At 35.5% G+C, this 57,671-nt stretch carries 34 protein-coding genes and 1 pseudogene (1 of these 35 only partly in view); 32 read left to right on the top strand and 3 right to left on the bottom strand.

Going from position 1 to position 57,671, the window contains the following annotated elements:
- The 9 genes and pseudogenes from CLU83_RS22645 to CLU83_RS22780 all read left to right on the top strand — a co-directional run.
- On the top strand, window positions 1–40 hold the final stretch of the coding sequence (locus tag CLU83_RS22645; protein WP_100430384.1) for an efflux RND transporter permease subunit. The gene continues 1,898 nt to the left of window position 1, outside the view; 40 of the gene's 1,938 nt are visible here — the last part of the coding sequence; its start codon lies off the left edge, out of view; the stop codon is at window positions 38–40.
- Window positions 27–1,286 (top strand): TolC family protein, encoded by a 1,260-nt coding sequence (locus CLU83_RS03825; protein ID WP_100430385.1) that lies wholly within the window; start codon window positions 27–29, stop codon window positions 1,284–1,286. Before CLU83_RS22645 ends, CLU83_RS03825 begins: the two co-directional genes overlap by 14 nt.
- Window positions 1,283–2,530, top strand: coding sequence for an efflux RND transporter periplasmic adaptor subunit (locus CLU83_RS03830; RefSeq protein WP_100430386.1), 1,248 nt, complete (start codon window positions 1,283–1,285; stop codon window positions 2,528–2,530). The genes CLU83_RS03825 and CLU83_RS03830 overlap by 4 nt, the downstream gene beginning before the upstream one ends.
- A 2-nt stretch (window positions 2,531–2,532) precedes the next feature.
- Window positions 2,533–3,750, top strand: coding sequence for an efflux RND transporter periplasmic adaptor subunit (locus CLU83_RS03835; RefSeq protein ID WP_100430387.1), 1,218 nt, complete (start codon window positions 2,533–2,535; stop codon window positions 3,748–3,750).
- 166 nt (window positions 3,751–3,916) lie between these two features.
- Window positions 3,917–4,393 carry a DUF3659 domain-containing protein gene (locus tag CLU83_RS03840; RefSeq protein WP_100430388.1) on the top strand — a complete coding sequence of 159 codons (477 nt, stop codon included), beginning with the start codon at window positions 3,917–3,919 and terminating at the stop codon, window positions 4,391–4,393.
- 377 nt (window positions 4,394–4,770) lie between these two features.
- Entirely contained in the window at window positions 4,771–5,082 is a 312-nt protein-coding gene (locus CLU83_RS03845) for a heavy metal-binding domain-containing protein (RefSeq protein WP_100430389.1), read from the top strand.
- 99 nt (window positions 5,083–5,181) lie between these two features.
- Complete coding sequence (locus CLU83_RS03850) at window positions 5,182–7,719, top strand: heavy metal translocating P-type ATPase (RefSeq protein WP_100430390.1); 2,538 nt, start codon at window positions 5,182–5,184, stop codon at window positions 7,717–7,719.
- 28 nt (window positions 7,720–7,747) lie between these two features.
- Window positions 7,748–8,992: a hypothetical protein gene (locus CLU83_RS03855; protein WP_100430391.1), complete on the top strand. Its 1,245-nt coding sequence runs from the start codon at window positions 7,748–7,750 to the stop codon at window positions 8,990–8,992.
- Window positions 8,993–9,708: 716 nt separating this feature from the next.
- Window positions 9,709–9,813 (top strand): annotated as a pseudogene (locus tag CLU83_RS22780) (hypothetical protein); the annotation flags it as partial.
- A 2-nt stretch (window positions 9,814–9,815) separates the two neighbouring features.
- Here CLU83_RS22780 and CLU83_RS22650 read toward each other — a convergent pair.
- Entirely contained in the window at window positions 9,816–9,947 is a 132-nt protein-coding gene (locus CLU83_RS22650) for a hypothetical protein (protein WP_255410939.1), read from the bottom strand.
- Window positions 9,948–10,053: 106 nt separating this feature from the next.
- Here CLU83_RS22650 and CLU83_RS03865 point away from each other — a divergent pair, with 106 nt between their 5' ends.
- Window positions 10,054–12,222, top strand: a complete 2,169-nt coding sequence (locus tag CLU83_RS03865) for a TonB-dependent receptor domain-containing protein (protein WP_100433605.1) — start codon at window positions 10,054–10,056, stop codon at window positions 12,220–12,222.
- 170 nt (window positions 12,223–12,392) lie between these two features.
- Here CLU83_RS03865 and chrA read toward each other — a convergent pair whose 3' ends face one another.
- Window positions 12,393–13,523, bottom strand: a complete 1,131-nt coding sequence (gene chrA / locus CLU83_RS03870; protein ID WP_100430393.1) for a chromate efflux transporter — start codon at window positions 13,521–13,523, stop codon at window positions 12,393–12,395.
- 640 nt (window positions 13,524–14,163) lie between these two features.
- Window positions 14,164–15,195 carry a LacI family DNA-binding transcriptional regulator gene (locus CLU83_RS03880; RefSeq protein WP_100430394.1) on the bottom strand — a complete coding sequence of 344 codons (1,032 nt, stop codon included), beginning with the start codon at window positions 15,193–15,195 and terminating at the stop codon, window positions 14,164–14,166.
- Window positions 15,196–15,695: 500 nt separating this feature from the next.
- Between CLU83_RS03880 and CLU83_RS03885 the strand changes: the two genes are divergently transcribed.
- The 22 genes from CLU83_RS03885 (at window position 15,696) to CLU83_RS03980 (ending at window position 57,597) form a co-directional block, all read left to right on the top strand.
- The gene (locus tag CLU83_RS03885; protein WP_100430395.1) at window positions 15,696–17,744 is read left to right on the top strand and encodes a transketolase; all 2,049 of its coding nucleotides are present in this window, start codon (window positions 15,696–15,698) and stop codon (window positions 17,742–17,744) included.
- An 854-nt stretch (window positions 17,745–18,598) separates the two neighbouring features.
- Complete coding sequence (locus tag CLU83_RS03890; protein ID WP_369828749.1) at window positions 18,599–21,583, top strand: SusC/RagA family TonB-linked outer membrane protein; 2,985 nt, start codon at window positions 18,599–18,601, stop codon at window positions 21,581–21,583.
- A 13-nt stretch (window positions 21,584–21,596) separates the two neighbouring features.
- On the top strand, window positions 21,597–23,543 hold the full coding sequence (locus CLU83_RS03895) for a RagB/SusD family nutrient uptake outer membrane protein (protein WP_100430397.1): 1,947 nt from the start codon (window positions 21,597–21,599) through the stop codon (window positions 23,541–23,543).
- 387 nt (window positions 23,544–23,930) lie between these two features.
- Window positions 23,931–26,390: a glycoside hydrolase N-terminal domain-containing protein gene (locus tag CLU83_RS03900; RefSeq protein WP_100433606.1), complete on the top strand. Its 2,460-nt coding sequence runs from the start codon at window positions 23,931–23,933 to the stop codon at window positions 26,388–26,390.
- A 625-nt stretch (window positions 26,391–27,015) separates the two neighbouring features.
- Window positions 27,016–28,587, top strand: a complete 1,572-nt coding sequence (locus tag CLU83_RS03905) for a glycoside hydrolase 43 family protein (RefSeq protein WP_100430398.1) — start codon at window positions 27,016–27,018, stop codon at window positions 28,585–28,587.
- Between the two features lie 62 nt (window positions 28,588–28,649).
- Entirely contained in the window at window positions 28,650–31,244 is a 2,595-nt protein-coding gene (xyl3A, locus tag CLU83_RS03910) for a xylan 1,4-beta-xylosidase (protein ID WP_100430399.1), read from the top strand.
- A gap of 44 nt (window positions 31,245–31,288) precedes the next feature.
- Entirely contained in the window at window positions 31,289–33,262 is a 1,974-nt protein-coding gene (locus CLU83_RS03915) for a glycoside hydrolase family 97 protein (RefSeq protein WP_232726968.1), read from the top strand.
- Window positions 33,263–33,328: 66 nt separating this feature from the next.
- Window positions 33,329–34,648: a family 43 glycosylhydrolase gene (locus CLU83_RS03920; protein WP_232726970.1), complete on the top strand. Its 1,320-nt coding sequence runs from the start codon at window positions 33,329–33,331 to the stop codon at window positions 34,646–34,648.
- Between the two features lie 42 nt (window positions 34,649–34,690).
- The gene (locus tag CLU83_RS03925; RefSeq protein WP_100430401.1) at window positions 34,691–36,424 is read left to right on the top strand and encodes a glycoside hydrolase family 43 protein; all 1,734 of its coding nucleotides are present in this window, start codon (window positions 34,691–34,693) and stop codon (window positions 36,422–36,424) included.
- Between the two features lie 126 nt (window positions 36,425–36,550).
- Window positions 36,551–39,526 carry a glycosyl hydrolase 115 family protein gene (locus CLU83_RS03930; protein ID WP_198512242.1) on the top strand — a complete coding sequence of 992 codons (2,976 nt, stop codon included), beginning with the start codon at window positions 36,551–36,553 and terminating at the stop codon, window positions 39,524–39,526.
- Between the two features lie 57 nt (window positions 39,527–39,583).
- A complete protein-coding gene (locus tag CLU83_RS03935; RefSeq protein WP_100430402.1) occupies window positions 39,584–40,825 on the top strand; it encodes an SGNH/GDSL hydrolase family protein in 1,242 nt (413 codons plus the stop codon).
- Between the two features lie 97 nt (window positions 40,826–40,922).
- Window positions 40,923–42,479 carry a carboxylesterase/lipase family protein gene (locus CLU83_RS03940; RefSeq protein WP_100430403.1) on the top strand — a complete coding sequence of 519 codons (1,557 nt, stop codon included), beginning with the start codon at window positions 40,923–40,925 and terminating at the stop codon, window positions 42,477–42,479.
- Between the two features lie 49 nt (window positions 42,480–42,528).
- Window positions 42,529–43,380, top strand: a complete 852-nt coding sequence (locus CLU83_RS03945) for a sialate O-acetylesterase (RefSeq protein ID WP_100430404.1) — start codon at window positions 42,529–42,531, stop codon at window positions 43,378–43,380.
- Window positions 43,381–43,614: 234 nt separating this feature from the next.
- On the top strand, window positions 43,615–44,736 hold the full coding sequence (locus CLU83_RS03950; RefSeq protein ID WP_100430405.1) for an alpha/beta hydrolase-fold protein: 1,122 nt from the start codon (window positions 43,615–43,617) through the stop codon (window positions 44,734–44,736).
- A 25-nt stretch (window positions 44,737–44,761) separates the two neighbouring features.
- Window positions 44,762–47,344, top strand: coding sequence for a glycoside hydrolase family 9 protein (locus CLU83_RS03955; RefSeq protein WP_198512243.1), 2,583 nt, complete (start codon window positions 44,762–44,764; stop codon window positions 47,342–47,344).
- Between the two features lie 20 nt (window positions 47,345–47,364).
- Window positions 47,365–47,580, top strand: coding sequence for a hypothetical protein (locus CLU83_RS22380; RefSeq protein WP_232726971.1), 216 nt, complete (start codon window positions 47,365–47,367; stop codon window positions 47,578–47,580).
- 419 nt (window positions 47,581–47,999) lie between these two features.
- Window positions 48,000–48,143, top strand: coding sequence for a hypothetical protein (locus CLU83_RS22385; RefSeq protein ID WP_232726973.1), 144 nt, complete (start codon window positions 48,000–48,002; stop codon window positions 48,141–48,143).
- A gap of 51 nt (window positions 48,144–48,194) precedes the next feature.
- Window positions 48,195–48,527: a hypothetical protein gene (locus CLU83_RS22390; protein WP_232726974.1), complete on the top strand. Its 333-nt coding sequence runs from the start codon at window positions 48,195–48,197 to the stop codon at window positions 48,525–48,527.
- Between the two features lie 24 nt (window positions 48,528–48,551).
- Window positions 48,552–50,477: an alpha/beta hydrolase-fold protein gene (locus CLU83_RS03965; protein ID WP_100430406.1), complete on the top strand. Its 1,926-nt coding sequence runs from the start codon at window positions 48,552–48,554 to the stop codon at window positions 50,475–50,477.
- A 163-nt stretch (window positions 50,478–50,640) separates the two neighbouring features.
- Window positions 50,641–52,074 (top strand): MFS transporter, encoded by a 1,434-nt coding sequence (locus tag CLU83_RS03970; RefSeq protein WP_100430407.1) that lies wholly within the window; start codon window positions 50,641–50,643, stop codon window positions 52,072–52,074.
- A 21-nt stretch (window positions 52,075–52,095) separates the two neighbouring features.
- Window positions 52,096–53,121 (top strand): glycoside hydrolase family 43 protein, encoded by a 1,026-nt coding sequence (locus CLU83_RS03975; RefSeq protein WP_100430408.1) that lies wholly within the window; start codon window positions 52,096–52,098, stop codon window positions 53,119–53,121.
- Between the two features lie 315 nt (window positions 53,122–53,436).
- Window positions 53,437–57,597 carry a hybrid sensor histidine kinase/response regulator transcription factor gene (locus tag CLU83_RS03980; RefSeq protein WP_100430409.1) on the top strand — a complete coding sequence of 1,387 codons (4,161 nt, stop codon included), beginning with the start codon at window positions 53,437–53,439 and terminating at the stop codon, window positions 57,595–57,597.
- The last annotated feature ends 74 nt before the right edge of the window (window positions 57,598–57,671 follow it).

A 57,671-nucleotide genomic window follows, 5' to 3' on the forward strand; every position in this document is an offset into this window, starting at 1 on the left:
AACAAAAGGAAAAATCAGTCTCATAGATGCAAAACATTAAATTTTATATCGTTCTAAGTTGTTTGGTTTTGAGCTTTGCAAATAGTAGAGCACAAAAACTTACGGTGGATAATGTTTTGAGTGCCATCAAAACAAATAATCCACAATTAAAAATGTATGATGCCGATATTCAAAGTATGGATGCTTCGGCCAAAGGAGCCAGAAGTTGGATGGCACCTCAAGTAGAAACAGGTTTCTTTATGACTCCTTATAATTCCAATTTATGGAAAGCCAGTGAAATGGGTCCAGGAATGGGGAATTATATGTTAGGAGTTACCCAAATGATACCTAATGCATCAAAGCTAAACGCTAATGAAAATTTGATGAAAGCGATGTCCTCTGTCGAAAGTGAAAATAAAAATTTCACATTGAATCAATTAAACGCATTGGCCAAAACCTATTATTACGAATGGATTATCATTGAGAAAAAAATAAAAATAGCCCAAGACAACCTCCAGCTTTTGGAGTATATGATAAAAAGTATGGAAATACGCTATCAGTACAATATGGATAAATTGCCATCCTTCTACAAAGCTAAATCCCAATATGCTACTTTGCAAAGTATGATTGTTATGTTGGAAAATGATGCTTCACAGCGAAAATATATGCTCAATACCTTAATGGCTCGAAACAAAAATGAGGCTTTCGAAATTGATTCCAATTACGAGATTAAGGATTTCAATCTTTTTGAGACCGATTTGTCCTCCTATATCAACAACCGCAGCGACATCAAAGCTATTGATAAAACTAAGGAAATCAACAACTATAAAATTGAGGTTGAAAAAGTCGCAACCAGACCTGAATTTGGCGTAAAATACGACCATATGTTTGCTTTTGGCAATCAGCCACAACAATTTTCATTGATGGGAATGGTCACTATTCCAATGCCTTATTCAACCAAAATGAACAAAGCCAATATGGAAAGCTATCGAATAAAAAACGAAAGTCTGGATTGGCAAAAGCAAATGATTGCGAACGAAGCAAGCGGTATGATAAAAGGAATGAATGCTGAGTTTTTGAATCTGAAAAAACAATACCAAATTACGCAGGACAATATTATTCCTGCCTTAAAACGAAACTATGATACCGCCATTTTAGCTTGGCAAAACAACACCGGAGATTTATTCGTGGCGTTAGAAGCTTGGGAAGCAATGAATATGACTCAAATCGATGCTTTAGACAAATTAAAATCGATTTTAGCAACACAGGTAGAAATAGAAAAACAACTTGAAACCGAAAAATTATGAACAGATATTTAAAATTTGCAATACTATTTTTGGTCGTAGTTTTTATTGGAATTGCAATCTATTTCTTTGCAGCAAAATCAAGAAATCATTCTGAAATGGAACATCAAAATGAGGTTTACACATGCTCGATGCACCCTGAAGTTATCAGAGACAAACCGGGCAGTTGTCCTATTTGCGGAATGGCTTTAGTAAAAAAAGTAACTGAAGACCATTCTGAAAAAAATGACTCTATCAACGATCTTTTGAAACCTACCGATAATTTTGTCGTGGGAAATTATCAAACCACAACGGTAAAAGACACGGTTATACATAGCGAAATCAGTTTCCCCGGAATAGTGAGTTACGATCCTAATTCAGCAGTAAACATATCAGCGAGAATAAGTGGTAGAATTGAAAAAATGTACGTCAACTATAAGTACCAAAAAGTAACCAAAGGACAAAAAATATTTGAAATATACAGTCCGGAATTATTGACCGAACAGCAAAATTTTATCTATTTGATATCCAATGACAGCCAAAACACATCGATTATTAATGCAGCCAAACAGAAATTATTGCTCTATGGGATGTCCAATAATCAGGTGAATATATTGGCTTCCGCCAAAAAAGTGAATCCTGTAATTGCCATTTATAGCCCAGCAAACGGAATCATTACAGGAACCGAAAAAATGGATAATTCTAGTGTCTCACTTATGTCAACTGTAAGTAGCACAACAGAAGCTTTGGATGTCAAAGAGGGAAACTATATTAAAAAAGGAGAAGTTGTTTTCAAGTTAGCGAATACCGACAAAGTTTGGGGTATTTTCAATGTTTTGCAAGGGTACAATAGCCTTATTAAAATGAATCAGTCTATTGATATTACTTCTGAATTGGATGAAAAAAACAATATCTACGGAAAGATAAATTTTGTCGAAACACAATTAAATCCAACTGATAAAACCAATAGGGTTAGGGTGTATTTGAATAATTCAACTCTAAAATTACCCATTGGCACAAGATTGCAGGGTGTTGTACAATTAAATTCCCAAAAGGGATTTTGGCTGCAAAAACAAACTTTGGTTAGTTTGGGCAACAAAAAAGTTGTTTTTCTAAAATTGGACAATGGATTCAAAGCAACAACAATACAAACAGGCATTGAAATAGACGATTTTGTTCAAATTATTGGAGGCGTTTCTGTGGGAGATACAATTGCCAAAAACGCACAATATCTAATTGACAGCGAAAGCTTCATTAAAACCGAATAAAGATGAAGACATTAAAAACAATAACTTTACTATCAATACTACTTATGGTAATGATAGCTTGCAATTCCAAAAACAAGGGAGATCATAGTGGACACAAAATGACTGATAAAACAATTTTCTACACTTGCTCGATGGATCCTCAGATAAAAGAAGATAAACCGGGTAAATGTCCTATTTGCCATATGGCGTTAGCTCCAGCCAAAAAAAGTGATACTGACCCAAATGAAATAAGTTTAAGCAAACAGCAAATTCGATTGGGCAATATCACTACTCAAGCTATTACAGAAACTCAAAATAGTTTAAATCAAAATTATACGGGAGTTTTGACGATTAATCAGGAGAAAATCAACACCATTTCTGTAAGAGCAATGGGGCGAATTGAAAAGTTGTTTTTCAAAACAGTTGGAGATTATGTTGCCAAAAATCAAGCGGTTTATCAATTATACAGCGAAGATATCGCCATAGCCAAACAGGATTATTTCACGGCATTCAAACAACTGTCGATGCCGGGAGATTTTGGAAAAAATGCGAAAAATATGCTAGCTAGTGCGAAACAAAAACTTCTTTTTTATGGTCTTACCAATGCCCAAATAGAAAGTATTAAAAACAATAAAGATGTTTCACCAAATACCATATTCTACAGTTCTCATAGCGGAACAATTTCTGAAATTGCAGCGACAGAAGGAAGTTATGTAATGGAAGGCTCGGGAATAATAAAATTGGCTGATTTGAACAGCCTTTGGCTCGAAACACAAGTAAACGTAAACTATGCCAAAAGTCTCAAAATAGGTCAAAAAGCCAGCGTCACTTTTACCGATTTCCCGAATAAAACAATTAATACCCAAGTTGCATTTATCAATCCTGAAATTAATTCAGACACTCGATTGCTGTTAATCCGAATGGAAATTCCAAATCAGGGTTTACAGCTAAAACCCGGAATGCAAGCCGTTGTAAAAGTAATGCAATCCAATGCCAAAGGAATTTTTTTACCGATTGATGCGGTAATCCAAGACGAAAATGCTTCCTATGTCTGGGTCGAAAAAAGACCAGGTGTTTTTGAAAATGTTATGGTCGAAACAGGAGTAGAAACCAATGGAATGATTGAAATCATATCCGATTTAGACCCCACTAAAAAAGTGGTGATTACAGGTGCTTATGCCATAAACAGCGAATATAAATTCCGGAAAGGAAGCGACCCAATGGCAGGGATGAAGATGTGATACTTAAAACTGATAAACGAAGTACTTAGCGTAGTTTTTGATGATCAATTTTGGTCAGACTTCTGTGATTATAAATACTTTAAAATTAAGAAAATAAAAATCGGGCAACAGCGATACTGAAGACCGAGCAACAGCGGAACTGACGAATAATTAAATACAATTTATTATGAAAATTCAAAGATTAATTTCGACAAAAACGGTTTCATCATTAATAATGTTTTTAATGTTAATCTCGTTAAATGCCAATGCACAAACAAAATCGAATTCCACCCAAAATGAAAAAATTTATATAAATAAAAAGGGTGAAATTTATGATCACGGTTGGAACAAATTAGGATTTATTACCAAAGAGGATATTGTGAAAAATAATGAAGGTAAGACCATCTATTTTATTGATGTAAATGGTAATGTAATTGATTCTAAAGGGAACAAGTTGGGTAGGGCAAAAAAGAATGGTTCATATTACAATATAAAAGGTGAAAACGTGCTTAATGTAGGCAAAACACAGGAAGAAAAATGTGAAATACTGGATTCAAAAGGTCATAATATGGGTAGCGTACATAAAAATTACAAACTCCATGCCTGTGCTGTCCATTGCTTATTGTTGGAACAAAAGATGAATAACGAGAAATCAAAAAAATAATTTTTTAACAAATGGTTCGTGGCGAAACGAATCATTTGTTTTTATAGAACACTTGACTATTAATTGTGTGAAGGGGAAATATTTGAAATTATAATGCAGCAAATATTAGCTATAATCCTGCTTAAATTGCTTGAAAAGTTCCTGACTAAGTTTCTTAAATTGAGTATTTAAGGAGAATTCTTTGTGATAAGAATGAAGAGGTGAAAAAAAACTCCTGAGCATCGAAAATAAGTAAACTCTTTAAAAATCACTTAAAAACTTTTAAATGGTTTGGTGCGAATTACACAAACCAGAAAAATAATAGTGTAACAATTTGCAAAACAGTAAATTATATATTTATATGACAGAAAGTAATCTGTAAATTAAAACTAGATAAAATGAAAAAAATACTCTTTTCGGCCCTAATAATGGCGTTCATATTGGCTTCTTGTAACCAAAAAAACAAAGAAGCAACATCAGACAATCCCCATATGATGGATAATGACAGTACTATGATGGATAATGATGGTACTATAACGAGTAATGATAGCACAGTGATGAATGATAAAACTAAAATGATGAACAATCAAGCAAAAATGTACGCCTGTCCAATGCATCCAGAAGTACAAGGGAAACTGAATGACAAATGCCCTAAATGCGGGATGAAACTAACAGAGCCTGTCCCTGAGAAAAAAGCAAATAACAAATAACAAAATATAATTTACTTAGGCTACCTTAATTAATCTTTTTATGAATTTAGCAAGGTTAATTTAGGTTATTTATTACTTATGTCTTTAAAATAATTTAAGATGATACATAGTTACAACATTACTGGAATGACATGTGATGGATGTCGAACAAAAGTCGAAAAAACATTGAATGCTATTGATGGTATTGTAGCAACAGTTTTGTTAAATCCACCCACAGCTACCATTACTATGGAAAAACACATTTCAACAGCACAACTGCAAGAAGCATTAACAGCCGTTGGAAAATACACCATAGAAACAAGTAATGCTGAAAACTCAAAACATACTACAACAAATGTGCCTGTTGCAAAATCTTGTTGTTCCGAGCATTCCCATAGTGATAAAAAGGAAGCCATAATACCAAGTAATACCAAAGGAAAATATTATTGTCCAATGCATTGCGAAGGAGATAAAATATATGATAAAGCTGGTGATTGCCCAGTTTGTGGAATGCATCTTGAAAAAATACAGGAACTCAATACCAGTCCTATTAAGTTTACTTGTCCGATGCATCCCGAAGTTATTAAAGATACTCCTGGTTCGTGTCCTATTTGCGGAATGGATTTGGTGCCAATGGAGCCGAGCGATGGTGAAGACCAAAAAACCTATAAAAATTTAGTCAAGAAAATGAAAGTGGCAGTAATTTTTACCGTTCCTGTTTTTGCCATCGCAATGATAGAAATGATGCCAAACAATCCGTTACTTAAAATAATGGATGCGACAAAATGGAATTGGGTACAATTTACACTTTCACTTCCTGTTGTTTTTTATGCGTGTTGGATGTTCTTTGTTCGTGCCTTCAAATCTATTATTACTTGGAATTTGAATATGTTTACCCTTATCGGTATAGGAACTGGAGTTGCTTTTTTGTTCAGTTTAGTTGGAATGTTTTTTCCTAGTATTTTCCCAAACGAATTCAAAACTGAAACGGGAGCAGTTTTATTATATTTTGAAGCTACAACAGTAATTCTAACATTGGTTTTATTAGGACAATTATTGGAAGCCAAAGCCCACAGTCAAACTAGCGGAGCCATCAAAGAATTATTAAAACTTGCTCCAACCGAAGCAACTTTGGTTATTGACGGAAGCGATAAAGTAATTTCAATTCACGACATCAAGAAAGGAGATTTATTACGAGTAAAACCTGGAGACAAAATACCAGTTGATGGAAAAATAAGTGATGGCGAAAGTAGCATTGATGAAGCAATGATTACAGGAGAACCTATTCCGGTCGACAAAAAGAAAGATGACAATGTTATTGCAGGAACTATAAACGGTAACAAATCCTTTGTAATGATTGCAGAAAAAGTAGGTTCAGAAACCTTGCTTTCGCAAATTGTGAAAATGGTAAATGATGCCAGTCGCTCTAAAGCACCAATCCAAAAATTAGCAGATAGTATTGCTAAATATTTTGTGCCAATTGTTGTAACCATTTCAGTTATTACCTTTTTTGTTTGGGCAAAATTTGGTCCAGAACCCGCGTTGGTTTATGGTTTTATAAATGCGATTGCGGTTTTAATTATTGCATGTCCTTGTGCATTGGGTTTGGCTACGCCAATGTCAGTAATGGTTGGAGTTGGAAAAGGTGCACAATTGGGAGTTTTGATAAAAAATGCCGAAGCATTAGAAAATATGAATAAAGTAAATGTTTTAATAACCGATAAAACAGGAACAATAACAGAAGGAAAACCATCAGTAGAAAAGGTTTTTGCATCAAACAATAATGAGAATGATTTGCTGCAAAACATCGCTTCTTTAAATCAATACAGTGAGCATCCATTAGCCCAAGCGGTTGTAAATTATGCCAAAGCAAAAAACATTTCATTAATAGAAATCAAAGATTTTGAAGCCGTTGCAGGAAAAGGAGTTACAGGAACAGTTACCAATAAAAAAGTAGCATTGGGCAATAAAAAACTAATGGAACAAGTCAAAGCCACAGTTTCTGATGATTTAGAAAACAAAATTATTGCCGAACAGAAACTAGGAAAAACTGTTTCCTATATTGCTGTTGATGGCATTGCAGTGGGTTTTGTATCAATTACCGATGCAATTAAAATTTCAAGTAAAGAAGCCATAAAAGAACTAATGCGACAAGGTGTTGAAGTAATTATGCTTACCGGCGATAATGTAAATACAGCCAAAGCGGTTGCCGATGAATTAAACTTATCATCCTACAAAGCGAGTTGTTTACCCGAAGACAAATTAAACGAAATTAAGCGTTTACAATCCGAAGGAAAAATTGTAGCAATGGCTGGAGACGGTATAAATGATGCACCAGCATTAGCACAAGCCGATATTGGCATAGCAATGGGAACCGGAACTGATGTGGCTATTGAAAGTGCTAAAATCACATTAGTAAAAGGCGATTTACAAGGTATTGTAAAAGCTAAAAATTTAAGCCACGCTGTAATGCGAAACATCAAGCAAAACTTATTCTTTGCCTTCTTCTACAATGTTCTTGGAGTTCCAATTGCAGCAGGTGTTTTATATCCATTTTTTGGAATTCTATTATCGCCGATGATTGCAGCTTTGGCAATGAGTTTTAGCTCGGTTTCTGTAATTGTAAATGCGTTGCGATTAAGAAGTTTGAAATTGTAATAAGAAATAAGTTATAACTATATTAAAAATGAACAACTTTACTCAAATAATCCAACAATATAAAACCGATACCGAAAGTGTTTATACGACTTGGTTTGTAGATAATAATCAACGATTAAAAGCTTTTCGGACTATTCGCCGTGGTGTTTTGCAAGTGATAGACGATATTAAAAATAAAACATTTCCAAACGATTTTAAAGGCAGTAGTTTAGAATTTGTATTGAGTTGTATAGCAGAACAAAAACAAATATTTGTAGGCGTAGCGCATCCTTTTTATTGGAAACCAAAATTGAGAATTCCAGATATTTACGAAAACCAAAACAATAAAATTGCTTTTGGTCAATTTCTTGAAAACTGCATCAATGCTAAATCAGAAGAGCAAGCAGTAAGAGAAATTGTAAAACTTGACGAGCTCAAAATAAAAGGCCTTGGTCCAGCCGTGGCAAGTATTTTATATTTCTTGCACCCAACTTGGTTTCCACCATTTAATACAGCTATCCTTAACGGATTCAACTTTTTGTTCAAAGACAAAAAGAAACTAGGGAGTTGGACAGAATATTTAAAAATAAGAGAAACTTTAATCGAAACCAACAGTAAACACAAAGCAGAATTATCCAATGATTTAGGAGCAATTGCAGGTTTGTGTTTTGAAATTGGAACACAAAAAATGCTTATTGGTAACGATGAATATTTAAGTGAAGAGGAACGAGCAAAATTTGAAAAGAATATACTAAAACGACAAAAAGAAATTCAGGAAGAAGAATTAGCCGAAAATCTGCATGATGAAATGCAATATCATTTATTAAAAATTGGAGTTTCATTAGGTTATGATGTTACACCAGCAAGTAACGATAAGAGCAAATCGTTTGGCGGACAAAGTTTTTCATTTATATCAATCAATAAATTTCCAGAACTTCCAACAGATAAAGACACACAAAATACTATAAAACTAATCGATGTGTTATGGTTTCAAAAAGGAACAAACAATATCATTGGAGCATTTGAAGTAGAAAAAAGCACCAGTATTTATTCGGGAATACTCCGATTATCTGATTTATATTTTAGTATTTCTAACGGAGAAGAAGTTTTTTATATCATCATTCCGGACAGTCGAGAGAAAGACGTTATTCAACAACTCAACCGACCAGTCATAAAAAATTCAAAAATGAATATCAAATACATTTTGTTTTCGGAATTAAGAATCAATTGTGATGCCATTTGCAAATTTGGAACAGACCATTCTATTATGGAAAAAATAGCAAAAAAAGTGTAAGTGCTTATTTATTAAACAATTTTTAAGTTATTGAAGATAACTTCTTCAAATTCTACATAAAATTGTTCGTAAACAGGTTCATAAAGACCACTACCAATTATAAACTTCCGAATTCATTTGTTTTTGGAGCTTTTTGGTTTTTATATTTGAGTGCCGTTTATTAAAAATTTTCTAAGATTCCCTAGCGTAAATTTTACAGTTGATTGTGCTGAACCAAACATACAAATAATCTTAATTAGATATTATGGTTTTCGATATTTTAAAAATAATCTCATAAAAAAGATGCCTAAGTATCTTCCTATTTCCTTTTCTTCCAATTATTATTATGTCTACCTCTCAATTGCTCGTAAAATCAATAAATTCATCATTGATAGACAAATAAATAAAATTAAAAATCAAACTATTAATCACACCCAACGTTTTTTTAGTAACCTGTAGTATATTTATCTACTGGCTACAGTTTTATTCAAACGAACATTTTAAATTGGTACAATATGACATCAAAAACAATCGAAACTGCCATGAATTATTTTCTTCTTATAAAAAAGCGGTTTCTGACAACAAAATTTTAAATGTTCTTTCCAAAAAAGTACTATAAGGTTTACTATTGGATATTATATAGAATAAAATAAGTTAGCAGCAAATAATAGTTATAAATTTGCAGTGTGAAAACATTTGCAACAATAGTATCGTTTATTGTACTGTTTCTTTCGACAGTGCCATGCTCTGCATTTGCTAATCATTCAGTATGCAATATAGAAAAGAATTGTGAGGATAACTCTCATGATTGCGGCAACGATTGTAACGGAAAGTGCTCCCCGTTTTATTCATGTGGCACCTGCGTTGGGTTCACAATAAATTTAACTTCTGCCCATTTTAGTAAAAATTTAGATTTTGCAACAGATGATATAGAACAGCCAAGATCGTATGATAAATTTATAAATTCTTCTTTCATTTGTAAAATTTGGCAGCCTCCTAAAATTTCTTAATATAAAAAGAATATTTTGCATGATTTTGATATCAGGCAGATTGTTATGTTTATTAATATAAAGAAATTACAAATGTTTAAATATATTTTTTTAATAGTCGCAATAGCAGCTATTGGTACTGTGCAAGCACAAAATAAAATCAAATTCCATATAAAAGATGCTGCTACCAATGAGCCGATAAATGGAGCAACAGCTAAAATTGAAGAAACTAATTTGATTTTAACATCTAATAATAATGGAATTGTCATTTTTGAAAATCTAAAGGATGGAGATTATACATTGTCTGTTTTTATAGAAGGTTATGGCTCGCATAAAACACTTTTTAAAGTGCCTTTTGCTGCTGAATTTTTAGAGATTGCTTTAGAGATCGAAGCCGAAGAAATGAATGAAATTATTGTCACTTCAACCAGAGGAACAAGAACCATCAGTAACATTCCAACTAGAGTTGAGTTTATTGCAGGAGAAGAACTGGAAGAAAAAGCCAATATGAAACCAGGTGACATTCGTATGATGCTTAACGAAAGTACCGGAATACAAACCCAGCAGACATCTGCAACTTCTGGAAACTCCTCTATTAGAATTCAAGGATTGGACGGAAGATATACCCAAATTTTAAAGGATGGTTTTCCTCTTTATTCCGGGGCTTCCAGTGGACTGGGATTATTACAGACACCACCTTTAGATTTAAAACAAGTTGAAATAATCAAAGGTTCTGCTTCTACACTTTATGGAGGAGGAGCAATTGCTGGTTTGGTTAACCTGGTTTCTAAAATTCCGACTAAAGAAAGAGAATTACGATTTTTAATTAATGGAACGTCAGCTCTTGGACTGGATATCAATGGGTTTTATTCTCAACAATTTAGTAAAATTGGATTGACAGTTTTTGCTTCACATGACCGAAATGCTCCTTATGATCCTGCTGACATTCAACTTACTGCTATTCCGAAATTTAAACGTTTCAATTTTAATCCAAAATTATTTGTCAATTTTAATGAAAACACAAAACTTAATTTTGGCGTAAATGCGGTTTTTGAAAATCGTATCGGCGGAAATATCGATTATATCAAAGACGAAAGCCAATATCCTGACAGTTACTTCGAAAAGAATAAAACGCAGAGAATAAGCACTCAATTTGCCCTTACGCATAAATTCGGCGAGAAAGAATCTTTGATAATTAAAAACAGTTTTAATAATTTTAGCCGTGTCATAACAATACCTGATTATATTTTTGACGGTTTACAAAACAGCACTTTTTCTGAAATTAGCTATTCTAAAAATGGCGATATTGCGGAATGGGTTACAGGCGTAAATTTATATACTGATAATTTTACTGAAAACAACAAAACAGTTTTTCCTCTGAGAAATTATAACCAGATTACTTATGGTGCTTTCATTCAAAATACAGTGAAGACCAAAGAATGGCTGGATATAGAAACAGGTCTGCGAGGCGATTATGTTGATGATTATGGATTTTCTTTTTTGCCAAGAACTTCAGCTTTATTTAAAATCAATTCTAAGCTTACTTCCAGACTTGGCGGTGGGTTAGGCTACAAAACGCCTACTATTTTCACAGAAGAAAGCGAGCGCATACAATACCGAAATGTACTGCCTATTAATAATGATTTCAATACACTTGAAAAAAGTTACGGACTTAACTTTGATGTGAATTATAGAACTAAAATTACCGAAGATATATCTTTATCATTGAATCAATTATTCTTTTATACGAATGTTGATAATCCGCTTATCTTAACTTCGCTTCCTAATGACGTCTATCAGTTTGTAAATGTTGATGGATATTTGAAAACAAAAGGAACCGAAACAAATGTCAAATTAGGATATAAAGATTTTAAATTATTTTTAGGTTATACCTATACTGATGCATCAATAGATAATAATGGGATAAAATCTGAAAATCCTTTAACTGCGAAACACAGATTGAATAATGTTTTGATGTATGAAGTGGAAGACAAATGGAAAGCCGGTTTAGAGGCTTATTATTACAGCCCGCAAAAACTTAATGATGGCACTACTGGGAAAGAGTATTGGATTTTCGGCTTTATGATTGAAAAGCTTTGGGAAAATTTTTCAGTTTATGCCAATTTCGAAAATTTTGCCGATACCAGACAAACAAAATTTGGAAGTATTTATACTGGAACAATTTCGAATCCTGTATTTAAAGACATCTATGCTCCTTTAGACGGATTTGTTGTTAACGCGGGTATAAAAATAAAAATTTAAAATCTCATCAGGAATCAAAGCCTGCAGGATTAAATCCAGATTCCGCAGGCTTTTTTATTCCGCGGATTTAAGATTATTTTTCAATAAAAGAACTGATGCTGAATTTAGGACTGAACCCGCCATTTTGCGAACTGCCGTTTGTTCGTTCTTATTTTCTATCGTGTCTGTTGTCATGTTAGTGTCAGTAAATAGCCAATTAATGAACCTCCTAAAACTACAAAAGCACTATTTAATTTCTTGTATCCAAATGTGATCATTATGCTTAAAACTGCGATCAAAATTGTCCGCCAGTCTGTTATGGTGTCTTTGCCCATATCAAAACAAACTGCTGCAATTATAGCGACTGATGCCACATTTACAGCGTCAAGAAAGGTAGAAAACAGTTTTGAGTTCCGTATTTTCTTTACGATTGGATTGAGTAGCGCCACAAATACAAATGAAGGTAAAAATATGGCGATTGTCGAAACGATTGCTCCTGTCAAACCGTTGATTTGATAACCAATAAAAGTTACCGAAGAAAAAACGGGACCGGGTGTGAATTGTCCAACAGCAATTGCATCAATCAGCTGCTGTCTTGTCAAAAGTCCTGTTGAAACTAAATCTGTATCGAGAAATGCAAACAAAACATAACCGCTTCCGTAAAGTATTGCACCAATTTTTAGGAAAATCCAAAACAGATTAACATTGGATACAGAAAGTATTGTCGTGTTTGTAATTTGCAATAAAGTTAATGGCAGAAAACTGTTGCAGTTTTTTTGTTTTTTGTTTCGTACATAAGCCAAAAACAAAGCCAAAAAACCTGCTCCAAACATCAAATATATTTCGTTAATGTTGAGTAATGAACAAATCAAAACAAGAAGTCCGATGATTATTAGTTCTGTCGATTTCAAAGATTTCTTTGCCAAAGGAAAAATTGCACCAAGAATTATGGCAATAACAGCAGGTTTTATTCCATAAACAAAAGGCTGCACTTCTGGTAGTTGTCCGTATTGTTTGTAGAGATAAGCAAAAAATCCTGTAATGAAAACGGCTGGTAAAATGAAACAAAACCCCGCAATGATTAAACCTTTCCAGCCGCCTTTTTCGTGTCCGATATGAATCGCCATTTCGGTGCTGTTAGGTCCAGGAATTAAGTTAGTTGCACCAATTAAATCCAAAAAATGCTGTTCGGTCAGCCATTTTCTTTTCGTAACAACTTCGTCCTGCATCATTGCAATATGGGAGGCAGGACCACCAAAACCAATAATTCCAAGTTTTAGAAAAAGTTTGGCAATGTCCTTTAAATCAGTTTTATCTTCCATTTTTAGTCAAAATTTTATCCACCGGCCAATATCCGCCACCTTGTTATTAGTAGAAAAATACTTTCCAAAAGCATTGCCCAATCTGTTCTGCTTTTGTGCATCATTTCTCCAAAAACCTTTTCAGCTAAAATTTCCGATTTAGTTGCCCCAATGGCAGTAAGCATAATGATGAAGAGTGGAATACTTGCAAATTTTGTCAAAAGTCCAAAAAGAATTAGCGTTCAGCAAATAATTTTAAAACTCTCTAAAAATTCGGGCGATGGCAAACCAATTTTCTCAAATTGCCCTGCACCAAGTGTGTCAGCAAACAAAAAATTTCTGAATTCCTTCCGACAGAAACATAACTCCAACTATCAGTCTGATCAGGATTGTTGTTTTTGAATTGTCTGTATTTAATATTTGTTTTTTCATTTTTATATGTCTGCACACAGTTAATCTATGTAAAAATGTAATATGACTGACTGTCCGCAAAGAGTACCATGTATATTTTTTTGCCACTGATTACACTGATTCTCACAGATTTCATTACACTTTTTGAAAAAATCTGTGTAAATTTTTTTAATCTGTGGCTAATTCTATCTGTTTGGTATTAGTTAGGATAGTCATAAAATGTAATATGAATTACAAATTGGCATAAACCTTAATTTCTCTTTGATGATTCTCTAATTATTACTTCTGTATTTAAATATGTGACCTCTTTGATGTTATCTTTTTTTGGTGATTGCAGGTGATTTAATATTTTTTCTGCAGAAATCTGCCCCATTTTAAATGCAGGATGTGATATTGTGGATAGACCAGGATCAATAATTGATGAAATAGGGTCATCATTGAATCCTATTATTGCCAGTTCTTCTGGTATTTTGACGCCTCTTTTTTTTGCACATTGGATTGCGCTTATTGCGGTAATGTCAACTGAAGAAAAAATCCCATCTGGTGGGTTTTTCATGTCTAGTAATTTATTGGTTGCCTTAATTCCTTCGGTAAATACTAGCTGTTCTAATTTAATTATTAAGTCTTCTTCAATAGGGAGATTATGGGCTCTTAAGGCATCCAGATACCCTCTTTTTCTTTCGCTAAACAATGTGCCAAATTCCATACCGGCATAAAAATGCGCAATGCGTCTGCAGCCTTGATCAATGAGGTGCTTTGTGGCTTTGTATCCCGCTGCGTAATTATCAATTATAACTCTGTAAGTATCTATATCGTTTGGCACCCTGTCTACAAACACCAACGGAATTTTGGCATCTATAAATGGCATAAAATGTGAAGTATCTCTTGTTTCCATTCCTAATGAACAAATTATACCGCTGATTCGGCTGGCATAAAGTGCTTGAGTCATATTGATTTCTTCTTGGTATGAATCTCCCGATTGTGTAATAAGAATATTATATCCGGATTTTTTTGCAGTGGTTTCAATTCCGCTAATTAAGGAAGATAGAAATGGCTGGTCAATTGTAGGCACTAATACCCCTATAGTTTGGGTTTTGTTACTGCGTAATCCAGCCGCAAGGCTATTTGGGCGATATCCTAATTCTGCACAAGCCTCTTTAACCTTTTTAATTGTTTTTGCGCTGATGGTATGATGGTCTTTCAGAGCTCTGGAAATTGTAGAAGTTGCAAGGTTTAATTTTTTGGCTATGTCATAAATCGTAATATCTTTATTATCTTCCATTTGGTATTCGTTTATTGCAAATATACTTTTTTTGAATATCCAATCTAACAAAAAAGTATAGGTTGTATATATTCTTAGGAGTATTTTTTTGTTTCACTAATATATGAATTTATAATGTATTTTTTATAAGTTTGTAAAAACAATCGGTTGCGTGTTTTTAAGTTTCACTGATTTTGAACTTGGGATTCTATTTTAAAGGTTTTTAATCAGATATTCAGTAACAGATTGCTGAAAGATTTTTAGACATTTATGACTTGAACTCGATAATTAACTTTTGGAGCAGAAAGATTAGGCATTTTCAGCAATCATCGTCCCGCTTTCCATTGCAATCTTATGTCCCTCTCGTCTTTTGGGACGAGACGGACCATAAGGATTTTCATTTCAATCGGGGCTGAAAGGAGATATTTTGCTTTTTGCAATCATTCAAAAAAAAACCGAGCTCAGGCTTATAAAAACCTGAAGATTTCCTGATTTACAAAAAAAAATTAACACCATATATTATGAACCAAAAAATTGACAATTTAGCCGCAGACAACATAAGAGCGCTGGCTATATCTATGGTAGAAAAAGCAAATTCAGGACACCCGGGCGGTGCTATGGGAGGCGCTGATTTTATGCATATTTTATACACTGAATACTTAGATTTTGACCCAACCCAGATGGACTGGCCATTCAGAGACCGTTTCTTTATGGATGCGGGACACTTATCGGCTTTGATGTATGCACAATACTATTTATTAGGCAACTACAAGAAAGAAGACGTACAGCAGTTCAGACAATGGGGTTCGGTAACGCCGGGACATCCTGAAGTTGATGTTTTAAGAGGAATCGAAAACACCTCGGGACCATTGGGACAAGGGCATGCAATGGGTGTTGGAGCTGCCATCGCTGCTAAATTTCTTGATGCCAGATTCAAAGGACTTTTTGAACATAAAATATACGGTTTTATCACTGACGGAGGGGTTCAGGAAGAGATTTCGCAGGGAGCAGGAAGAATCGCGGGACATTTGGGATTGAACAATTTTATCATGTTTTATGATTCAAATGATGTGCAGCTTTCTTCTATGACCGATGAAGTGACTTCAGAAGATACTGCCATGAAATACAGAGCTTGGGGATGGAACGTAATCGCGATAGACGGACACGATCATTCGGAAATCCGAAAAGCATTGGATGCAGCCAACCAAGAAACCGAAAGACCAACCCTGATTATTGGTAAAACGATTATGGGCAAAGGCTGTGTTACTGCTGACGGCTCTATGTATGAAGGCGAATGCGAACTGCACGGAAAACCTATTGGTGACACTAAAGCTGATTACATCAAAACATTGCTGAACCTCAAAGCCAATCCAGAAGATCCTTTTGCCATTTTTGAAGAAGTAGCTTCACATTATGCTGCTATTTTGTCCCAAAAAGCAGAAAAAGCTTCTGTCAAAAAACAGCAGATAGCCCAATGGAAGAATGAAAATCCGGCATTGGCACAAAAAATGGAATTGTTTTTATCCGGAAAATTACCCGAATTGGATTTAAGCAGTGTGGCTCAAAAACCAAATGCAGCGACTAGAGATGCTTCGTCTGCAGTGCTGGCTTATTTGGCTGAAAATGTTGAAAACATTATCGTTTCTTCGGCAGATTTATCCAACAGCGACAAAACGGACGGTTTCCTGAAAAAATCATCTGTTTTGCAAAAAAATAATTTCAGCGGCGCCTTTCTGCAGGCTGGAGTTGCCGAATTAACCATGACATCAATTGCCAACGGTATAGCTTTGCATGGCGGTGTAGTTCCAGTAGTGGCGACATTTTTTGTGTTTTCAGATTATATGAAACCGGCTATCCGATTGGCTGCCATTCAGGAACTTCCAGTAAAATATGTCCTGACGCACGACTCGTTCCGAGTGGGAGAAGACGGGCCAACGCACCAGCCTATTGAGCAGGAAGCGCAAATGCGTTTATTGGAAAAAGTAAAAAACCATTCGGGACACCAAAGTCTGCTTGCTCTGCGCCCTGCCGATGCTATTGAAACTTCTGTAGCTTGGGATATGGCTTTGAAAAACACCAAAACGCCAACGGCTTTAATCCTTTCCAGACAAGGGATAAAGGATATTCCAGCTGCTAAAACTTCAAGATATGATGAAGCAGCGGGAGCTAAAAAAGGCGGTTATTTGGTGAAAGAAACTGCAAATCCAGACATCACCTTAATTGCAAACGGATCGGAAGTTTCAACGCTTATCGATGCTGCCGTGATTTTGGAAAAAGAACAAGGTCTAAAAATAAACATCGCTTCCATTATTTCCAAAGGCTTATTTAAATCACAGTCTAAATCATATCAAGAAAGCATTATCCCGAAAGGAAAACTGGTTTTCGGACTTACCGCAGGACTTCCTGTAAACCTTGAAGGACTTATTGGCGACAGCGGAAAAATAATAGGACTGGACCATTTTGGCTATTCGGCGCCAGCGGGCGTTTTGGACGAGAAATTCGGATTTACAAGCCTAAGCGTTTGTGCTGAAATAGTAAAATATATTGAGGAAAGTGAAATAAGAAACTAAGTTTTGAAACCTTAAATATTAAATAGAGCCAAAACGACACCGATATGATTACGGGATTATTAAGTGTAATTTAGGTTTTCTTAAATACCTGCATATTGGTAGAGGATTAAAAACTTCTCAGTTTGGTTATTAAAGGAAACAATTGTTAGTTTATAAATAATTGTCATAAAGATGGACTGGGTGTGATCTATGATTGTTAGGTTTTATAGACATTTAGAAGTTATTTATGGCAATTGAATAAGGGAGCTAAATTTGGCTCCCTTTTTTTGTTTTTTATTGTGATAGAAGTTAACAGATACCATTATTTAATTTGAAATTAAAATTAAATTGGGCTTAAGGATTTAATTAGAAATTTAATATCAATTGTATGTTTTTTTGTAGAATATTTCTTATTTAAACAATCGATTGTTTTGATTTTTGATTTTTTTACCGAATTGATTTACTTTATTTTATTCTGTATATGAGATAGTTAGTATTGTTTTTTATTTACTATTTTGATATAAAAGGTGATGTATCATCAAATTTTTATGCAATAACTATTTTAATTTGTGATTTATTCAATTTTATAATAAAATTTATGGTGATACAATTTTTATAGTATGTTATTTTTTTAAATTCATAAAAAAAAATATACACAACCGATTGTGTGCTTAACTTTTATTTATATATTTGTGCTAATCACACTTATTCAAAGAATGTGATTAAAATTAAAACCCTAACTAATTTTAATTAATTCAATTTTTATGACTAACTATTTTGTTACAAGCAAATCAAAGCATTTTAAATGTTTTGCTTTTTTGATTTTGATGTTTGTGATATCACTCCAATCGAGTGCACAGACAACAGTTAAGGGAATGATATCAGATAAAAATGGTCCTATTCCTGGTGCGAATGTAAATTTAAAAGGTTCTGCCAACGGAGCCAGCTCTGATTTTGATGGTAAATATTCAATTAAAGATGTTCCTTCAAATGGTGTACTTGTTTTTAGTTTTGTTGGTTATAAAACTAAAGAAATTTCTGTTAGCGGAAGAAGTTCTATCGATGTTGTTCTTGAAGATGAATCAAATACGCTGAAAGAAATTGTAGTAATTGGATATGGTGCTGTTCGTAAGGAAGCAGTTACGGGATCTGTAGCTACAATTGGTGGTAAAGAATTGAGTGAATTTGCATCTGGAAATGTAACTCAAGCACTGCAGGCAAGACTGCCAGGTGTTGAATTAACTCAAACCTCTACCAAACCTGGTGCTTCCATGCAGATTCGTATTCGTGGTACCAGATCGCTTACGGCAAGTAATGATCCTTTGATTGTACTTGATGGAGTTCCTTTTGCAGGATCTATAGGTGATATTAATCCTGTTGATATAAAATCCCTTGACATTTTGAAGGATGCTTCTGCTACTGCAATTTATGGATCCCGCGGTGCAAATGGAGTTGTGTTGATTACAACTAATAAAGGACGCAAAGGTCAAAAAGCTAAATTTACTTATAATGGATTTGGTGGGATAAAAAATGTTTTTGGAGAATATCCCATGATGAACGGTAATCAGTTTGCCGCACTCCGCGATGTTACCAAGTTATATTCAGATGGTAGAGATGAGGTAAGAGGCGTTAATACTGATTGGCAAGGTTTATTGTATGATTCAGGGCAAATAATAAGTCATGATGTTAGTGTTTCAGGAGGAAGTGAAGGCGGTTCTTATACAGGAGGACTTGGGTATTACAAAGAAGAATCCGTTTTACCTGGACAGTCTTATGAGCGTTTTAGTCTTAGAGCATCACTAGATCAAGAAATTGGGACTGCATTCCGCATTGGATTTACTACTAATAATAACTATGCAATTACGAATGGTGATAATATAGGACCCGGAGCAGCCTTAGGCATGTCGCCTTTGGTCAATCCGTATGATGCTAATGGCAATTTGAAAAGAACTGTAAATATGGGATTAATAGATGATAAATGGGTTTATACAAGAGAATCTATTAATGCTTTAGGTGAGAAATATATCAATCTAAACAGAGCATTTAGTTCTTATAACAATATTTTTGCCGAGCTAAAAATTCCAGGTATAGATGGGTTGAAATACAGATTGAATTCTGGATTAAATTTCCGCGCAACTAATAATGGGTATTATGAAGGCCAAGGTGTTTTTGATGTAAACGCGGCAACTTTATCTAATGCATCAATTAGTAATTTTATGTCAACGCAATGGCTGCTTGAGAATTTAATTACTTATGATAAGACTTTTGCTGAAAAACATACGATTAATTTTGTTGGATTATATTCTAATGAAAGCTATACGGGTAATAATTCTAGAATAGCAAGAAATGGAATTACTTCCGATGCATTTCAATTTTATAATATTGGACAAAGTGAGGAACCTATCACTATAACACCATCTGAGCAGGATTATACAAAATGGGGATTGCGTTCTTATATGGCAAGGCTAATGTATTCCTATGATAATCGCTATTTTATTTCAGGCACAATACGTTCTGATGGTTCTTCCAGATTAGCAGAAGGAGAAAAATGGGTTACTTATCCAGCAGTTTCTGCAGGCTGGACCATTTCTAATGAATCTTTCATGAAGAATATCACTTGGCTTAATTCTTTGAAATTGCGTGCAGGTTATGGTGAAACTTCGAATCAGTCAGTTGATCCGTATGCTACTTTAGGAACTTTAAGTACAAGACCTTATAATTTTGGAACTACCAATTCTACAGGAGTTTATGTAACCGAATTACCTAACCCGGCTTTAGGTTGGGAATATTCTAAGACTATGAATTATGGTGTAGATTTTGGATTTTTCAACAGCCGCTTGACAGGTACTGTTGAATATTATAATACACAAACGGAAAATTTATTGCAAAGAGTAGCGCTGCCAACAACATCAGGTGTTAGCGGTTATACAGCAAATGTTGGCGCAACAGAAAATAAAGGGTATGAAATTTCATTAAACGGAGTGATATTGGATAATCCTAATGGTCTGACCTGGACAGTTGGTTTCAACTTGTATGCCAATCAAAATCAAATTACTTCTCTTGCTTCTGGAAAGGATAGAGATGAAAGTAACTTATGGTTTGTCGGTCATAATATCGCTTCTATTTATGATTATGAAAAAGTAGGGCTTTGGCAAGAGGGCGACGCTTTTATGAGTAACTATGAAGCAGGACCAACGGGTGTTAATCAAGCAGGAACTGTAGTAGGATCTATAAAAGTAAAATATACGGGAGAATATAATGCAGATGGTTCACCTACTCGTAGAATTGATGCAACCGATAGACAAATTATTGATACCGATCCTGACTTTCAAGGAGGTTTCAATACTAACTTAACGTATAAAGGTTTTGATTTTAATGCTGTTGGAGCATTTAAAAGCGGTGGGGTTTTAGTAAGTACACTTTATGGAAGTGCCAGTTATTTGAATTTGCTTAATGGGCGAAGCAGTAATGTGGATGTAGATTATTGGACACCAACGAATACAGGAGCAGATTTTCCTAATCCAAATGGTGTTAGAAGCGGTGATAATCCAAAATACATGTCGACTATGGGGTATTTTGATGCTTCTTATTTAAAAATCAGATCAATAACTCTGGGTTATACCCTTCAGCAGGATTTCATGAAAACAGTTGGTATTGATAAATTAAGAGTATATGCTTCTGTTCAGAATCCATTTGTTTTCTTTTCTCCTTATCATGATATGTCTGGTATGGATCCAGAAACAAATTCAGTGGGTGACCAAAATCAGGCCGTAAATTCTTACCCTAGCAGAATTTTAGTTATTGGTACTAATACACCATCAACTCGTAACTTTTTAATGGGTCTTAACTTAACATTTTAATAAATAGAATAATATGAAACGATATATATTTAAAAATATAATTATAGGATCCGTAGCTTTGTTTAGCTTGGCAGGTTGTTCTGACCTATTAGAGGAGACACCACATGATTTTTATGAGCCTGGCTACTTTAAAACGGAGCAAGGTGTACTTCAAGGACTAACATCTCATTATGCTCATTTACGCTGGCTGTATGGGAATGCTTATTTTTATAATTCATTAGAAACCGGTACAGATGAGATTACCTATGCGCAAAGTGCTGATGGTAACTTTAAAGACCATGATTTATCAGGTGTTGGAACAATTACTCCAAGTTCCAGCCGTTCAGATGTATTGTGGAATAATTCATTTTCTGATATTAATACGGCCAATGGAATTATTGAGAATGCAGCGGCAGTTGGAGTTGCTCCTAGTCTTGTTGCTGAATCTAAATTTTTCAGAGGATTTGATTATTTCTTATTGGTGCAGACTTTTGGAGGAGTACCTCTAGATTTAGGAGCTGGTGAGTTAAAATTTAACAGCAAGCCTTCAAGATTTTCAGTACGTAACAGCGTACCACAAGTTTATACTAAAGGAATTTTTCCTGATTTAAAAGAGGCTGTTGCTGAGTTGCCGGATGCATCTAGACTGACTGGTACTGCAACTAAAACATTGGCTCGTTTGTATTTAGCAAAAGCTTATTTGACGTATGCTTGGTGGCTGCAAAACCCAAATAGCATTCCAACCTATCCAGATACCCCAAGAACTGATCCAGACGGGCATAATGCACAATGGTATTTTCAAGAAGCATATAATGTTGCTTTAGAAGGGATTAATAATGCTGGAACAAATTTTGCTTTGCAGGCAAGTTTCTACGATGTTAATTTGGGTTCTAACGACCGTAATAAAGAAATGCTGCTTTATGCTGATCATACTGAAGCTAATGAGTATTATAATGGATCCAGCCTTACTTATGCTAATGGAGGCGGTGCAGATAATTTTGCAGGATGGATGGCTACTTGGAATTATACAGCTATCAAAAGTAAAAATGCAGCTGGCGGTTTAGTATCTCCTGTTCAGCGTGAAGCGGCTCAAGCCCTTGGGCGCCCTTGGACTCGTATGGCACCTCCAATTGATGTTTTTACAAACACATTTGCTGATAAAACAAATGATTCACGTTATGATGGTACTTTTACAACTGTATATCGCGGGAACTGGAATTTAAAAGGAACTGGGTTAACAGATGTAGCAACATTGTATAATGCAAATTCATTGCCTATAACCCCAAAAGATGCCGTACTATCGTTCCTAAATGACGAACCGGCTACTCCTATAACATATCCTTCTGGAGGAGGCGACAGTGGGATTGGCGCTGGAGTTTTACCAGGCAGAGCTGATTATGTAGTCTCTCCAAGTGGATTCAGCAGAATTGTGTATCCAGGATTCTGGAAATTAGGTCCATACCGTACAGACAATGCTGGTACTTTAGGACAGCCTAATGCGGCGAGTACAAGACCATTTCCAATTGCTAAATTTTCAGAACTTTATTTTGTAGCTGCAGAAGCTGCTGTAAAAGGAGCAACTGGATCTATGACAGCCAGAAACCTAATAAATGTTATCCGTGCACGTGCAGGGAAATGGCGTTGGGATAATAATGGTAATGCAGCAAAAGTTGCAGATAATAGTGTGGCACTTACTGCAGCAACTCCATCTGTCATTGATATTAACTATATTTTAGCAGAGCGTTCACGTGAATATTTTGGTGAAGGATACCGCTGGTATGATTTAGTACGTACTCAAAAATGGAATGAGTTAGCAGGAACTTATCGAATCTGCGGAGCTAGTTATGGTAATCATACTCCTGCAACAGTAACAAGAACTATCCAGCCATTTCATTATTTAAGACCAATTCCAACTGGACAGCTTGATGGAATGGAAATGACAGTAGCTGAAAAATTAGCTTATCAGAACCCTGGATACTAAATTTTATAAACAAGTTTAGATTTAAAATTTTGGCTTATTAACATTGAAGTGTAGTTTTTACAGGATACCTTCATCTGTTGGTTTTTAAATTTGTTTAGTTAGAAGCCGAGGGTTAATTCACTCGGCTTTTTAACTTGATTATTAAAAATAAGGTTTAACTGCGGTATGTTTTACAAATGAATGACTGAAAAAGAATAATAAGATTGTATCTTTAATTATGTAAATTTTAAAAAAATATAAGTAAAGGTTTCTGAGTTTTTTAGAAGAAGTCTTTTTAAAAATAAGCTGCATGAGGTTTTTTTTAACTTTTTTTTAAAAGTGTAATACTGATACTTAAGGTTTTGTTTTGTGTTATCAATTTCCTCAAGAAGAGGATAAATGCAGGTTATGAAAAAATATTTATTCAATATTGTATTGTTTTTTTGTGTTCCATTATTTGCCCAATATCCAAATGATTTAAAAATTTGGTATGATACGCCATCTGGAAAGGTCTGGGAAAATGCATTGCCTATCGGGAATGGTTTTCAGGCTGCAATGGTATATGGAAATGTAGAGAAAGAGATTCTTCAATTAAATGAAGGTACTGTTTGGAGTGGGAGTCCTAATAGAAATGATAATCCCAGTGCAAAAAGTGCATTGAATGAAATTAGGGAACTTCTTTTTCAAGGTGAATATAAAAATGCAGAAAAATTAATAAATGAAAATATAATTACTAAAAAATCGCACGGACAAATGTTTCAGCCTGTGGGGAACTTAGAATTAATTTTTCCTAATCAGCAAAATTATACCAGTTTTTATCGTGAACTGGACATAGAAAACGCTATTGCAAAAACAGTTTATAAAGTAAATGGAGTTACCTATACCCGTGAGGTATTTGCATCTTTTCCTGACAGGGTGATAGTTATTAAGCTTTCTGCTGATAAATCCGGACAATTGTCTTTTACCGCAGGTTTTACATCGGAACATACGAAGCAAAAAATTACGATTAATAACAATGACGAACTTTCGCTTTGGGGAACAGCCAGTGATCATGAAGGAGTAGAAGGAAAGGTTAGATTTAATGCACTTGCCAAATTTAAAGCGGAAGGAGGAAACGTAAAATCTGTTGATAATTTAATAAAAATTGATAAAGCAAATTCGGTATTGATATATGTTTCTATTGCATCAAATTTTATTAACTATAAAGACATAAGCGGTGATGAAAATAAACTCGCAAAATCTTTTTTGGATAAAGCATTTGATAAGAATTTTGATAAGATGAAAAAAGCTCATATTGCTGATTATCAAAAATATTTTAAAAGAGTTAAGCTTGATTTAGGTTCTTCAGAAGAAGAAAAATTACCAACAGACCAGAGGCTGGCTAATTTCAGGAATGTCATTGATCCTTCTTTTGTGGCTTTATATTATCAGTACGGCAGGTATTTGTTAATTTCGTCTTCGCAGCCAGGAGGTCAGCCAGCTAATCTTCAGGGAATTTGGAATCACAGTATGAAACCTGCTTGGGACAGTAAATACACCATCAATATTAATACCGAGATGAATTATTGGCCGGCTGAGAAAACAAATCTGTCTGAAATGCATGAGCCTCTTTTAAAAATGGTTCAGGAATTAGCCGAAACTGGTAAAGAAACGGCAAAAGTAATGTATGGAGCTAGAGGCTGGATGGCGCATCATAATACTGATATATGGAGAATTAACGGGGCGGTTGACGGTGCAACTTGGGGAGTGTGGAATGCTGGAGGTGGTTGGTTAAGTCAGCATATATGGGAACATTATTTATATTCTGGAGATAAAGCTTATCTTCAATCAGTATATGAAGTGCTAAAAGGCGCTGCAGTTTTTTATTCCGACTTTTTAGTAAAAGATCCTGCAAGTGGCTGGTTAGTTGTAGCTCCAGGAAACTCGCCTGAAAACTCGCCTAAAGCACATCAAGGTTCTGCTATGACTGTCGGTTCTACGATGGATAATCAAATTGTGTTCGATGTGCTTAGTACTGCTATAAAGGCATCAGAAATACTGGGAAAAGATAAAGAATTTGCCGACAGTCTTAGAGTTATGAGAAAAATGCTTCCACCGATGCAGATTGGCAAATACAATCAATTACAGGAATGGCTGGATGATGCAGATGATCCAAAAGATAATCACCGTCATATTTCCCATTTGTATGGTCTTTATCCTTCGAACCAGATTTCACCTTATAGAACTCCCGAACTTTTTGCTGCCGCAAAAAATACCCTGTTGCAAAGGGGCGATGTTTCTACAGGATGGAGTATGGGCTGGAAAGTAAACTGGTGGGCAAAAATGCAGGATGGGAATCATGCTTATGCACTCATTCAGAATCAGCTGACACCGCTTGGCGTTAATGCAGGCGGAGGCGGAACTTATAATAATCTATTTGATGCACATCCGCCATTTCAGATTGACGGGAATTTTGGCTGTACTTCAGGAATTACCGAAATGCTGGTTCAAAGTTCCGATGGAGCGATTTATTTACTTCCTGCATTACCTGATGCTTGGCAGGAAGGCAGTATTGAAGGAATACGTGCCAGAGGTGGTTTCGAAATTGTTGAAATGAAATGGAAAGATTCTAAGCTAACAAAATTAATTATAAAATCAACATTAGGAGGAAATCTCAGGCTGCGTCTGCCAAATAGCATTAAACTAAAATCTGGTGCTGCATTAGCAATTGCAAATGGGGAGAACTCTAATCCTTTTTATTTTGTTGATCAAACACCAGCTGCTATAATAGCAGCAGAATCAAAAATAAAACCATTAGATATAAAACCAACTTTTCTTGTTGATATACCTACGAATAAAGGAAATGTTATTTCGTTCGTTAGTGACTAAACCACTCTGCATTGAAATTACATGGGTTTGTTTGGCGAGGGACTCAAAGTAATTCCATTTTAAAAACTGATTTCAATCAATTGTAAAATTGTTTGGTTTTATATTTTTCATATTACTAAAGTACTGCAATAAATTGCAGGTTATATGGTGTAAATTTCAGGAAATCACAATCAATATTAGTGATTATGAAATTTAATTTTCATGTAACGTAGCGTAAAGTATTTGTAACAAATTATTGATTATTATCTGGTATGAACAAATATATTTGAACTATTATTTTTTGAGGATATAAAAAAAGAGTCGTTTAAATTCTTGAAAGTTATTTAATTGTTATCAGCATGAATGAAATTATTACCTCAATCAAATAAAATACAAATTCTTATGTGATTTCTTCAAACGGATGTCCTGATACCAAAGATTTCTTTATTTTATGATGATTGGATATGAAAAGAGACTCCAGAGCTTTCAGCCATGGGAAAAATTTCCACAAATGGGAATTGAACCTGTACATTATGCCAATGGGATGTTTTATATAAATGAGCTTACATGGACAGAACAGAGAGTATATCTGTTAAATAGTTTTTTTAACTAAAGAGGTAATAATCAGAAAAACAAAATTAAACAGATGAGAATTTTTTTAAAGTCTTTATTTTTAAGTCTAATGCTGGCAGTTTCTGTTTCGGCTCAAAACAGCAAAGCTCAAAATCCAGTGATTTATGCTGATGTACCTGATATGTCTATTATTAGAGTTGGCGGTACATACTATATGAGCAGTACTACAATGCACATGAATCCGGGTGTGCCGATCATGAAATCCACCGACTTAGTCAATTGGAAACTTATTAATTATGCTTATGAAACACTGGAGGATAATGATGATAAGCTAAATTTAGATAATGGCAAAAATGATTATGGAAGAGGTTCATGGGCGAGCAGTCTGCGCTATCATAATGGTACTTATTATGTTAGTACCTTTTCTGGGACAACAGGCAGAACTTATATTTTTTCTACAAAGAATTTAGAAAAAGGACCTTGGAAAAAAAATGTCTTAAATGCTTCTTACCACGATCATTCGATTTTTTTTGATGATGACGGCAAAGTGTACATGGTTTGGGGAGCAGGAAAATTGGAGATTATAGAATTGAATAATGACCTTTCAGCAGTAAAGGAAGAAACTAAAAAGGTTTTAATAGAAAATGCAAGCACTCCTGCAGGAAGCAATATTATGCTGAATTCCGAAGGTTCCCAGCTTTTTAAGGTAAAAGGAAAATATTATTTATTTAATATTTGCTGGCCAAAAGGAGGGATGCGTACTGAAGTTATACACAGAGCCAATAACATTTCAGGGCCTTGGGAAGGAAAAATCGGTTTGCAGGATTTAGGTGTTGCACAAGGCGGACTTATTGATACACCAGATGGAAAATGGTTTTCTTATTTATTTAGAGATGCAGGAGGTGTTGGGCGTATTCCTTATTTAGTACCTGTAAAATGGGAAGATGGCTGGCCAATATTAGGTGAAAACGGCAAAGTGCCGGAAAATCTTGATCTGCCAGCTAGTAAAGGCTTTATCCCCAATATTGTTAATTCGGATGATTTTACCCGCCAAAGCGGAGAAAAAGAATTGCCATTAGTGTGGCAATGGAATCATAATCCAGATAACTCCCTTTGGTCTCTCAAAGAAAGAAAAGGATATTTAAGATTAAAAACGTCCAGAATAGACAGCAGTTTTGTTCAGGCTAAAAATACATTAACGCAAAGAACTTTTGGCCCGGAAAGTTCGGGAGAAACATTAATTGAAGTTTCTAATATGAAAGAGGGTGACTTAGCAGGACTTTCTTTGCTTCAAAAGGAATATGGATTGATAGCTGTAAAAATTGAAAACGGTTCTAAAAAAATCGTAATGATTGATGCTGTAAAAGGAATTCCAAAAGAAATTGCAAGTGTAGCTGTAAATCAAGATAAAGTGTATTTGAAAACCGAATGTGATTTTAAAGACAAAGCAGATACAGGCAGATTTTATTACAGTCTGGACGGAAAAAAATGGATCAGTATTGGGAACACAATAAAACTGCCCTATACAATTCCTCATTTTATGGGATACCGATTTGGATTGTTTAATTATGCTACTAAAAATTTGGGCGGTTTTGCAGATTTTGATTATTTCCATGTTGATGACAAAATTTCAAAAGCGAATTAGTTTATCGTTTCATTTTTACTGCAAAAACTTTAATTATTAAATTCAATTCTAATATAAAAATCATGAAAATTAAATACCTGTTTATTATAAGTTTATTTTCAGTATTTAGCATAAATGCGCAACAGTATCCTTTTCAGAATCCTTCTCTCAGCTCAGCAGAGCGTGCAAAGGATTTAATTTCAAGATTGACACTTGAAGAAAAAGCAGCATTAATGTGCGATCAGTCAGATGCTGTACCAAGACTCGGAATTAAAAAATTTAATTGGTGGAGCGAAGCATTGCATGGCTATGCAAATAATGATAATGTAACAGTTTTTCCAGAACCTATTGGTATGGCAGCCTCATTTGACGATCAGTTTGTTTATCGTGTATTTGATGCGGTATCTGATGAAGCCAGAGCAAAATACAACCAGTGGATTAAAAACGGAAATGAAAATAAGCGTTTTTTGAGCCTTTCGGTTTGGACTCCCAACGTAAATATTTTTAGAGATCCCCGCTGGGGCCGCGGTCAGGAAACCTATGGCGAGGATCCTTATCTTACTTCTCGAATGGGTATTTCTGTCGTCAAAGGTTTGCAAGGCCCAGCCGATGCTAAATACCGTAAGCTTTTAGCCTGTGCAAAACATTTTGCTGTTCATTCCGGACCAGAATGGAGCAGACATGAATTAAATCTAAATAATGTAAATCCAAGAGAATTATATGAAACATATTTGCCGGCATTTAAAGCATTAGTGCAAGAAGCCGATGTAAGAGAGGTTATGTGTGCCTATCAGCGTCTGGATGATGAGCCTTGCTGCAGTAATACCCGACTTTTGCAGCGTATTCTTCGTGATGAGTGGGGATATAAATACATGGTCGTTTCAGATTGCGGAGCAGTAACTGATTTTTATACAACCCATAAAGTTTCATCAGATGCAGTGCATGCCGCTTCGAAAGCTGTTCTTGCAGGAACTGATGTAGAATGTGTTTGGGAGAAATATCCCTTTAAAAATTTGCCCGAAGCTGTTGCAAAAGATTTAATCAAAGAAGCTGATATTAATAAAAGTCTGCTTCGTGTTTTAGAGGGTCGATTCGAGTTAGGTGAGATGGATGATGACGCGATAGTGCCTTGGACAAAAATTCCGGCCTCGGTTCTTAATAATAAAGAACATCAGCAGTTAGCACTTGAAATGGCTCAAAAAACAATGACGCTGCTGCAAAATAAAAACAATGTTCTTCCTTTGAATAAAACAGCAGGCAAGATTGCAGTTATTGGGCCAAACGCTGATAATGAACCTGTGTTATGGGGAAATTATAATGGAACACCCGTTAGAACGATTACGATAAAAGACGGAATAGAATCAAAAATCAATGCAAATAAAATCTTTTATGATAAAGCCTGCGATTTAGTTGAAGATAAAGTAACTCAGACTTATTTTGACCAAATTTCATTTGAAGGGAAAAAAGGGATGAAAGCAACTTATTGGAATAACCGAAACAGGGAAGGTAAGAGCGTAATATCCCTTCAGATTGTAAATCCAATTAAAATGACTACTGCGGGTCAGCATGAGTTTGCTTCGGGGGTTAAGCTGGAAGGCTTTTCTGCAAAGTATGAAACGGAATTTTCAGCTAAACAAAACGATACTCTTGTTTTTAAAACAGGTATTACTGGTACTTTTGAATTAATAATTAATGGTAAAACGATTTCAAAATCGAATAATTGGCGCACTGTTCCGTCAAATATTCCATTTGTTGTTGAAGCTGGAAAAAAATATAAAATCGAAGTTCTTTATGCGCAATCAAACAATTGGCAAGCCAATCTTGAATTCGATTTTGGAAAAGGATTTGATGTAGATTTTAGTAGATTAATTCAAAAATTGAAAGGCATTGACACAGTAATTTTTGTAGGCGGACTTTCTACTTTACTTGAAGGTGAAGAAATGCCGGTTTCCTACCCTGGTTTTAAAGATGGTGACCGTACCAATATTGAGCTTCCGGCTGTTCAAAGAAAATGTTTAAAAGAGCTGAAAGAGGCAGGCAAAAAAGTAATTTTTGTAAACTGTTCGGGATCTGCTATTGCTTTAACACCTGAGACAGCTAGCTGTGACGCTATTTTGCAGGCATGGTATCCGGGAGAATCCGGAGGTCAGGCTGTTGCCGATGTACTTTTTGGAGATTATAATCCCAGCGGAAAACTGCCTGTTTCATTTTATAAAAATTCAGAGATATTAGGTGATTTTGAAGATTATTCAATGAAAGGACGTACCTATAGATACACAACAGATGTTTTATTTCCTTTTGGTTTTGGTTTAAGCTACTCTAAGTTTACTATTGGATTAGGTGAATTGAGCAAGACAAACATAAAATCAGATGAAAATACGCAATTAAGTTTTACCGTAGATAACGTCAGTAAACGAGACGGAACCGAGATTGTACAGGTATATGTTCGAAAATTAAATGATTCTGATGGTCCTTTAAAGACATTGAAAGCTTTTAATAGAATCAATTTAAAAGCAGGAGAAAAACAAAATATTACCATCGATTTACCAGCTTCTTCATTCGAATTTTATGATTCTACTACTAAAAGAATGAATGTAGCTTCGGGTGAATATGAGGTTTATTATGGTAACAGTTCAGATGCCAAAGATTTAAAAATGACTAAAGTTTTCATTAAATAAAATTGAGGAAGATTATACCTTTTTTTAGAATAAAAGAAATATTTATGGCTATGCTAATTAACAATCAATTCACTATGAGATTCAGATATATTTTATGCTTTTATCTGTTCAGTTTTTTTGCTTTAAAAGCACAATCGATTGTGGAAAGCCCTGACGGAAAACTTAAAGTATCAGTTTCTTTAAACGATGGGAAACCTTTTTATAGTATTGCTTACAATGGAAAACAGTTTTTAGAAAATTCCCCGCTGGGTTTAAAAACGAATGTCGGTGATTTTACATCGGGATTGGTTTTAGAAGTTAATGTGAATCAAAATAAAATTGATGAAACTTATGAGTTGTCTAATATAAAACAGAGCAAGGTGCATTATACAGCTAACGAGACTGTATTTTCTTTTACCAAAGAAGGAAAAAATGCTATTGATGTAATTTTTAGAGTAAGCAATAATAATGCTGCTTTTAAGTATAAAGTGTATCCGCAAAAAGAAGCCCGTTCCTGTGTAGTGCAGGAAGAAGCTTCTGGTTTTTTATTGCCGGAAGGAACGACAACATTCTTGTGTCCTCAGAGTAAATCAATGGTAGGATATGCCAGAACAATGCCAAGTTATGAAATTCCCTATACCGTTGATGCTTCAATGGGGAAAAATGGTTCGGGTGACGGATATACTTTCCCCTGTCTTTTTAAGGTAAATAACAATGGGTGGGTATTGATTTCTGAAACAGGTGTTGACAGCGGTTATTGCGGGAGCAGGCTTATTGGCAATGATAATGGTTTATATACAATAGGATTTCCAATGGCAGGTGAAAATAATGGCAATGGAACTGCCGCTCCAGGTATTGCTTTACCAGGAGAAACACCTTGGAGAACAATCACGGTAGGCGAAACATTGGCTTCAATTGTAGAAACTACTATTCCGTTTGATTTGGTTAAACCAAAATATGAAGCTTCTAAACAATATCAATATACAAAAGGCACCTGGAGCTGGATTATGAAAATGGATAACAACACCACTTTTCCAGTGCAAAAACAGTATATCGATTTTAGTAATGCCATGGGATATGAAACCATATTAGTCGATGCGCTTTGGGATACACAAATTGGTAAAGATAAAATAGTCGAACTGGCTAAATATGGTGCTGACAAAGGAGTAGGACTTTATTTATGGTACAATTCTAATGGGTATTGGAACGATGCTCCCCAAGGTCCCAGAGGAATTATGGACAATACCATTATCCGCCGTAAAGAAATGGCTTGGATGAAAAGCATTGGCGTTAAAGGAATCAAAGTTGACTTTTTTGGAGGAGACAAACAAGTGACTATGAAGCTGTATGAAGACATTTTAGCAGATGCAAATGATTTTGGCATCATGGTTATTTTTCACGGCTGTACGCTGCCTAGAGGCTGGGAGCGAATGTATCCAAATTATGCAGCAAGCGAAGCCGTTTTGGCTAGCGAAAATTTACATTTTGGTCAGGGAAGCTGTGATAATGAAGCAGCGAATGCCTCTATACATACTTTTATTCGAAATGTGGTTGGAAGCATGGATTTTGGAGGAAGCGCCTTAAATAAATTTTATAACAGTGACAATACGCCTAATAAAGGTTCAAAACGAATGACTTCGGATGTATTTGCTTTGGCAACAGCCGTATTATTTCAAAGCGGGGTTCAGCATTTTGCTTTGGCACCAAACAATTTGACTGATGCTCCGGATTGGGCTATTAACTTTATGAAAGAAGTGCCGACAACTTGGGATGAAGTCCGTTTTTTAGAAGGCTACCCGGGTAAATATGTAGTGCTTGCACGCCGAAAAGGTACAAAATGGTATATAGCCGGTGTGAATGCACAAAAAGAAACACTGAAAATTAATTTAAAATTGCCAATGATTACCGCAGGTACTGAATTAAAACAGTACAGTGATGATATAAAATTAAATGGAAAAGTGAGTACTGTAAAAATTAATAAAAACCAGCTCGTTCAATTGACAATACCTTGTAATGGAGGTGTACTGATGGTCAATTAAGAGTCGGTTTTAATTTTACTTAATTAAAATATAATGGGGAATCTAACCTGTGTTTTTAAAATCGAAATGGCGTTAATTTTTATAATTAGCACGGTTTCGTTTGCTCAAAATCCGCTTATTAGAAATCAGTTTACAGCCGATCCTTCTGCTAGGGTATTTGGAGATAAAGTCTATATTTTTCCGTCTCATGATATACTTGCGGCAGAAGGAAAAGGGCGTAAAGATTGGTTTTGTATGGAGGATTATCATGTGTTTTCTTCGGCTGACTTAACCGATTGGACAGATCACGGAATGATTGTCGAACAAAATAAAGTGCCTTGGGTTAAGCCTAACAGCTATAGTATGTGGGCTCCAGACTGTATCGAAAGAAACGGTAAGTACTATTTCTATTTTCCGAGTATTTCAAAAGATACGATTAACTACAAGAAAGGCTTTACTATAGGCGTAGCCATTGCCAGCAAACCGGAAGGACCTTATGTGCCAGAGCCTAATCCGATAAAAGGAATCAGCGGTATTGATCCCAATGTTTTTATTGACAAAGACGGACAAGCCTATTTGTATTGGTCTGGAGGAAATATTTATGTTGCTAAATTAAAAGAGAACATGATCGAGTTAGATTCTGAGGTAAAAATACTCGAGAATCTGCCTGCGAAAGGACTAAAAGAAGGGCCGTATGTGTTTGAGAGAAACGGAATTTATTACTTGACTTATCCTCATGTCGAAAACAAAATTGAACGTTTAGAATATGCAACTTCCGATAATCCGTTAGGGCCGTTTAAGGTGGCGGGTGTTATTATGGATGAATCGACTTCTGGCTGCTGGACAAATCATCATTCGATTATAGAATTTAAAAAGCAATGGTATTTATTTTATCATCACAACGATTTATCGCCTCAGTTTGATAAAGCAAGATCAATCAGAGCTGATTATTTGTTTTTCAATCCAGACGGAAGCATTCAGAAAGTCATTCCTACATTGAGAGGAGTAGGAAATACCAAAGCGACAGATCAAATTCAAATTGATCGATATTCTGAAATAAGTGACAAAGGAGTTTCGATTTCATTTTTGGACAGTCAAAATTCTTTTAATGGCTGGAAAACAGTCTTTAATCAATCTGGAGGCTGGATACAGTACAATAATGTTGATTTTGGACAAAAAAAATTAAAATCAGTAACTGTAAAAGTTTTTTCTGAAAAAGGCGGCGTTCTGCAAATAGCTTCGAAAGGGAAAAAACAAACCATTATTGCTGAGGTGATTATTCCTAAAGGCAGTAACTGGATAGAAATAAAATCGCCATTATTGAAAATGGAATCAGGTATTCAAAATTTGATTGTTTCATCAAAAGATGATAATCAGATTGAGATCGATTGGATAAAATTTGAATAATAAATTATAATAAAATCAATCAATAATAAATAATAGCAAAAAATGAAAAAGATACAGATAGTTTTATTTTCGTCATTAATAATGGGTTTGTTCTCCTTTACATACATAGGAGATAAAGATAAGTCCAAAGCAAAAACAGCAAAAAATCCGCCTGTGTTCTCCAAGGTTGTTTATCAGGGAGATGATCAGTTGTATAAAAAAAATCCGTTAAAAGCAGGGGAGTTTTATAACCCGGTTCTGCAGGGATGTTATCCGGATCCGGCTATTACGCGAAAAGGAGACGATTTCTATATGGTGTGTTCTTCGTTTGCGATGTTTCCCGGAGTGCCTATTTTTCATTCTAAAGATTTAGTGAACTGGACTGACTTAGGCGGGGTTTTAAATAATGTTAACGAATTCAATCCGCATGATACTGGTATCAGTCAAGGAGTTTATGCTCCAGGGATTACTTACAATCCGCATAACGATACTTTTTATATGATTGTAACAGCATTTTCAGGAGGTCTTGGAAATATTATAGTGAAAACGAAAGACCCGATAAAAGGCTGGGGAAGCCCGATTAAATTAGGTTTTGGAGGAATTGATCCTTGTATTTTCTTTGATGATAACGGTCAAGGATACATCGTTCACAATGATGCTCCAGATAAAGGGAAAGAACTGTATAACGGTCACCGTGTAATTAAAGTTTGGGAATATGATGTTGCCACTGATAAAGTTATTCCGGACACTGATAAAATTATTGTTGATGGAGGAGTAGATCTTTCGAAAAAACCTATTTGGATTGAAGCGCCTCATTTGTATAAAAAAGATGGCCGTTATTATTTAATGTGTGCCGAAGGTGGTACTGGAGGCAATCATAGTGAAGTTATTTTTGTTAGCGACAGCCCAAAAGGACCTTTCAAACCATCATCAAATAATCCAATTCTGACTCAAAGACATTTTCCAAAAGACAGAGCCGACAAAGTTGACTGGGCAGGACATGCTGATTTGGTATTAGGGCCAGATAATAAGTACTACGGAGTGTTTTTAGGAGTGCGTCCTAATGATAAAGACAGAGTAAATACAGGACGCGAAACCTTTATGTTACCTGTAGACTGGTCTGGAATGTTTCCTGTTTTTGAAAACGGATTAGTTCCTATGGAGCCAAAATTGAAAATGCCAAACGGAGCTGAAAACAAGACAGGCAAGGATGGATTTTTTCCAAATGGTAATTTTACTTTTGAAGAAAATTTCACTTCCAATAAATTAGATTACAGATGGATTGGATTAAGAGGACCTCGTGAAAATTTTATCTCAGTGACTAAAAAAGGGTTACAGATTAATCCGTTTGCAGTGAATATCAAAGAGGTTAAGCCTACTTCCACACTTTTCTACAGACAGCAGCACAATAGTTTTTCTTTTGCAGCAACAGTTGATTATAAACCAGCCTCTGAAAAAGATTTGGCAGGTATTACATGTCTGCAAAACGAGCGTTTTAATTATGTTTTTGGTCTTACAAAAAAAGGAAATGACACTTATATTTTGTTGGAAAGAACAGAAAAAGGAAAGTCAACTATTATTGCAAGCTCTAAAATAGACATCAAAAATCCATTGCGTCTGCAGGTAAAAGCAACTGGGGATAGTTATGAATTCAGCTATTCTGTTAATGGTACTGATTTTCAAAATTTAGGAGGAGCAGTCTCTGGAGATATTCTTTCAACTAATGCGGCTGGAGGATTTACAGGAGCATTGGTAGGATTATATGCAACAGCTGCTAATGATGCTCAGCCTGAGTAAAGAAAAATGAGATAGTTCTAACTTAGTTTTTAAGTTACAGACCCTGAAATAATTTTGCTTTTGGGGTCTTTACACTGTAATTATTTGTACTTAATTATCAGTAGCTGTTTTAAATATTATTAAATTATGATTCAATCCAAAATGAAATTTTATACGCTGTCACTGATACTGCTTGTCACGGTAAATATATTTGGTCAGTCAACTAAAAAAAGTGCCCAGCAGACACCTTCTGAATATGTTTTACATCAGATGGAAGGGCAGGCTTTTAAAATTGCGGCTAATGGTAAATCAGTTTCAATTTATGCTGATCCCAATGATTGGAAAGGTGTTATTCGAGCAGCAAAAGATTTAGGAGATGATGTACGAAAAGTAACTGGGACAGCTTCTCCAGTTTTTGAAAGTGCTAAACCCGAAAAGAATACTATTGTGGTAGGAACAATCGGTAAAAGCAGTATTATTGATAAATTAATTGCTGCTAAAAAAATCGATGTTTCTGCAATAAAAGGACAATGGGAATCATTTTTAATTCAGACAGTAGATGGGCAGTTAGTAGTAGCGGGCAGTGATAAAAGGGGAACTATATACGGAATCTATGATATTTCGGAAAAAATAGGAGTATCTCCTTGGTATTTTTGGGCTGATGTTCCAATTAAAAAGGCAAAGGAACTTTATATAAAACATGGGACATACATTCAAAATTCACCAAAAGTAAAATACCGCGGAATATTCATAAATGATGAAGAGCCTTCATTTGCACAATGGGCGAGAGGTGCTTACGGCGGAATCAATTCTAAAATGTATGCCACTATTTTTGAACTGCTCCTGCGTTTAAAAGCTAATTATTTGTGGCCGGCAATGTGGGGCAAATCGTTTAATGAAGACGACCCTCTTAATCCGGTGATTGCTGATGAATACGGAATAGTGATGGGAACTTCACATCATGAGCCGATGATGCGTTCACAAAAAGAATATACCGATAGAAAAAAAGAAATTGGTGAATGGAATTATGCGTCCAATAAAAGAAACATAGAGCAGTTTTTTTATGAAGGACTGGAACGTAATAAAAATTTTGATAACCTAATCACTGTTGGTATGCGTGGCGAAGGTGATGTGGCAATGGGCGAAGGTGATGATCTGGAAAATATAAAAACACTGCAGAATGTTATTAAATCACAGAGAGAAATCATTCAAAAAGTATATAATGATAAGCCGGAAAATCATCCTCAGGTTTGGGCTATATTTACGGAGGTACAGCGTTATTATGATGCTGGATTAACTGTTCCGGATGATGTAATTCTTTTATTTTGTGATAATAATTGGGGAAACATACGCCGCACTTATCCAGAGAAAGAAAAGAACAGAAAAGGAGGAGGCGGACTGTATTATCATATTGATATGAACGGGGGGCCTTGGAACGACCGCTGGATTAACACCACCACCATTCCCAAACTGCAGGAACAGTTTAATTTAGCCTACCAGTCAGGTATTGATAAATTATGGATTGTAAATGTTGGAGACCTCAAGCCTAGAGAGCTTCCTGTTGATTTTATTATGCGTTTTGCCTGGAATCCAGACGCAATTCCAGCCGATAAAGTACAGAATTATACTGTTGATTGGGTCCGCAGAATATTTGGAAATGAGCATGAAGAAGAAATTGCTGACATAGTATCGAAATATACTAAATACAATCTTTGGCGTAAACCAGAAGCACAGGTTCCTAATATTTTTAGTAGTATTAATTATCACGAGTCGGATAGAGTATTAAAACTATGGAAAGAGGTAGTCGAAAAAGCCGAAAAACTACAATCTAAAATACCTGCTGAGGCACAGGATACTTATTATCAGTTAGTATTATATCCAGCAAAAGCTTCGGCTGTAGTGGCTGAAATTTATCTTGCATCCGATAAAAATATGCTTTATGCCAAGCAGGGCAGAATCACTGCCAATGATTTTTACAAACGTGTTCAAGATCTTTTTGAAGAAGACAAAAAAATGAGTGATTATTATAATGATACCATGGCAAATGGGAAGTGGAAAAATATGATGAGCGATGTTCATATGGGGTATAAAATGTGGTCGATGCCTAAAGAAAATAGCCTGCCTGAAATAAAACAAGTCACACCTCTCAATGAACCAACTATTGGAGTAGCAATAGAAGGAAATGAATTGTCATGGCCTAACACAGCTGAAAAGGCAGTATTGCCATTATTTGACGGACTGACCAAATCAAGCTATTATATTGATGTTTTTAATCGTGGTACAGGAACTTTTGAATTTACTGCCAAAGCTGATAAACCTTGGATTAAACTCAGCCAGTCTGAGGGTATTGTTGAAAAAGAAATTCGTATTCAGGTAGAGATAGACAGGAATGCTTTATCGTATGGAACATTTGACGGGAGTATTGAAATTAGTCAGGGGACAAAAACAATACTGGTAAAGGTGAGCGCTGTCAATGCACCTTCCCCAAAAATTAATGAGCCTTATTTTGGAAGTTTGACGGGCGAATTTGCTATACCTTCAAATAAGTATAATGCAAATATACCGGGCGAGCATGCAAAGTGGACTGTTTTACCTGATTTAGGAAGATCTGATGCCTGTATGGGAATTTATCCGGTAACCGCTCCGAGCGCAAATCCTGGATCAGCACCTCGATTAGAATATAAAGTGTTTCTTTCGAAAAAAGGAAAAACCAAAGTCTGTTTGGGAATTCTCCCAACGCAGGATATTAATCCAGCGAGGGGATTGAGAATCGCTGCAGCTTTAGACAATCAGACTCCTCAGATTATTGATGCTCGCAAAGGGCTGGTGGATACTTTCAGCGAATATACGCCATCAAATTTAGCGCATTCAAAAGTATTAAAACCGCTCCCAGCTTTAAATAAGGATATTGAATTTATTGGCAACGGGAAACTGCGCCGTAATGAAATTTTTGATAATATGAGATGGCTTGATATTGAATTTGAAGCTGAGGAATCAGGGATTCATACATTAAAGATTTTTATGATTGACCCGGAAATTGTACTTGAGAAAATTATTGTCAATCCTGATAACAAGTATCCAAGTTATTTTGGAGCAGTTCCAATGCAGTATAATGTTAAATAGTTGATGTGTGTACAAAGGAAAAAATAAAATAGTTTTCAGTATTTTAAAAAATTAAATATGAAAAAGGAATTTTTAAAAGTGTTATTTTTTTTGAATCTTTTCATTTTGGTTTTGGGATGTAAATCAAATCAAATAGCTAGAACAGAGTCAAGTGATAGAGCAATTGCTCAAAATTGGATAGGGACTTGGGCAACGGCTCAGCAGTTAGTAGAACCTAATAATATGCCTCCTGCTCCCGGCCTTACAGATAATACGCTGAGGCAGATTATCAGGGTTTCAATAGGAGGAGAGAAGCTGAGGTTACGTTTTTCAAATATATTCAGTGACCAGTCTACAGTTTTAAAATCTGTGAGTATTGCAAATGTTGCTGATGCTCCGAGTATTGACGCTTCAACTCAAAAGACATTAACCTTCAAAGGAAATGAAGGTATAACAATGAGTCCTCAAGAAGAAGTGTTCTCAGATGCTTTTGATTATAATTTGCAGGCTGGCCAGCTTTTAGCTATTACTATTCATTACGGGGCGACTTCACAAAAAACATCCGGGCATCCAGGTTCCCGCACGACTTCTTATATTTTGGAGGGCGATAACTTTAATAATGCCGCTTTTTCGGGAGCAGTAAAAACAGATCACTGGTATTCAATCATGGGAGTAGATGTGATTGCTCCTAAAAAATCTGCAAGCATTGTCTGTTTAGGAAATTCCATCACAGATGGACGCAGTTCTGGTACAAACAAGCAGAACAGATGGACTGACATATTATCTGCCCGTTTATTGGCTAATAAAAATACGGAGCATATTGGAGTTTTGAATTTAGGAATTGGAGGAAATTGTGTTGTCAGAGGGGGATTAGGACCAACGGCATTAAACCGATTTGACAGAGATGTATTATCTCAAGCAGGCACAAAATGGTTAATTCTTCTGGAAGGAGTAAATGATATTGGAGGAATTAAAACTGCGGAAGACGCACCTGTTAGAGCACAAGAACTTATTGATGCCTACAAAGTGATGATAGATAAAGCACATGCAAAGGGAATAAAAGTATACGGCTGTACTATTCTGCCGTTTGAAAAATCATTTTATGACGCACCCTACCGTCAGGATGCAAGAGATATTGTAAATGCTTGGATTCGGACTAACAGCGGTTTTGACGCTGTAATCGATTTTGATAAAGCAATGGCTTCAGAGCCTGGTTCTAGAACTATTTTGTCCAATATGCATGATGGAGATTTTCTGCATCCGAATGAATTGGGTTATAAAAGAATGGGAGAAACGATAGATTTAGGTTTGTTCAAATAACACATAAGCAGGTTTTTAGAAACTAAAAAAGAATCTCAATGTTAGAAAGGTTTTTTGCATAATTAGAGAAGAAGATTTTAATTAAAAATAATTACTTATGAGAAGAAATATTTTTTTTACTGTTGCCATATTAACATGCTTTGCTTTTGCAGATAAAATCCTTGAACCTCTTACTACAGAAGTTCAAGTAAAGCAAGGTAAGTTGGTAGGAACTGCCGAGGATGGTTTGTTAGTTTTTAAAGGTATTCCATTTGCAAAACCGCCAATTGGAAATCTCAGATGGCGTGCGCCTCAACCTGTAAAAAAATGGGAAGGCGTGCTGAAGGCAGATAAATTTGCTCCCGGTCCAATACAAGGAGGTAATCCTCCATCTGGAAAAAGTGAAGACTGCCTGTACTTGAACGTATGGACACCTGCTAAATCTGCAAAAGAAAAAGTTCCAGTATTGGTATGGATTTATGGCGGCGGATTTGGAGCAGGAGCAACTTCTGAAGCATCTTATAATGGCAAAAATTTAGCCAAAAAAGGTGTTGTATTGGTAAGCATAGCATATCGTGTTGGCCAGTTAGGCTTTATGGCACACCCCGAATTAAGTGCTGAAAATTCAAAAAATACTTCAGGAAACTATGGATTACTGGATATGATTGCAGGTTTGCAATGGGTAAAAGATAATATTGCCACTTTTGGAGGCGATCCAAATAAAGTAACCATTTTTGGAGAATCTGCAGGAGGGATTGCTGTAAGCATGCTATGCGCTTCGCCTCTGGCAAAAGGTCTTTTTAACGGTGCTATATCACAAAGTGGAGGTTCATTTGGACCTTCAAGGGCTACTACTTACCCTGGTGAAAATATGAAAACACTTAAAACAGCCGAGAATGAAGGATTAGATTACATGAAAACTGCCGGAGTAACTTCAATTGAAAAACTGCGGTCTATTGAGGCTGATAAATTGCCCGCAGGACGCGGATGGCCTATTGTTGATGGATGGGTAATTCCCGATGATCAATACAAATTATATGAAGCGGGTAAATATAATGATACTCCCATTCTTGTAGGTTATAATTCAGATGAAGGAGCCAGTTTTACCAGAACCAAAGAACCAAAGGAATTTATTAGCAGTGTCGAAACACGTTACGGTAAATTTGCTGAAAGTCTTTTAAAAGCTTATCCTGTAAGTGATTCTTCGGTTCCTAAAACGGCTCGTGATTTATCCAGAGATGCTGCTTTTGGCTGGCAAACCTGGTCTTGGGCTAGGCTTCAAGCAAAGACAGGAAAGTCAAAAGTGTTTTTTTATTATTTTGATCAGCATACTGACCACCCTAAAGACTCGCCTTATTATGGTTTTGGTTCTTATCATGGTCAAGAAGTGGCATATGTTTTTGAAAATTTGGATAAATCAAATCCACAAACAAGCAAGTCAGATTTTGAAATCTCAAATTTAATGGGAACTTATTGGACAAACTTTGCTAAATATGGTGACCCAAACGGAAAAGATATTCCTAATTGGCCTGCCTTCAGCGATTCAAATCCTAAGTTAATGTACTTCAATAATACTGCCTACACGGGTCCGGTTCCAAGTATAAAATCACTGGAAGTTTTAGATTCCTATTTTTCTTGGAGGCGTACACCAGAAGGAGAAGCTTGGGCAAAGTAAATTCTTGTTACTAAATTATAATCAATAACTGCTAATTGACCTTTAAACTATGAAAAGAATATTTAACCTAATGATATTTAGTATTTTATTATTTACAGCTAACACAACCTATTCTCAACATGACCCTAATTTTTATATTTATTTGAGTTTTGGTCAATCCAATATGGAAGGAAACGCTAAAATTGAACCGCAGGATACAGTAAGTGTAGATAATCGTTTTCAGGTTTTGGAAGCGGTAAACTGTCCAGAACTTAAACGTGAAAAAGGCAAATGGTACACAGCGGTTCCGCCGTTATGCCGATGTAAAACAGGTTTGACGCTGACGGATTATTTTGGAAGAACAATGGTCGCTCATCTTCCTAAAAATGTAAAAGTAGGAATCATTAATGTGGCAGTTGGGGGCTGTAAAATTGAACTTTTTGATAAAGATAAATATGAGGCATATATGACAACTGCTCCCGACTGGATGAAAGGAATGGTAAAAGAATATGATGGAAATCCATATGGGAGGCTGGTTGAAATGGCAAAAATTGCTCAGAAAGACGGAGTGATAAAAGGGATTTTACTGCATCAGGGGGAATCAAATACAGGAGATACACTTTGGACAAAAAAGGTCAAAATTGTTTATGACAATCTGATGAAAGATCTTAATCTGAATCCGAAGAATGTTCCTTTGCTTGCTGGAGAAACTGTCAATGCAGATCAAGGCGGGATCTGTGCCAGTATGAATACTATCATTGCAACTCTCCCAAAAACGGTGCCTAATTCCTATGTGATTTCATCCAGCGGCTGTACGGTTGCTAAAGATAACCTCCATTTTGATGCAGCAGGTTATAGAGAATTAGGGAAAAGATATGCGGAGAAAATGCTTTCGCTAAAGGAAAATAAAGGTTCTAAATGAGGTAGATTTTTTATCATGAGTTAGTAACAAAGGATAAAGCTACAGCCAATCAAATACATTTTATTCAATGAAAAAAGCAACTAAGGATTTTCGTGATATTTTTAAAGGAAGGCTGTTTCTGAAAATGGAATTGCAGCATTTCTACTTAAATACCGATTGTCAAAGGAGTATTTAGAATAAGCTCAAAACATATTGCAAATAATTATTTATTAATCAATAAAAAATCACAAGATTATGAGACAGTATTCTATTGTTTTAGTGTTATCAATGGCTTTAATTAGTTCGATAGGACTGGCACAGACAGCTTCAACAAAAGTTATTGAAGATTTTAAGCCTTCATCTGTAAACCAGCCAGGAAAAGATTTTCCCCAGGTAAACTCTCAAGGTTATGCCCGTTTTCGTATTGAAGCACCCGCTGCAGACAGTGTTAGGGTAAGTCTCGGATTAGGAGGTAAAGGAGGGACAAAACTGATGAAATCAGCAGATGGATTTTGGACAGGAACTACAGAAGGGCCTATGGATGAGGGTTTTCATTATTATCACGTCAATGTTGACGGGGGAACATTTAACGATCCGGGTGCATTAAATTTTTATGGTTCTGTCCGTTGGGAAAGCGGTATCGAAATACCTGCACACGACCAAGATTTTTATGCTCTAAAAGCAGTGCCTCACGGAAATGTACAGCAAATACTTTTCCCTTCAAAAAATACTAATACCTCACGCCGGGCATTTGTTTATACGCCTCCTGGTTATGAAAAAGAGCAGTCAAAACGATATTCGGTATTATACTTACAGCACGGCTGGGGTGAAGATGAAACAGCATGGAGCAATCAGGGTCACGCCAATTTGATCATGGACAATCTTATCGCCGAAGGGAAAATTAAACCTTTTATTATTGTGATGACTTATGGAATGACAAACGAAATTAAGTTTGGCGGATTAAGAAATTTTGATATCACTCCTTTTCAAACCGTTTTGGTCGATGAACTAATTCCTTTTATAGATAATAATTTTCGCACTATTGCTAAACAGTCGCATCGTGCCATGGGCGGACTTTCTATGGGAGGAATGGAAACACGCATGATTACACTTAACAAAACAGATGTTTTCTCTCAGTATGCTCTACTTAGCGGAGGACTTTATAAGCCAGAAGATATTAAAGATAAATCCAAAGTAAAACTTGTCTTTTTGAGCTGTGGAAGTAAAGAAAATCCAGACGGAGTCAAAAATGCAGCGACTGCACTTAAAAATGCTGGCTTCAATGCTGTTTCGTATGTATCGAAAGGGACAGGACATGAATTTCAAACTTGGAGACGCAGTTTAAAAGAACTGGCACCGCTGTTATTTAAAGAGTAGTATAAAACCAATAAATCAATATATCATGAACAGATTCAGTATGGTTTTATTCGTCTATTTAAATTTCAACAGCACTTTTTTGAAAAAAATAATGTTGCTTCTTTGTTTTTGCAGTATTTCAAATATTGCTTTGGCACAAAAATTACAACTAAATGAAAAGGAGTATTTTGAAACGCAGGGTTTAAATGTTTTGGTTTTTAGTAATGAATACAATGGGATGTTTTTTGACGAAAAAACGGCAGGTATAGAATTCATACATCATGGCGTTCGAACAGTAACTGGTGGAGCAGTCAGACTCCATAATACGCCGGAACAGTGGGATTTAATTCCGAAAATGACGAGTCGGAAAGTAGATAAGGCAAACAATACAATTGAAGTTTCCCTGCGATACGAAGAATTTGATTTTGATTCCCGACTCACAGTTACTCCTAAGGGGAATGGATTTGTAATCACAGTCTTTTTGGATAAACCTGTTCCTAAGGAGCTGGAAGGAAAGGCAGGATTTAATTTGGAATTCATACCAACCTCTTATTTTGAAAGCAATTATTTAGTTGACGGAAGGGCAGGAACATTTCCAAGATATCCTGCCAGCAATACCGAAATTCGGTCTTCAGCTCAAAAGATTCCGCAGTTTGCGGGGCATACTACATTTGATGACCGCGGAAAAAAAGAATATATAGTAACTCAGCCATTAGAGTCTGGTAAACAACTAATTTTTGCTCCTGAAAATCCAGAACATCGTGTAAAAATTGAGTCTGATCAGGATGTTATGCTTTTTGACGGAAGAAATCTGGGGCAGAACGGATGGTTTATTGCCAGAAGTGTTTTTTCAGCAAATAAAACGGGTAAAGTGCTAAGCTGGTATGTAGAACCCAATGCTATTCCAGATTGGATAAGAGAGCCAGTGATAGGGTTTTCCCAGGTTGGCTATATGCCAAGCCAAAAAAAAGTTGCAGTTATTGAACTTGATAAGAACGATAAACCATTGGCCACTGCATCAATTTTTAAGCTTGATGAGAACGGAAAATTTGCCGAAAAACTAAAAGCAGATGTTAAGGTTTGGGGGAAATATCTAAGATACAATTATGCTCAAGTTGATTTTAGCTCAGTTAAAGAAAAAGGCATTTATTATATCCAATATGGAAAACAAAAAACAAACACTTTTCAGATTGCGGATGATATATATTCAAAAGTATGGCATCCAACTATGGACGTGTGGTTTCCTGTCCAGATGGATCACATGGAAGTTAATGAAGCGTATCGGGTTTGGCATGGAAAACCATTTTTAGATGATTGTCTGCAAGCGCCATTGAATCACGAGCATTTTGACGGATACAAACAAGGACCTACTACGGAAACTAAATACAAACCTTTAGAACGTATTCCAAATATGGCGGTGGGAGGCTGGTTTGACGCAGGTGATTTTGATATACAGACTTTTTCACATGTCAGCGTAATCAATAGTTTTGTAGAATCATGGGAGGCATTCAAGGTAAACAGAGACGAAACATATATTGACCAAAAAACGCAATTTGTGGATATTCATCGTCCTGACGGAAAGCCTGATTTATTGCAGCAGATTGAGCATGGAGTTTTGAACCTCGTTGCACAAGTTGAAAACATTGGACATCCTGTAAGAGGGATTGTTGTGCCAAATCTGCACCAATACCATCATTTGGGTGACGCTTCTACTGAAACGGATAACCTTCCGTATAATCCTTTGCTTAAGCCATACGAATCCAATGGAGTTTCTAGCGGCACACTGGATGACCGATGGGCTTTTACAAACCGAAGTTCATTTCTTGATTACAGAACCGCAGGAGCATTAGCGGCAGCAAGCAGAGTTTTAAAAGGTTATAATGATGAACTTTCCAGTAAATGTTTATCTGATGCTATAAAGCTGTTCAATGAAGCAAATGAAATTGCAAAAAAAGCTAAGCCTGATGATAGCCCAATGTCCAAATGGGGAAGAGGAAGTGATATGATTGCAATGCTGCAGCTATACCTAAGCACGAAAGATGATCAATACAAAACTGGTTTCCTGAGTAAAATTTGGAATCAATTGGATGAAAATCTGGAATTTAATATTAATTCTGCGCTATTGGCTTTGCCAGCAATGGACAATGATTACAAAGTAAAATTACGTAGTTATGTAATTAAGTATAAAGAAAAAATTGACAAAGATAATGCTGATAATCCTTATGGTGTTCCTTTAGCAAAGCGAGGTTGGGGAGGTACTTCTCAAGTGATTAATTGGGCTAGTACGAATTATTACATTCATAAAATTTATCCTGATATTATCGATAAAGAATATGTTTACCAAGGACTGAACTATATTTTTGGATGCCATCCATATTCCAATTTGTCTTTTGTGAATGCTGTAGGAAATAAATCCAAAAAGGTTGCTTATGGAGGCAATCGTGCTGACTTTACAACAATTGCAGGCGGAGTAGTTCCAGGACTAATTTTTCTTAAGCCTGATTATTTAGAAAATAAAGACGACTGGCCGTTTTTTTGGGGAGAAAATGAGTGTATTATTGATGGCGGAGCTTGGTATGTTTTTCTGGCAAATGCTGTAAATGAATTGGCAGAGAATGAACAAAAATAATAATCATTAAACTTTAAAATATGAAACGATTTTTAATTGCCGTTATTTTAATTTCTAATTTACATTACCACTCCAGTTGGGGTCAGGAAGCACACGGTGTTGAAGATTTTAAGCCTTCATCAGTAAATCAGCCCGGAAAGCAGTTCCCACAGGTTAATTCGCAAGGTCGTGTTCGAGCCAGTATTCTGGCTCTAAATGCAAGTAAAGTCCAGCCTGATATTGGAGGTACAAAATAGGATATGGTAAAAGATAACAATGGTGTTTGGACAGGAGAATCGGCTCCGTAAGACGAAGGATTTCATTATTATCAATTGAATATTGACGGAGCTTCAGTTTCAGACCCAGGAACATTATATTTTATGGTGCTGGCCGGTTGGGAAGTGGCATAGAAATTCCGGCATCAGACAAAGATTTTTATGCTTTGAAAGATGTACGCACGGTTTAGTTAGCGAAAATATCTATTTTTCTAAATTAACCAATTCCTTTAGACGTTGTTTTTATTTATACTCCTGCTGGTTATAACGAGAATACAAAAACTCGTTATCCCGTACTTTATCTGTAGTATGGAAGTTTTGAGGATGAAACAGGGTGATCGGTTCAGGGTAAAGCCAATCTTATACTTGATAATCTTATTGCAGGTAAAGAAGCTGTGTCAATGATTGTTGTTATGGACAATGGCTATGCTTATAAAAAACAAGAAACTACAGAAAACAAACCAGCACAGCCTGTATCCGTTTTTGAAGAAGTAATGATAAATGAAATTATTTCAATGATTGATATAAAGTTTAGAACCATTTGAGATCGGGAGCATAGAGCAATTGCAGGACTTTCTATAGGAGCTAATCAAACGATGAGAATTGCGATGAATCATCTGGATAAGTTTGCTTATTATGGAGGATTCAGCGGTACTTCAAATTATCCAAGTTCAGACGAAATTGATCCAAAAGTATTTCTAGGAGGAAAATTTAATGATGCAAAAGCAATAAATAAACAGCTTAAAGTTTTATGGCTCGGACTTGGAACAAAAGAATCAAATTCTTTTCCTGGTTCTGTAGGTGTTTTTAGAGCAATGCTGGATAAACAGGGAATTAAGCATGTGTTTTATGAGTCCAAAGGTACTGCTCATGAGTGGCTGGCTTGGAGAAGATTTTTGCATCAATATGCCAGTTTATTATTTAAGTAAATAAAATTTAAAAAGATATTTAATATGAAAAAAAATCTCTTGCCAATTCTTGCTATGGTTGTTATGACCAGCAGTTTATTGGCACAAAATATAGAAAAAGAAGGACCGAAAGGCTTTGACCAAGTTCGAACAGGAATTCCCAACGGGAAAGTTGAGAGTTTAGAATACAGCTCTAAAACCGTTGGCAGTATCAGAAAAGTGACTGTATATACTCCGCCAGGTTTTAGTAAAAATAAAAAATACCCGGTTTTATATTTATTGCACGGAATAGGCGGTGACGAAAAAGAATGGTTAAACGGAGGCAGCCCGCAGGTGATATTAGACAATCTGTACTCAGAAGGCAAGGTAGAACCTATGATTGTTGTAATGCCAAACGGCAGAGCGATGAAAGATGACAGTGCCACGGGAAATATAATGACGCCTGATAAAGTGCAGGCTTTTTCCACTTTCGAAAAGGATTTATTAAATGATCTGATTCCTTTTATCGAAAAGAAATACCCAATTCTTAAAGACAGAGAACACCGCGCTATTGCAGGTTTGTCTATGGGCGGAGGTCAGTCTTTAAATTTCGGATTAGGGAATTTAGATAAGTTTGCTTGGGTCGGCGGATTTTCATCTGCTCCTAATACCAAGATGCCACAAGAGCTGATTCCTAATCTTGAAGAAGCAAAAAAGAAATTAAAACTGCTTTGGATTTCTTGCGGAGATAATGATGGGCTTATCTATAATAGCAAGCGCACTCACGATTATTTGTATAAAAATGATGTGCCTCATATCTATTATATTGAACCGGGAGTTCATGATTTTAAGGTGTGGAAAAACGGCTTGTATATGTTCTCACAGTTTTTGTTTAAGCCGGTAGATCCGACAGGTTTTACAAAATATACCATTTTGGGAACTCCAGCAGAAACTAATATTCGCAATGCTAAATATCCTCAAATACTTCCGGATAACCGGGTTGTTTTTAAAGTAAAAGCGCCAGAAGCTGCAAAGGTGCAGATTGATTTAGGCAAAAAGTATGACATGATAAAAGACGGAGAGGGAACTTGGAACGTAACAACGGATGTTATAAATAAAGGATTTAATTATTATTCATTGCTTATTGACGGTGTGGCTGTTGCTGATCCAGCAAGCGAAAGTTTCTACGGTATGGGACGTATGGCTAGCGGTATAGAAATTCCAAATAGAGAAGGAGATTTTTATGATTTAAACGATGTGCCGCATGGTGACATCCGAATTAAAAAATATTTTTCAAAAGCAACTAATTCTTGGCGCGAAATGTATGTTTACACACCGCCAGGCTATGAAAACGCCACCGAAAAATATCCGGTTTTATATCTGCTTCACGGTGGAGGCGAAGATCAGAGAGGGTGGGCTGCACAAGGCAAGGCAAATTTAATTTTGGACAATTTAATTGCTGAAAATAAAGCAAAACCAATGGTGATCGCAATGCTGGACGGCAATATGGGAAATACAGGAGGAATTGCAGGTTTCAATGAAAATGCGCTTAAAGCTTTTGAAAATGAATTAAAAACGGGAGCAATACCATTTGTAGAAAGTAATTTTAAAGTAGCAACAGATGCTAAAAATAGAGCTTTAGCCGGTTTGTCAATGGGAGGAATGCAGACGCTGCATGCAGGCATTAAAAATTCAGATATGTTTTCCAGTATTGGCGTATTTAGCTCCGGCTGGTGGGCAAATAATCCAGATTTATCTGAACTTCAATATGTGTTTATGAAAAATAATACCGCAGTTATTAATTCAAATATTAAAGAATTTTGGATTTCAATGGGAGGCAAGGAAGATATTGCTTTTGAGAATTGTAAAATAATGATGAGCAGGTTCGATCAGATGGGAATTAAGTACAAGTATAGTGAATATTCAGGAGGGCACAGCTGGCCTGTTTGGAGACATGATTTATTTATGTATGCCCCATTATTATTTAGGTAAAAGGCAAAAAAACTGCAAAACAAATAGATAATTAAAAATAAGTTGACTTTTTTTTCGCTGGCATGTTTTTTTTAATACATTTACACAACCGATTGTTTTGATTAAATAAAAAGTCAGGAAGAATCCATTTCGGCATTAACCCATCAATAAACCATTACAAATAATGAGTACCATTTCACAAAAATTATCCGTTAAGGAAAAAATCGGATACAGCCTGGGCGATTTAGCGGCAAATTTAGTTTTTCAGACCCTGATGACGTATCTGGCCTATTTCTATACCGATATTTATGGACTGTCTCCCACCCATTCGTCGATAATTATGCTATCGGTCGGCTTAATAGCAGCTTTTGTTTTCAATCCGATAATAGGTGTCTTGGCCGACAGAACCTCTACAAAATGGGGAAAGTTCCGGCCTTGGATCCTGATAACGGCACTGCCTTTGGGATGTGTTGCTTTGGCTGCATTTACCACACCTGATTTTTCGTACAGCGGGAAAGTAATTTATGCGGCAGTGACTTATACGCTGTTGCTGCTGTTTTACGCCAGTAACAATCTGCCTTATTCGGCTTTAAGCGGCGTGATTACGGGAGATATGTCAGACAGGAACAGTTTATCGTCCTATCGTTTTGTGGCAGTAATGTTTGCACAGTTTTTTGTCCAGGTTTTTATGCTGGGGATTATCAAAAGCGCCGGCAACGGGGACAAGGCAGTGGGTATTGAAAAAGTGATGACGGTATTGGCCATCATTGGCACTATCATGCTTTTGATCACCTTTTTGACCACCAAAGAACGTATCATTCCAAAACCGGAACAAAAGTCAAGCGTTAAGGAAGATTTAGCCGATTTGGTAAAAAACAAGCCTTGGGTAATCATGCTGTCGCTGACGACTTTGGTGTTTATCACTCTGGCCCTGAAAGGCGGTTCCTATGTGTACTATTTCGAAAACTATGTGGATAAGGCACAATTGGCTCTGTTTATTCAGCCGATATTGGATTCATTGTCGAGCGTTGGGTTAAACCATTTTGGGAATGATCCCGTTGCGGCAGGATTTGGACTGTTTAATGCGGGCGGAATCATTTTTATGATTGTCGGAATCACGCTGTCTAAAGGTTTGGCTGATAAATACGGGAAACGAAACATCTTCGGACTATTTTTGTTTATTTCAACAATCTTTATTCTGGCTTTTTATTTCTTTCCGCCAGAGAATATCGGGCTTATCTTTCTGTCCCAGATTCTGCATGGATTTTTCTACGGAATCACCATTCCGCTGCTGTGGGCGATGATAGCCGATGTTGCCGATTATTCGGAATGGCTCAATAACCGCCGTGCGACCGCCATTATATTTTCGGCGATGATGGTCGGGCTAAAAGCAGGACTGAGCATCGGAGGAGCCTTAACGACCTTATTCTTAGGCTATTTTCAGTATGTTCCCAATTCCCTGACTCAGTCCGACGTAACGATAAACGGCATCAAACTATTGGTGAGCGTTTTTCCTGCGGTTCCCTTTTTAATAGGATGCGGTCTGCTGTTTTTCTATAAGATAGACAAGAAAATGGAGGTTCAGATAGAGAGTGAGCTAAAAGAAAGAAGAAATTAATTATAAAACGTAAAAAAGAGTATGCCTGAAGATAATATTGAACAGATTAATTTTGAGCAGATTAATAAAACCGCCATTTCAAAGCCTTTAGTGTCGCACATGTACACCGCTGACCCTTCAGCCCATGTATTTAACGGCAAGATATACATTTATCCCTCGCATGATATTGATGCGGGAATTCCGTTCAATGACAACGGAGATCATTTTGGGATGGAAGACTACCATGTATTTTCTATGGAAAGCATAACATCTGAAGCAGTTGACAACGGCGTTGCCCTGCATGTAGCTGATGTAGCGTGGGCAGAAAAGCAGATGTGGGCTCCTGATGCAGCTTATAAAAACGGAAAGTACTATTTGTATTTTCCGGCCAAACGTCCCGACGGCATTTTTCAGATCGGGGTTGCAGTGGGTGATTCTCCCGAAGGGCCTTTTACTGCCGAAAAAGAAGCCATTAAGGGAAGCTACAGCATAGACCCAGCCGTTTTTGAGGATGAAGACGGGAAGCATTATATTTATTTTGGCGGTATCTGGGGCGGTCAGCTTCAGAAATATCGAAACAATAAATACGATTCCATAAACGAAGAACCTTTAGATAACGAACCGGCACTGGGACCAATTATTGCTCAGCTTACTGATAACATGCTGGAGTTTGCCCAAGAGCCGAAAGAAATCCAGATTCTGGACGAAAACGGAAAGGCACTGCTGGCAGGAGACAATGACCGCCGTTTTTTTGAAGCTCCATGGGTTCATAAATACAATGATAAATATTATTTCTCGTACTCCACAGGCGATACCCATTTTATCTGTTACGCAATCGGGGAGAGCCCTTATGGTCCGTTTGTGTATCAGGGACGAATTCTAAATCCCGTTGTGGGCTGGACGACGCATCATTCGATATGTAAAGTTGATAATGACTGGTATCTGTTTTACCATGATTCGAGCCTGTCCAAAGGGGTAACGCATCTGCGGAGCATGAAAGCGGCCAAAATTGAGTATTTAGCCGATGGTTCAATTGTTACAATAGAACCTTATGATAGAATAAATTAGCGTGTCTGTGTATAGATACACCGCAGTCAAGCACCACATGATGCCAAAAAATAAAAAAAATATAGTTATCCACTTTTTTCTAGATTTAAAATTGAATATTCATAACAGTTCACATTTGTTTTGAGCATCTTTAGAGAGAATCGCTTATTCGTTTGTGATGTCATGTAACAACTGAAAAAATAAAGAGCCTAATATTTAGGTATTAGTAATTTGATGTTTTGTATGAAAAATTGTCGTATTTTTCATTTTTGTGAGTTAATGTTTTTATATTTTTATATATTTAAAAAAAATCTTACTTATTAAATAATTTACAAAATGCTAAAAATAGAAAAAAATATATTTCTTATATGCTGTTTATTTTTTGTGATGATCTCTTACTCACAAAGCGACTTTGAAAATTTTCAATTTCGCTCTATAAAAGAAGGTATTTCTAAACGGGGAGTTTGGTCTATTGTTCAAGACAAAAAAGGATATATCTGGATAGGGACAAACGGTGCGGGGCTTTATAAATATGATGGGATAAATTATGTAGTTTATGAATCCAATTGGAATACTCCGAAATCCATAAACAGTAACCTTATTTACACCACCTATGTCGATTCTCAAAACAGATTATGGGTGGGTACAGAGGAGGGTTTGTGTTTGTATGATAGAGATCTAAATAGATTTGATACTATTGATTTAAAAAAAGCTCTTAAAATCAATAGAGATGATATAGTTACTGTCAGGAGTTTAATTGAAAATAATGAAGGGTGTTTATTAATTGGTACAGAACAATACGGTCTTTTGAAACTAGACCTGAAGACATTTCAATTAACAACAGTTAAATCCAATATTCCTTTAAATATTGATTTGTTTATTCGAGGTCTTGCAAAAAATAAACAAGGAAAAGTATTTGCTGCAACAAATTTTGGATTGAAGTATTTTGACAGCAAAAAGAATTTTATAGAGCAGGTACAATTTGTTGAAAGTGATAATTCTAAATCCGAAATTACGGATTCATTAGAATCTTTATTTTTTGAAAGTAATGATAATTTATGGATTGGTACTACAAATAACGGCTTAATTAAAGTTGTCCAAAACAAGAGTGGTTATCAACAAAAAAAGATCTCAATTACAAATAAAAGAATCTTTTCTATTATTGCTGTAGATGCAAAAAATATTCTTTGCGCTACTGAAAATGACGGGCTCTTTTTGCTGAATAATTCAGGAACAATAATAAAAAAATATTTACCGAATAAGTTTGAAAAAAACGGATTGAAATCAAATTCTATATGGTCTTTGTTGAAGGATAATGACAATAGAATTTGGCTGGGATATTACAATAAAGGTGTTTGTATTTTTGATAAATTATCAGGGCAGTTTAATTCAATCGAAAGTTTATTGAATAATGTAAATTCTTTGCAGACAAGTTCGGTTACATCAATTGCTAAGGATTTTTCAGGAAAGCTCTGGATAAGCATGGAAGGCGGGGGGGTTGATGTTTTTGATCCTAAGACTAAAAAAATTATACATATCAATAGTCACGACAGTTCTTTCATTTCGGGTTTGAAAAGCAATAATGTGCAGGAAGTTTTTTTTGACAGCAAGCAAAATGTATGGTTGGCTGTTTGGAATGAGGGAATTTTTTTCTTAAAAAAAGGAACCAGAAACTTTATTAATTATAATACTCAAAATACTAAAGGGCTTAGCTCTGATAGGGTTTTGAGTTTTGCAGAGGATTCAAAAGGAAATATTTGGATAGGAACATTTGAACGAGGGCTAAGTTATTTTGATCCTTCAAAAAAGACCTTTTTTCAATGCAATTCTAAGCCATTTCAGGATCATTTACTGACTTCTTCCCTTGTACGCAAAGTATTTGTTGATTCAGATGATATTATTTGGGTGGGAACCACAAGAGGGCTTTATAGTGTAAATAAAAAAGAGAACACATTCACTGTATTTTCTGTTAAGGATAAAATGTCCAAAATTTTAAATAATATCAGAACACATACAATATTGTCTATTTTTGAATCCAAAAACAAATTAATTTGGATTGGAACAGATGGTTCAGGGCTTTTTAATTATAATAAAAAATCAAAAAAAATATCTTGGTATAATGGTATTCAATCTGCTAAAGAAAAATCAGTATGTTCAATAACTGAGGATTGTTATGGTTCAATTTGGGTAAGCGGCAGATCTGGAATCACAAAACTGGATTTAAAAAACAATAAATTTTATAATTTTAATACAGAAGACGGATTGTTAGTCAATGACTTTAACAATAATTCGGTTTTAAAAGATGAAAAGGGAATTATTTATTTTGGAAGCTATGAAGGGATAAATTACTTTGATCCTAAACAAATGTCCAAAAGCACCAAACAGCCTCTGCTGTACTTTAAAGATTTTAAGCTGTTTAATACTTCGGTTATACCTGCCACAGCCGATTCTCCATTACAAAAAGTCATTTCCGAAACAAAAAGCATTACTTTAAATCATAACCAGTCAGTTTTTACAATAGAATATGTTGGCATTAATTATTCCTATCCTGGTAAAAATGAATATGCCTATTATCTGGAAGGATTTGAAAAAAAATGGAATTATGTAGGGAATAAACGTATAGCAACCTACACCAATCTTGCTTCAGGCGATTATGTTTTTAAAGTGAAATCTGCAAATCGGGGCGGCTCTTGGAGTCAAAGACCATTGGAATTGAAAATCACAATTCTGGCTCCATGGTGGAGAACATATTGGGCATATTTTGTGTATTTAGTAATTGCTGTTTTGGGAGCTTATTATATAATTATTTACTATCAGAATAAATTTAAGGCAAAACAGGCGATTAGTTTTGAAAGAGACAAGCGGATTCAAATCGAAAAATTGAACAATAAAAAACTCCAGTTTTTTACCAATATCTCTCACGAATTCAGAACTCCTTTGACTTTGATAATGAATCCTTTGGATGATTTACTAAAAAATAATGCATATAATTTAAATACTGAAGTTTTAAACAAATTGAAGGTGATTCATAAAAGTTCAGATTTATTATCAAGACTGATTAATGAGCTGATGGATTTTAGAAAACTGCAGTTTAATCAGGTACAGCTGCAGGTTCAGGAGATAGAAGTAATCAGTTTTGTAAAAGATATTTTGAGCCATTTTGAAGAGGAAGCTAATTTTCGCAAAATTGAATTATCGTTTTCTTCTTCGCTTAAAAAATTAAATGATTGGATTGATCCAAAAATGCTGGAAAAAATAATTTTTAATATTGTTTCTAATGCCTTCAAGGTTACGCCAGATTACGGAAGTATAAAAGTAAGAATCAAAGAAAATAATAAACTTATTTATTTTCCTTTGATAAATGGCGACAAGGAAGTTAAAAGTTATGAAATTACGATTGAAGACACAGGATCCGGATTGGACAAAAAAGAAATCAAAAGAATATTCGAAAGGTTTTATCAGGTAAATAATCTAAATAAGACTTATTATGGAAGTACTGGCATAGGTTTGGAAGTTGTTAAAGAATTTATCGAGTTAAACAAAGGAAAAATTGAAGTAGACAGTGTTTTAGGCGAAAAAACCTGCTTTAAAATTATTTTTCCTTTGGGGAAAGATTTTTTTGAGGCAGCTGAATTTGCCAAAGAAGAGTACAAACCAGATTTGGAAGGCAAAAATAGTTTAAAAGATCAGGTATCATTGGAGGATAATTTGAAATTGCACAATAGTGAGCTAAATTCAGATAAAACGCATACTGTACTGATTGTAGAAGACAATTCGGATTTAAGAAGTTATTTAAAAGAAGAGCTTAAAAAAGAATATAAGGTCATTGTAGCCGAAAATGGGCAAAAAGGATATGATTTGGCAGTACAAAAGTTGCCTGATTTGATTCTTACAGATGTCATTATGCCTGTAACAGATGGTTTGGAAATGTGTAAAAAAATAAAAGGTAACATTAAAACATCTCATATTCCTTTGCTAATGCTGTCTGCAAAAGCATTAGTAAAAGATCGATTGGAAGGTATAGATTCGGGGGCAGATTTGTATTTGAGCAAGCCGTTTAATATGGACATTCTAAAATCAAGCCTCGCTCAATTAATAAACAGCAGGCAAATTATTTTTAATAAGTTTTATGATGGCATAACTAAAAAAGCACAGCAGAAAACTACAACGATTGATAATGATTTTATGCAAAAGACATTAAATTATATTCATGAGAACATTAGCGAGCCAGAACTTAGCGTTGAGCGGTTAGCGTCAATTGTTTTCTTGAGCCGAAGCCAATTGTACCGAAAAATAAAAACGCTGACCGGTTTATCAGTAAATGAATTCATTAGAAATATCAGGTTAGAAAAAGCCAGACAGTTAATTGAACAAGGTACTGACAATATTAATGAAATAAGCTATAAGGTTGGGTTTTCGTCTCCTTCTTATTTTACTAAATGCTTTAAATCAAAATATGGTTACGTGCCTACAGATGGTAAAAAAATAAGCTGTTAAGTTTCTATAAAAATCTAATATGTTCGTATAGAATTTGCTTTAAACTATAAAGATATAAAAGGATTAGGTATTAA

Source organism: Flavobacterium sp. 1 (genome assembly GCF_002797935.1).
Taxonomy (GTDB): Bacteria; Bacteroidota; Bacteroidia; order Flavobacteriales; family Flavobacteriaceae; genus Flavobacterium.

Excerpts from the sequence above, each read along its gene's own strand:
- CLU83_RS03825 (WP_100430385.1), top strand. The coding sequence starts at position 27 with ATGCAAAACATTAAATTTTATATCGTTCTAAGTTGTTTGGTTTTGAGC.
- CLU83_RS03830 (WP_100430386.1), top strand. The coding sequence starts at position 1,283 with ATGAACAGATATTTAAAATTTGCAATACTATTTTTGGTCGTAGTTTTT.
- CLU83_RS03835 (WP_100430387.1), top strand. The coding sequence starts at position 2,533 with ATGAAGACATTAAAAACAATAACTTTACTATCAATACTACTTATGGTA.
- CLU83_RS03840 (WP_100430388.1), top strand. The coding sequence starts at position 3,917 with ATGAAAATTCAAAGATTAATTTCGACAAAAACGGTTTCATCATTAATA.
- CLU83_RS03845 (WP_100430389.1), top strand. The coding sequence starts at position 4,771 with ATGAAAAAAATACTCTTTTCGGCCCTAATAATGGCGTTCATATTGGCT.
- CLU83_RS03850 (WP_100430390.1), top strand. The coding sequence starts at position 5,182 with ATGATACATAGTTACAACATTACTGGAATGACATGTGATGGATGTCGA.
- CLU83_RS03855 (WP_100430391.1), top strand. The coding sequence starts at position 7,748 with ATGAACAACTTTACTCAAATAATCCAACAATATAAAACCGATACCGAA.
- CLU83_RS22650 (WP_255410939.1), bottom strand. The coding sequence starts at position 9,947 with ATGAAAGAAGAATTTATAAATTTATCATACGATCTTGGCTGTTCTATA.
- CLU83_RS03865 (WP_100433605.1), top strand. The coding sequence starts at position 10,054 with ATGTTTAAATATATTTTTTTAATAGTCGCAATAGCAGCTATTGGTACT.
- chrA (WP_100430393.1), bottom strand. The coding sequence starts at position 13,523 with ATGGAAGATAAAACTGATTTAAAGGACATTGCCAAACTTTTTCTAAAA.
- CLU83_RS03880 (WP_100430394.1), bottom strand. The coding sequence starts at position 15,195 with ATGGAAGATAATAAAGATATTACGATTTATGACATAGCCAAAAAATTA.
- CLU83_RS03885 (WP_100430395.1), top strand. The coding sequence starts at position 15,696 with ATGAACCAAAAAATTGACAATTTAGCCGCAGACAACATAAGAGCGCTG.
- CLU83_RS03890 (WP_369828749.1), top strand. The coding sequence starts at position 18,599 with ATGATATCAGATAAAAATGGTCCTATTCCTGGTGCGAATGTAAATTTA.
- CLU83_RS03895 (WP_100430397.1), top strand. The coding sequence starts at position 21,597 with ATGAAACGATATATATTTAAAAATATAATTATAGGATCCGTAGCTTTG.
- CLU83_RS03900 (WP_100433606.1), top strand. The coding sequence starts at position 23,931 with ATGAAAAAATATTTATTCAATATTGTATTGTTTTTTTGTGTTCCATTA.
- CLU83_RS03905 (WP_100430398.1), top strand. The coding sequence starts at position 27,016 with ATGAGAATTTTTTTAAAGTCTTTATTTTTAAGTCTAATGCTGGCAGTT.
- xyl3A (WP_100430399.1), top strand. The coding sequence starts at position 28,650 with ATGAAAATTAAATACCTGTTTATTATAAGTTTATTTTCAGTATTTAGC.
- CLU83_RS03915 (WP_232726968.1), top strand. The coding sequence starts at position 31,289 with ATGGCTATGCTAATTAACAATCAATTCACTATGAGATTCAGATATATT.
- CLU83_RS03920 (WP_232726970.1), top strand. The coding sequence starts at position 33,329 with ATGGCGTTAATTTTTATAATTAGCACGGTTTCGTTTGCTCAAAATCCG.
- CLU83_RS03925 (WP_100430401.1), top strand. The coding sequence starts at position 34,691 with ATGAAAAAGATACAGATAGTTTTATTTTCGTCATTAATAATGGGTTTG.
- CLU83_RS03930 (WP_198512242.1), top strand. The coding sequence starts at position 36,551 with ATGATTCAATCCAAAATGAAATTTTATACGCTGTCACTGATACTGCTT.
- CLU83_RS03935 (WP_100430402.1), top strand. The coding sequence starts at position 39,584 with ATGAAAAAGGAATTTTTAAAAGTGTTATTTTTTTTGAATCTTTTCATT.
- CLU83_RS03940 (WP_100430403.1), top strand. The coding sequence starts at position 40,923 with ATGAGAAGAAATATTTTTTTTACTGTTGCCATATTAACATGCTTTGCT.
- CLU83_RS03945 (WP_100430404.1), top strand. The coding sequence starts at position 42,529 with ATGAAAAGAATATTTAACCTAATGATATTTAGTATTTTATTATTTACA.
- CLU83_RS03950 (WP_100430405.1), top strand. The coding sequence starts at position 43,615 with ATGAGACAGTATTCTATTGTTTTAGTGTTATCAATGGCTTTAATTAGT.
- CLU83_RS03955 (WP_198512243.1), top strand. The coding sequence starts at position 44,762 with ATGAACAGATTCAGTATGGTTTTATTCGTCTATTTAAATTTCAACAGC.
- CLU83_RS22380 (WP_232726971.1), top strand. The coding sequence starts at position 47,365 with ATGAAACGATTTTTAATTGCCGTTATTTTAATTTCTAATTTACATTAC.
- CLU83_RS22385 (WP_232726973.1), top strand. The coding sequence starts at position 48,000 with ATGATTGTTGTTATGGACAATGGCTATGCTTATAAAAAACAAGAAACT.
- CLU83_RS22390 (WP_232726974.1), top strand. The coding sequence starts at position 48,195 with ATGAGAATTGCGATGAATCATCTGGATAAGTTTGCTTATTATGGAGGA.
- CLU83_RS03965 (WP_100430406.1), top strand. The coding sequence starts at position 48,552 with ATGAAAAAAAATCTCTTGCCAATTCTTGCTATGGTTGTTATGACCAGC.
- CLU83_RS03970 (WP_100430407.1), top strand. The coding sequence starts at position 50,641 with ATGAGTACCATTTCACAAAAATTATCCGTTAAGGAAAAAATCGGATAC.
- CLU83_RS03975 (WP_100430408.1), top strand. The coding sequence starts at position 52,096 with ATGCCTGAAGATAATATTGAACAGATTAATTTTGAGCAGATTAATAAA.
- CLU83_RS03980 (WP_100430409.1), top strand. The coding sequence starts at position 53,437 with ATGCTAAAAATAGAAAAAAATATATTTCTTATATGCTGTTTATTTTTT.